Origin of the sequence: Mesoflavibacter profundi (assembly GCF_014764305.1) — a bacterium.
In the GTDB taxonomy this organism is placed as follows: Bacteria; Bacteroidota; Bacteroidia; order Flavobacteriales; family Flavobacteriaceae; genus Mesoflavibacter; species Mesoflavibacter profundi.
The window spans coordinates 966,545-1,024,215 of record NZ_CP061703.1 but is presented as its reverse complement, the minus strand read 5'-3'; the positions used below and the strand labels follow the sequence as shown (position 1 = coordinate 1,024,215).

Below are 57,671 nucleotides of genomic sequence, written 5' to 3'. Positions count from 1 at the left end.
TATCTAATCGTATCATGTCAAAATAACGTACGCCCCATTCCATTGCTAATTCTGCAAATTTTTCGTCCATTACATCATCTAGAGTTACACCTGTTAATGGAGCCATATCAACTCTGCTTCTTACGGTATTTACTGCTTGATCTGCGGTCATGATTGTACCACTTGCACCTTGAGTTAAAGCTTCTGCATACATTAAAAGAATTTCTGCATATCTAATCACGATTAAGTTTTTACTTGATCCGTAGCTATTTCTTTCTGGTGTTAATTGTATTGATGGTAAATAATGTTTTCCACTAGCAAACATTGCTCTAGGATAATCGTTAAAAATATCTCCAGATAGTGTAGTGTTTGAGATGTAACTAGGTAAGGTTGCATAATTTGGGTCTTCCATTATCTCGTCAATACCTCTTGGTGTAAAACATACGCTTGTAACTAGCCTAGTTTCATCATTTCTATCTAACATAAATTTGATAAATTTTAAGCTTGGTTCATAAAATCCCCAACCGCCAGATGCTGTAGATACAACAGGTGTCCAACTTGTAGGACCAAAAGGCGCAAATAGGTGATTGTTTACGTCTCCAGATTCTGTATTATAATCTGAGAATTGAAGTTCAAATAAGTTCTCATCACTAAGCTTTCCTGGTTTTTTAAATAATTGATAGTAGTCTGGATGAAGGCTAAATTTATCTGAACTTATAATTTGTTCTGTCGCTTCTGCTACACCTTGATAATTTTCCATTTCAAGATTAGCTAATGCTTTTACAGCTAAAGCAGTGTATTTTGTTACTCCGCCAGGAATATCTTGACGCTCGTTTGGTCTCATATCTGGAAGGTAAGGAATAGCTTCGTCCATTAAATCTGAAACGTATTGCATGATTTGCATTTTTGTAGCAACTCCATTTTCTAAGTCTGCTCTAGGATCTGAGTTTGTTATAATAAAAATATCTCCCCAAAGTTTAGACATTTGTAAGTGTTGGAAACCGCTTAGTACTTTAGTTTCTGCAATGTATTGATCTGCTAAATCTACATATTGACCAGTTGCAAATTGTTTGTATTGCGCAATTACTTCTCCTGCATTTAAGACATCTACGATGTCGCCATAAAAGTTTTTCCAAACTTGATTGTACATCCAAAACCCATTATCATAATTAAAAAGGTCTGTTTCTGCAAAAAGTGGTTGGTCACCAAGTCCGCCTGCATTTACATCGTCACCTCTTACGCCAACTAATAATGGATCTTCCCAACCGCGAGTATATGTAGTTGAGTATGCACCAACAAGAGGTAAAATCATGTCTTCAGAAACTGTGTAATCTAGATCTGCAGTACCTACTTGTCCGTCGTTTTCTTCTAATTTATCATTACAGTTAAATAGTGTAATTGATATTGCTAACAGTAGCGCTAGCTGTTGTAATTTTAAATGTGTTTTTTTCATGTTGCGCTTTTTTTAAATTTTTACATTAACTCCTATTGAATATACAGCAGGAATAGGATAAGTTTGTCTATCTACACCATTAGAAACTTCTGGGCTAAATCCATTGTAATTAAAGAATGTAAATGGTCTATCTGCTGTAAAATACACTCTTGTTTCTGGCATGTTTTTGCCAAATGTTCCACTAGGAATATTATATGCTAATTGAATATTTTGAATTCTGAAATAACCGCCATCTTCAACAAAAAATGTACTCATTCTTTGATTCCATCCTTTACGTCTACCAGCAGAAGACGGATAAGAATTAGTAGTACCTTCACCATGCCATCTATTAATTGCAAAATCTGCATCTATATTAGTGTCGTTAGTAAAAATGACTTCACCACGTTTACGATTTAGGATTTGATTACCAGATTGACCTTGAACATCTACAGAAAGATCAAAGTTTTTATAGCTTACTTTTAAATTAGCACCATAATTAAACGTAGGTAAGTAAGAACCAATTACTGTTCTATCATTATCATCTATTATTCCATCGTTGTTTTGATCTACGTATTTAAAATCACCAGGTTCTAAGTTATTATCTACAGCAATTGGATCGTTAGCAACTTCGGTTTCATTTTGATAGACACCAGCTACTTCAAGTCCAAAGAATGCATTTACAGGTTCTCCAACCATTACACGTTGTCTAAACTCTGCACTTCCTGTATCTATGTAACCTCTTTCTGTATCTACGCTAGTAACTTCGTTATGTAAGGTTGCAATATTTCCTCCAATAGAAAAATTCCAGTTATCGTTAATAGTATGATTCCAATTTGCAGCAAATTCAAAACCTTTATTTCTCATTTCTCCTGCATTATCTAAAATGGTGTTTCCAGTAATAGGAACTTCTCTAGAAACTACTAAATTTTTAGTGTCACGTATGTAATAATCTGCCTCTATACTTAAACTATTATTAAATAATCTAGCGCTAATACCAAAGTTGGTTTCTTCAATAATTTCTCTTTGTAAGTCATTAAATGTACTTGTGCTAACTATACCGTTTGTTGCAACATCGCCAATAGCTGTAACTATTTGATTAATTGTACGTTCTCCAGAACTTCCTCCTAAAGCACCATTAGCTAATTGTCCCCATGTACCTCTAACCTTTAAAAAATCTATAATTGAATTGTTTTCTAAAAACTGCTCATTAGATATTACCCAACCTAAACCAAATTGAGGAGTTGTTTCCCATATTTTTTTAGGGAATCTACCATCACCTTCATGTCTTAAAGTAGCATTAAATAAGTATTTATCATCAAAGCTATATTCGATTCTTCCTAAATAAGACATAGAATAGAAGCGATCTCCAATTTCTGATACCTGATTACTAAAAGTTGTAGGATCTGCAAAATTTAAATACCATGAAGATTCTAAACTAACCGCTTGAATATCGTTTCCGGTAGCTGCAAACGAGTTATATTGCTCGTCACGATAAGATGTACCAGCAATAACTTTTAAACTATGTTTGTTAAATGTGTCCGAGTAAGTTAAAAGGTTATCCCACATTTGATTTGATGTGGTTAAATTAGCTCTTCTAATAGAAGAGGTTTCTCTTTGAGAATTTTCTGAAATGAAATACGGTAATCTTACATTTCTTTCTAAAATAGTAGAGTAATCGTTATAATAAGTTGTTTTAAACGATAACTTATCAGGAATTATGTAATATTCTCCATAAATACTTGTTAGTAACTTTCTAATCTTTAATTGATTGTTGTTGAAAGTCATAACAGGAAATGGATTTTGAGATCCTCTATATCCTAATTGAGTTGCATCTGAAAATGGAATAGGAGACGCCTCTTCATTTTGGTAATCAAATTTAGGTAAAATAGGTACTGCAAAATACGCTTGGAACCAAGCTCCGTTTTCAGGATTATATTTTGTAGCATTACTAAACGCACTGTTTACTCCAATTTTAAAACGATCTGATACTTCTACATCTATGTTACCTTGAATATTAAAACGTTCGTATTCATTTTTCATATCCAGTATACCTTCTTGAGAAAAATAACTTGTATTTAAACCGTAATTAGTGTGTTCTCCTCCACCAGAAACACCAATACTATGACTTGATATTGGAGCATCTCTTAATACTTCTTTATACCAATCTGTGTTTACATCTGGAATATTTGGGTTAACTCGACTTCTACCATAGCGTTGCATAGCATTTAGTACGTATTGTATATCTGCTTCAGATCCTGACTCGTAAGCCATAGTTACAAACTGTTCTGCATTTGCCATTTTTACAACATTTTGTGCATGTTGTATACCTGTATAACCATTGTAAGTAATAACAGGTTTTCTGTTTTGTTTTCCACCTTTAGTCTCTATAATAATTACACCGTTACTACCTCTTTGACCAAAAATTGCAGTAGAAGACATATCTTTTAATACAGAAACAGATTCTATTTGGCTATTGTCTAAAAAATCGATGTTATCATACCAAACACCATCTACAACATATAAAGGATTTCCGCCAGCAAAAATTGAGTTTACACCACGAACTCTAACATTAGGCGAATCTCCTGGAGATCCATTACTGGTGATTTGTAATCCTGCAACTTTACCTTGTAATGATTGCATTACATTACTATTTGGTGTTTTTTCTATTTCTTCAGATTTTACTGTAGTAATAGCACCTGTTAGATCAGATTTTTTTTGAGATCCGTATCCAATAATTACAACTTCTTCTAAGTCTGAAGCATTAATTTCTAAATCTACATTTACAGTAGTTTGATTACTTATTGTTATCTGTTGAGTTTTAAAGCCTAAGTAGCTAAACTCTAAAACATCACCTTGGTTTACTGTGATGCTATAGTTACCGTCAAAGTCTGTACTTGTTCCGTTATTTGTATTAGGAACGACAACATTTACACCAGGTAAGGGTAAACCATCGTCAGAACTTGTTACGGTACCTGTTATGGTTTTGTCTTGAGCATACATACATACACTCAATAACAAGAAGAATAAAAAATTAATTTTTGTTCTCATGTATTTTTATTTTAGAATGTTAGTGAAGTAAAATTAACAGCTATTTAACTAAAATTTATAAATCGTATTACATTTTGATTACGTCATGTTAACCATTTATTAATAAATACCAGTATTGACGTACTGTTAAACCGTTAAAAATATAGTAATAATGCAACTACAACGTTATCGTGACGTAGTATTGACGTATAGCAGAATAACGTATTTTTTTAGTTAAAACTATTAAGGTAATCTGTTAAACTATCTTCTTTAGATAGGTCTAATCTTTGTTTTAATCTGTATCTATGAGTTTCTACACCTCTTGTTGAAATGTTCATAAGTGGCGCAATTTCTTTTGTAGTCAAATTCATTTTGATGTAGGCAGAAAGCTTTAAATCTTTATGTGATAGTTTAGGATGTTTGTCTTTTAATTGGTTAAAAAACTTTTCATGAACTTGATTAAAATTGTATTCAAATATTTCCCATTGGTCTTTGTTGCCTATGGTTTGATCTATCTTTTTTTGCAGTCTTTTATTGATTAATTTGTTGCTAAACTGTCCTTCGTTTACTTGTAAATCTTTTTTAATTTCTAATAAAGCTTCGTTTTTCTTTACTAACGCGATAGCAGTGTTTGCTAATTGTTTGCTCTTAAGTTTGATTTCGTTTTCTAAAGCTTCATTTTTAAGTTCTACAAGTTTTCGTTCATTTTCAATGTTTTTTTCTTTTAGTATTTGCTGTTGTTCTTTTTTATGTTGTATTTGTAGTATGCGTTGTTCTTTTTTTATTTTTCTTTTATGTAGTAAGTAAAATAGCATGGTTAGCATTAACGCAGCTAACAAATACAATAAAAATCCAGTACTAGATTTATACCAAGGTGGTAAAACATGTAATTTTAATAGGTTGGGTTTAGAGGATTCTCCAGCTTTATTTGTTGTTCTAAATGCAACATAAAAATCACCGTTTTTAAGGTTTGATAATATTAACGTCTCATTATCTACCTTTTCCCATTTGTTATTATCTGTATCTAAGCTATACTCAAAATAGTGATTCTTAGATAACGGCGATGCAATATTAATATGTACTTTACCATTATTAGGTATTTGTACCATGCTAGAGTCTAAATTAACTTTTACGTTGTTAACTTTAATTTGCTCTATTGTTGGAACTTTTGGTGTATAGTTATTTAATAATTTATTAGCGTTAAATAGTAAAAACCCATCGTTTAGGTTTAATGCGTAAGTACTATCATTAAGTTTTGAAATATTTTCATAACCTACAATTACACGATTGTCGTAATAGTTTCTAGTTAATATTTGCCTAATGTTGTTTTGCTGATCTAGTTTTATAATTCCTGTTTCATTTTTAAAAAATAGATCGTTAAGGTTGGTTGCAGAAATTAAATCTGAGTTTTCCCCAATTTTTGAGTTTAAAAATTTATAAGAAACAATACTATCTTGTAAGGGTTCGTATTTTTTCCATCCGTTATTAGTCTTAAAGCAAATGTTGTTTTTTATTTTATAAACTTTAATGTTATAATCGCTTTGTAATCCTTTGTTTATATAATTATTAACCGTAACAATAGAGTCTAAATTTGTATTAAGTTTAATTTTACTTAACCCTTTATAGGCATTTGCAGCCCAAATGTTTTGTTTGTCTTCAAACTCTAAAAACCGTATTGGATCTGTAGTTTTTCCTAAGTGACTTGACGTCCAGTTGGAGTTGTTTTTAGAAAATTTTACTAATCCAGCATATGTACCTTGTATGTAAATATTTTTTTCTGGGACTTTTTTTATAGTCCATCCACCAGTATAATTTGAAATTAGTGAAGCAGATGTACCATCGATAATAAATGTACCATCGTTATGACCACAAAATAATTGATTGTCAATTATTTTTAAATCCCAAACTTGTCCTTGCGTACCATCTATAAAGTTTAATTTATTGTCATTATCCAAATAATACAATCCGGTATTACTGCCAATGTAAATCGTATTTTGATGAGTTAGTACATCGTATACAGCACCTAATTTTCCTGTTACATCATTGTAATAAGAAATATTATTACTTAAATCTATTTTTGATAACCCATTATCTAAGCACAACCAAATATTAGTGTCTTGACTTACTATTGTGTTTAAAATAGTGTTGTTAGCCAATCCATTTTCTTTATTTAAGTTATATAATAATTGTCCAGAATTATTGGTTATAAACACACCATTTTTTATGGTACCAAAAACTAAGTTACCATTGTTTAAAGCTGAAAAACTATTAAGCTGATATCTTTTTAAATCATCATTAATATTAAAATTAGCTGGTGTTAGTTTTTCATTATCATAAAAAAAACAACCTTTTAAAGCAGTAGTAATTAGTAGTTTGTCTTTATAAGCTGAAACTGATACTATCTTTGTGTTTTTTAACTCATTATCATTAATAACTGGTATTAACTGTTTTGATTTTAATAATTTATAAACTCCGCTATTAAGTGTAGATATATAAAGTTGATCTTTAATAATATTACAAGTTATTACGGTAGATTGAGGACGTATTCTTGTAATGGTTTCATCTTCTAAAATATATACATTTTGAAAAGACCTAAAGATTATCTTTTGATCAAGATTAAGAATTTGCCAAAACTCTTCACTAGCAGAAAACTTTGTGTTTTCTGAAGTTAGAGACGTGTATAAAAGTTCGCCTTTAGAATTGAATTTCCAATATCCAAATTCTTCATAAGAACCTGTATAGATTCTATCTTTAACAGCTAAGACAGATCTAATTGTAGTTTTATTAGGTAACGTGTGTAATTTCCAATTTAAACCATTAAATACCAGTAATCCTTTATTATTTGCGACATAAACTTTACCGTTAGTAGCAACTGAAATTCCCCAATTTTGATTTCCAGCATTGTATTTTGATAAAGAATAGTTTTCAAAATAAGGCGTATACTGTGCTTGTACAATGTTAATTGTAAAAGCAAATAGGATTGATATTATGGTTTTAAATTTCATTAAAAACTAATCTGCGTTTTTAAGTATAATAAAATTACAAAATATTGAAAAACTTATTTTTTGTTTAAAATCATATACACAGGAAAATGGTCGCTATATCCACCTTTATAAGATTTACCAACATAAGTACGATAGGGTAAACCTTTATATTTTCCATCATATTGTTTTAAAAAATCGGCGTCGTAAATATCTGCTTTGACAAAACGTAAAGTTTTAGCTTTTCGTTCAAAAAAATTATGAGTTATAATTATTTGGTCAAATAAATTCCATTCAAAATTATGGCAAGTCGTACCACGATCTATAGATAATAAGGTATCCATAGGATTAAATAAGCCAATATTGTTTACTAGCTGTTTGATGCTGTTACTAAAAGGATCGTCGTTAAAATCTCCCATAACCACAATTTTAGGATTATTATATGTGGTATTTAATTGATTAATTATGGACTGTACTTGGTTAGAAGCTGTTATTCGTTTATGTTCTGTTGCAACATCGCCACTTCTTCTAGAAGGCCAATGGTTAACTATAAAATGAATTTTTTCATCTAAAAATAAACCAGAAACTAATAAAATATCTCTGGTGTAATCGGGTAAACCAACTTCATCAGTTAAAGTAAAGGTGAAAATTTCTGAATGTGTGACTTCAAATTTTTTAGAATCGTATAAAAACGCCACATCAATTCCTCGTTCATCTTGACTATCGTAATGTACGAAGCTATAATTATATTCTTTTAAATGTTTTGAAGTAATAAGATCTTTAATAACTGCTTCGTTTTCTACTTCGGCTAAGCCTATAATTGCTGGATGACTGTTGGTTTCTTTTCTTCCAATATTAGAAATAGCATAGCCTATTTTACGTAATTTATTCTTATATCTTTTTACAGTCCAACGTTTTTCAGATGTTGGAATATAATCATCATCGCGAGTAAAATCGTCATTATAAATATCAAAAAGGTTTTCGATATTATAAAAAGCAACAGTTTGTTTATTGGTTTTAGATTTAAATATATTAAACTTCAAAAGCGAATTATTTTAAAAGCCTAAAAATAGCAAATTTATTGTGGTTACAATTATGTAAATTTGTAGTATAAATTATTATATGCTAGAGAAAAAAGACATAGAATTAGAAAGTGCAGTATTAATTGGTGTAGTAACCAAAGATCAAGACGAAGCTCAATCTAAAGAATATTTAGATGAGTTGGAGTTTTTAACCTATACTGCTGGTGGAGAAGTAAAAAAACGATTTACTCAAAAAATGGAAATGCCCAATCCAAAGACCTTTATTGGAACAGGTAAAATGGAACAGGTTAGACAGTTTATAGAAGATAATGAAATTGGTACCGCTATTTTTGATGACGAACTTAGCGCTGCGCAAGAACGCAATATTAGTAAGATTTTAGGCGTGAAAGTATTAGATCGTACCAACTTAATCTTAGATATTTTTGCACAACGTGCGCAAACCAGTTATGCACGTACGCAGGTAGAATTAGCGCAATGCGAATACTTGTTACCAAGACTTAAAGGAATGTGGACGCACCTTGAACGTCAAAAAGGAGGTATTGGAATGCGTGGACCAGGAGAAACCGAGATTGAAACCGATAGACGTATTGTACGTGATAAAATTGCGCTTCTAAAAGCAAAAATTAAAACCATAGACAAGCAAATGGCAGTTCAACGCGGTAATCGTGGTAAAATGGTACGTGTTGCTTTAGTTGGTTATACTAACGTTGGTAAATCTACTTTGATGAATACTATTAGTAAGTCTGAAGTTTTTGCTGAAAACAAACTATTTGCAACTTTAGATACTACGGTTAGAAAGGTTGTGATTCAAAATTTACCGTTTTTGCTTACCGATACCGTTGGTTTTATCCGTAAGCTACCAACGCAATTGGTAGAAAGTTTTAAAAGTACGTTAGATGAAGTACGTGAAGCAGATTTATTACTTCATGTTGTAGATATTTCGCATCCAAATTTTGAAGAACATATTGCATCGGTTAACAAGATTTTAGACGAAATTGATAGTGCAGATAAGCCAACAATCATGGTGTTTAATAAAATTGATGCTTATAAAGCAGAGCCATTTGATGAAACCGATTTAACTGCAGAACGTACATCTGACCATTATTCTTTAAATGAATGGAAACGTACTTGGATGAATCGCGTAGGAGAGAACAATGCTCTATTTATATCGGCATTAAATAAAAGGAATTTAGAAGAATTTAAAAAGCGTGTTTACGATGAGGTTAGAGAAATACACGTTACTCGTTTTCCTTATAATCACTTCTTGTATCCAGATTACGATTATGAAAATTTAGGAGAAGAAGAGTAAACTATAAATATTATAAATAAAAAAGAGCTTCCGTTTGGAAGCTCTTTTTTTATATCTAAATCTAGATTAGTAATTATAGTTTGTAGTTTAAACCAAATAACCAATAAGATTGTAATTCGTTATCTGCGTTATCTAAACTTACACCTTGGAAAGCAGCAGCTTCTTGTTTGTTGCTTCTTAAACCAAAGTCAAAACCAACTCCGATTTTTTTCCATAATGTGTAACCAAAACTGTTAATCCAAGTCCAGTTAGAGTAGTCACTACTTTTGTAACTAGCAAAACCAGAAAAGTTAGATTTAAAGTTTATTTTACCAATTTGTCTTGTATAATCTGCAACAAATTTTGCACCTAAAGAAGATTCAAAAACAGTACCTTCATCTGCAAATACAAAGTTGTAGTTTAATGGGTGAATCACAACTACTAAATTTTCTATTGGAGTCCAAGTTGCACCAACACCAAGATCTAAATAACCTGGATTATTAAAGTTGTTTAATAATGTTGTTCTGTATTCTCCTAATCCAGATACAGCCCATTTGTCGCTTATTTTTCTACCATAAAGCGAAGTAACATTAAAAACATCTGTGTTTTCTTGAAATTTACTGCTATCTGTATCAATATCTTTATTGTCTAATTTTACCCAACCTAAGTTTACGTTTAGGTTATTACGCCAGAAAAATTTCTCTTCTATTAAATTAGCAAAACCGTTTACTGTAAAACCAATGTTACCAGATGCATTATTTGGTGCACCTTGTGCATACCAATTATTAAATTCTGAGATGCTTCCACCAATAGTACCAAAAGCACCAACTCTCCAACCTGGTAACGCATCTATTTGAGCTTGGATAGCGTTAGCTTCTGATTGAAATTTATCTGCTTGTGCTTGTTTTTCAGCTTTTTGAGCTTGTAATTCTTCTTTTGTTTGAGCGTTTACTGTAAATATTCCAAATACAAATGCTCCGATAAGTAATACTTTTTTCATAAAATTTAAGTTTTTAATAAAGCGGATGCAAAGATACGCTTTAGCTTTCATTTAATTAAAATTACAAATATAAGTTAAAGTGTTGTTATTCAGTTAAATAAGTAATTAACAGAATTGTTAACGCTTAAATAATGGTACTGAAGAACACGCTTCTCCGTACATGATAGATTTTGCGTGTTTTTTAAGCTTAGAAGTAAGCATTGTGTAAGCGTTTATAGGCACTGGCTTGTTACTGCAGCCTTTTATAATTACTGGCTTATCTTGGTAAATTGTTGCGTCTATTTGGTTGATTTTGTCTTGGTAGATTGAGGTTTCTAAATCCTCTAAAGTTCCAATATGGCACTTTTCGACAAAAGGTTCTAAATTAACGACCAACAACATAAATGCCCAATCAGGAATTATAGCATCTGTACTACATGTTATAGCTACATACTGGTTTTTGTGTTGTGACCAATCGTATGCTTTTATATTTGCTCTAAAATCTTTTTCTCTAAGAACTAACCCTTCGTAAAGCCAATCTTTAATATCAAAAGTAATACGCTTACCAGGTGGATAGAAGTCTTCTAGATCTATTACTTGCAGTTTGCTATTGGCTACGCGATTAATAATTTGGTCTGACATCTTGATTGCTTTTATAGCATTCCTAATTCTAATTTAGCTTCTTCACTCATTAAGTCTTGTGACCATGGTGGATCAAAAGTAATCTCTACTTCTGCATCTTTAATATCGTTAAGAGATTTTACTTTTTCTTCTACTTCAAGAGGTAAAGTTTCTGCAACTGGACAGTTTGGTGTAGTTAAGGTCATTAGGATTTTTACTTCGTAGTCTTCGTTTACTAATACGTCGTAAATTAATCCTAATTCGTAAATATCTACTGGTATTTCTGGGTCGTAAATTGTTTTTAAAACCTTAACTATTTTTTCTCCTAATTCTGCTGTATCTATTGTGCTCATTGTGTGTTTAATGTTTTATTTCTGCGTAAGCAAAATTTATTTTAATTGTGTTTGGTAAGCAATCGCATACATTTTAATTTGTTTAATCATACTTACTAATCCATTTGCTCTTGTTGGTGATAAATGCTCTTTTAATCCAATTTTATCTATAAAATCGGTATCAGAGTCGATAATATCTTTTGGATGTTGATTTGAAAATACACGAATTAAAATAGCTATTATTCCTTTGGTAATAATTGCATCGCTATCTGCAGTAAAGGTTACTTTATCGTCTTCCATTTGAGCATGTACCCAAACTTTACTTTGACAACCTTTAATTATATGGTCTTCTGTTTTAAATTGCTCGTCAATTAATGGTAAGGTTTTACCAAGATCAATCATATATTGGTAACGCTCTTCCCAATCTTCAAACATTGAAAACTCATCTATTATTTCGTCTTGAATTTCTTTTATACTTGGCATTTTTCTAAACTTTAATTAGCTGCAAAATTAAACAATATACTTAAGTTTTATTCTAAAAGTATAGTAAAACTGTTATTGTTTTTCTGGCATAAAACTTAATAGTTGATTGACAATTCCTTCTAATTGTTTTGGAGGATTACCATGATCAAACGTTGTTGAAGTGTATGTTTTATTGTCTTTAATTATTGTTAATGTAGCTAATGCTGCACCATCGTATTGATGGGCTTTAGTTGGCGCTTCTATTTGGTCCAATTTAGATACATCTATAGTGTTTAGCTTTTGTAATACATTTGACCAATCTGCTTCGCTACAAGGTTTTGATGTTGCTTTTTCTGTTCTAGAGTTTTGATAATTAATGGTGTTTTTGTTGGCTTCGACCATTTTATATAATCCTCTAGATGTTGCTTGATATTGTATAACTGTAACTTGTTCTTGTAATAATTTTGATGATGTTGATGTAGCATTTTCTACATCTGATGTTATATTTTTAGATGCTCCGCAAGCATTTAAAATAATGGTTATTACGATTAGGGTAAAAGTTTTCATTCTATTTTGTATTTAATTTTAATATAATAATACAAAAAAGACGCCAAACTTTAGCTTAACATTAGTTTTGCTTTTTTAACGCCTTCTACAAGTTTATCAATTTCTTCTTTAGTATTGTAAAACGAAAACGATGCTCTTACAGTTCCCGGAATCTTATAAAAATCCATAATTGGTTGCGTACAATGATGACCAGTACGTACAGCAATTCCCATTTTATCTAATAATGTACCAACATCGTAAGGATGTATACCTTCTAAATTGAAAGATATTACCGATGTTTTGTTTTTAGACGTTCCGTAGATTTTTAAGCCTTCAATTTCTAGAAGTTTTCTAGTGCCATATTCTAAAAGTTCATGCTCATAATTAGCAATATTATCAAAGCCAATAGCATTCATATAGTCTAAAGCAGCTCCAAAAGCAATTCCGCCACAAATATTTGGTGTACCTGCTTCAAATTTATGAGGTAAACCTGCGTACGTGGTTTTTTCAAAAGTAACTTGGTCAATCATTTCTCCGCCACCTTGATAAGGTGGTAGTTTTTTTAACCATTCTTCTTTACCATAAAGCATTCCAACGCCTGTTGGACCACATATTTTATGAGCAGATGTTACGTAAAAATCTACATCTAATGCTTGTACATCTGGTTTTATGTGTGGACAAGCTTGTGCACCATCTATTAAAACAGCAGCGCCAACTTGATGTGCCTTATCAATAATTGTTTCAATTGGATTAATGGTACCTAATGCGTTAGAAATATGATTAACAAAGACTAGTTTAGTGTTTTTAGAAAGTAGATTAGAATAGGCTTCCAAATCTAATTCTCCTTCTAAAGTCATAGGTATCACTTTAAGCGTAGCTCCTGTTTTTTCGCAAAGCATTTGCCAAGGAACGATGTTGCTATGATGTTCTAATGCAGAGACGATAAGTTCATCTTTTTCATTTAAAAGTGAAGCAAAGCCATTTGCAATTAAATTTATACTATCTGTAGTCCCAGAAGTAAAAATAATCTCGTAAGCATGCTTAGCATTAAAATGATTTTGAATGGTCTTACGAGCAGCTTCATATTTATCTGTCGCTTCCTGACTTAAAGCATGTACACCACGATGTATATTTGCATTATAATTAGAATAATAATCTACTATTACATCTATGACTTGTTGTGGTGTTTGCGACGTTGCAGCATTATCAAAATACACTAAAGGTTTACCGTTTACTTGCCTTTTAAGTATTGGAAAATCTTCTCTAATTTTATTTATATCTAACATGTTACAAATTTACTACTTGTAACGCTTAAAATGGAATTTTTATAATTTATTTAGTGATTATTTTTTGAAATACGTATATCTAAATTCTCCATCACTAAAAGTAGATATATTACCATGTTCATCATACATAGGATTACGATAGACTTTAGATAATGGATTAGCACGATAGCCGTTTTCTTTAACTACTTCGTAGGTTAATGTTCCTTTACTATTGTAGTCTTGATTAATTTCATAATACCCATTGTCTTTTAAAAATAGAATTTTTCCTTCGTTAAATTTAGAGTAATCATAAGTGTTTCTAAAATCGATGTGTTCCTTATTATCATAAAACAAACTACTTTGTATTAGTCTTTTTTTGTTGTCGTATTTATATGTTGTTGTTTCAGTTTTGTAGTTATAGTTATATTTACTTTTATCTGAAGATTCTTTTACAAGTAATTGGTCTTTATACTCGTATGTAATCGGGTCTAGAATATAATAATCAGGAATATCTTTAGTGTCTAATACTTCGTATTTAATGATGTTTTTATCGTTGTTAAGTGTGTATTTAGCTTTTATCACACCATTTTCGCCTTCATATTTTGTTTCTAATATTGTTGTATTATCTGGATACTTATATTCCTTAATTAGCTTTTTATTTGCATCGTAAACATTATTGTATTCTTTAACAAGTAATCCTTCTTCATTAAATTGTAATTGCCAAGAGTTATTAAGGGTAACTGTATTAATAGTTCCTGATAGATTAAAATGTTCTAATTTATATTTTAAGATTATTGGGTTTACAGGAGCTTCTTTAATAGGCGGATTGTTTTGTGCTATTAAAAACGTCGTGATAAATAGACAAAGAAAAGTGGTTATGTTTTTCATGATATTGTTTTTTGTCAAATTTAAGTGACGATAATATCATATAACATTAGGCAATTGTCGTATTTTTAAATTGGTGTAAAAAAAAAGCAGCTAATTAATTAGCTGCTTTTTTTTATAAATCAAATCCTATATTGACACCTAATTTAAGTGCAATAAGTTTTGTAATTCGTTGTTTAAGTTCTGGTATTTTTACCGAGCTTAGTACATTGTTGCTAAATGCAAACATTAATAATCCTCTGGCTTCCTTTTCTGGAATACCACGAGAACGTAAATAAAACATAGCGCTTTCGTCTAATTGTCCAATCGTACAACCATGAGAGCATTTTACATCGTCTGCAAAAATCTCTAATTGTGGTTTTGTGTTAATTGTAGCTTTGTCGCTTACTAAAATATTATTGTTTGCTTGAAATGCATTTGTTTTTTGCGCTTCTTTTTCAACTATTACTTTACCATTAAAGACACCAGTTGCGTTATCGTCAAAAATACCTTTGTAATCTTGGTGACTTTCACAATTAGGCTCTATATGATGTACTAATGTATTGTGATCTACATGCTGTTTTTCTGCAAGTATAGTTACACCTTTTAAAGTCGAATCTATGCGCTCTCCGTTTTGGTAAAAGTTAAGATTGTTTCTAGTTAATTTACCACCAAAACTAAAAGTATGAACTGAAGCGTGACTTTCTTGTTTTTGTTCTACAAACGTATTGTCTATTAACGATGCATTAGCATTATCGTTTTGGATTTTGTAGTAATCTACAATAGCACGTTTATTTGCAAAAATCTCTGTAACACTATTAGTAAATACTGGATTATCTGTTAAAGATTGATGTCTTTCTATAATTTGTACATGACTATTTTCTTCAACAACTATTAAGTTACGCGGTTGTAACATTAAAGAAGATTCGTTTCCTGTAGAAAAATGTACTATTTGTATAGGCTTATTTACTACCTTGTTTTTTGGAATATAGATGTAAGCACCTTCTTTAGAAAACGCAGTGTTTAATGATGAAATACCGTCTTTTTGTGCTACTTTATTAAAGTAGTTTTCTATAACTAATTGGTATTTAGGTTTAGTTAATGCTGCAGACATCAAACAAACATCTATTTCTTCATGTGTTGTTTGAGATAGATGTGAGGAATATTTACCATCGATAAATACAATTTTATAGGTATCTATATCATGGATAAAATATTGCTTAACATCTTTGTAATCTAATGCGTTTTCTTGTTTAGGAAATACGCTATAATCGTGTTTTAAGATACTTTTTAACGAGGTATATTTCCAAGCTTCATCTTTTTTGGTAGGAAATCCTTGATCTTCAAAAGCTTTAATAGCTTCTGTTCGAATATCGTGAATTTTTGTGTCTACATCCACTTGATTTTCGAAAGCCATGAAAGATGAAATTAATTTTTCTTTTAAACTCATTTTTTAAGTCTTCTGTATTCAGTCTTCTTTAACGCTTTATGCGTTATGAAGCTGTCTTATTCTACATAATTTAAGTTAAGCGGAAAGTTTTTATTACTTAACCACTTTAAATTTGTGCTTACGCGCCAACTTCTTCTTTAATCCAATCGTAACCTTTTGCTTCAAGCTCTAGAGCTAATTCTTTAGTTCCAGATTTTACGATACGACCATTTAATAACACGTGTACATAATCTGGTACAATGTAATCTAATAAACGTTGGTAATGCGTAATTACTACAACTGCATTGTCTTTGCTTTTTAATTTGTTTACACCGTTTGCTACGATACGTAAAGCGTCAATATCTAAACCAGAATCTGTTTCGTCAAGAATAGCTAATTTTGGTTCTAGCATTGCCATTTGGAAAATCTCGTTACGTTTCTTTTCTCCTCCAGAAAATCCTTCGTTAAGAGAACGAGATAAAAACTTACGATCTATCTCTAGTAATTCTGATTTTTCACGAATTAGCTTTAACATCTCGTTAGCAGGCATTTCTTCAAGACCTTTTGCTTTTCTAGTTTCGTTAATAGCAGTTTTCATAAAATTTGTTACAGAAACTCCTGGAATTTCAACTGGATATTGAAATGATAAAAACACACCTTTGTGTGCGCGTTCTTCTGCATCTAATTCGTTTATGTTTTCGCCTTCTAATAAGATGTCTCCATCTTCTACTTCATAGTCTTCTTTACCAGCAATTACAGAAGCTAATGTACTTTTACCAGAACCATTTGGTCCCATTATGGCATGTACTTCTCCTGGTTTAACTTCTAAGTTAATTCCTTTTAATATAGATTTTTCTTCTACGCTTGCGTGTAAGTTATTTATCTTTAACATACTATTTATTTTCCTAGTTTAATAACGTCGTTCTTATTTGGGTCTAGTGCTTTAACACTATATATTTTTTCAATTTTTAGTTTATATGGCCAACCTTCTTCATCTTTGTTTTTTGCAAGAATTTGTGCTTCTACATCTGCAATGACCATATCTGTAGCTTCTTTTTTAAATGCTTTAGCTTCATTATTTAAAGCTTGCATTTGGTCGTCTATGATTACACCATAAATATCATTTTTTACCTGAAACACTGCTGCATCTGCATAATAAACAAATTCGCCTACTAATCTTTTTGTTTCGATAGTCGTGTTCTCTTGGTTAGATGTTTTTTTACTATCTTCTTTACAAGCTAACGCTATACAAAGCGTACAGATTAAAAATAATTTTTTCATGGTTATAAATTTGGTTCTGGTGCAGGATTTAAAGTGTTATAATCGTTTTGTGAATGTTGTATTATAACTCTTGCACCTTTTTGTTCTGCATATTTTTCAAAAACTTCCATAGAAGTTAATGTTTGGTCAACATCATGGTTAAACACAGGAACTCTGTGATGTGTCCTGCTTTCTTCCATATGATATAAATCACCTGTTAGAAATAATGGTCCAGTCATATCTAAATCTACAAATAAAGATTGGTGACCTGGTGTATGACCTGGTGTAGATACTATAACAATGCTACCGTCTCCAAACACATCAAAATCACCATTGATTTTTTTAATGTTTTTTAAGTCTTTTATAGCATCATAGTTTGCTTTATTAGCAGTTTGTTGCTCTTCGCTAGTTACATAGTTATACTCTTCTTCTTGTACAATCCAAGTAGCATCTGTAAGTTTTGAAGCTGAGCCAGAGTGATCAAAATGTGTATGCGATAACGCTAAATAATCAATGTCCTTTGGTGTTAAGCCTATAGACTTTAGTTGTTCTTCTATTCCTGCTTTACGACTTACTGTAAATGCTCCTTCTGAAGTTGTAAATGGTTTTTGATCTATTAAATCTTCTGATAATCCTGCATCCCATAATATATTTCCTTTAGGATGTTGTATTAAATAAATGGCATCTGCAAATGTTTTACTTTGGTCTTTGTATGCATCGTCTTGCGCAAAAATACCAAGCATATTTACTTGTACTGTACCACCATCAAACATGTATAGTTTTAATGGTACTTTTTTATTTTCTTCTACAACGTCTTGCTCTTGTTTTGCGTCTTTTTTACAAGCCACAACACTTAAAACTGTAAATAAAAGAATGACTATTTTTTTCATATTGAATGTGTTTAACCTACAGATCCTTCTAATGAAATTTCTAAAAGCTTTTGAGCTTCTACTGCAAATTCCATAGGTAATTTATTTAATACTTCTTTACTAAATCCATTTACGATTAAAGCAATTGCTTTTTCGGTATCTATACCACGCTGATTACAGTAAAAGATTTGGTCTTCACCAATCTTACTAGTTGTTGCTTCGTGTTCGATTTGTGCCGATTTGTTTTTTGCTTCAATGTACGGGAATGTATGTGCACCACATTCGTTACCCATTAATAAACTATCACATTGTGAAAAGTTACGTGCATTTTCTGCACGAGAATTAATTTGTACTAATCCGCGGTATGAGTTTTGAGATTTTCCTGCTGAAATTCCTTTAGAGATAATGGTAGACTTAGTGTTTTTACCAAGATGAATCATCTTAGTTCCGGTATCTGCCTGCTGGTAATTATTGGTTACTGCGATAGAATAAAATTCTCCTACCGAATTATCTCCTTTTAATACGCAACTTGGATATTTCCAAGTTACAGCACTACCAGTTTCTACTTGAGTCCAAGAGATTTTTGAGTTTTTCTCGCATAATCCACGTTTAGTTACAAAGTTGTAAACGCCACCTTTTCCTTCGGCATTTCCTGGAAACCAGTTTTGAACAGTACTGTATTTTATTTCGGCATCGTCTAAAGCGATAAGCTCTACAACTGCAGCGTGTAATTGGTTTTCGTCACGACTTGGTGCTGTACAACCTTCTAGATAACTTACATAACTACCTTCGTCTGCTACAACTAATGTGCGTTCAAATTGTCCTGTTCCTGCTTGGTTAATACGGAAATAGGTAGATAATTCCATTGGACATCTTACTCCTTTTGGTATGTAACAAAAACTTCCATCACTAAATACTGCACTATTTAAAGCCGCATAAAAGTTGTCTGTTTTAGGCACAACGGTACCAATATATTTTTTTACTAAATCTGGATACTCGCGAATAGCTTCAGAGATAGAACAGAAAATAATACCTTTTTCTGCTAATGTCTTTTTAAAGGTTGTTGCTACAGATACTGAGTCTACTACAACATCCATTGCTACGCCAGCTAATTTTTTTTGCTCGTCTAAAGAGATTCCAAGTTTATTAAACGTGTCTAATAATTCTGGATCTACTTCGTCTAAGCTTTCGTATTTAGGCTTATTGTTAGGCGCAGAATAGTAAGATATAGCTTGAAAATCTGGTTTTTCGTAGTTTACATTTGCCCAATCAGGCTCTGTCATTTCTTTCCAAATTCTAAAGGCGTCTAATCTCCATTCAGTCATCCATTCTGGTTCTTCTTTTTTTACAGAAATAGCGCGAACTATATCCTCATTTAAACCAACGGGAAATGTATCTGATTCTATATCTGTGTAAAAACCATATTCGTATTCTTTGGTTTTTAATTCTTCTCTTAAATCGTCTTCAGTATATTTACTCATATATAAGTATAAATGTTATAAAGTTTAAAGTTATAAAGTTGAGTTCAAGTATATAATTAAACCACTTATTAACTTAGAAACTTCATTTACTTTTAAATTTAATTTTGAGAACTCATCTTTAGTCATGTAATCTAAATCGAAAGCTAAATATAACTGAGATCTAAACTCTCCAGAAGAAGCTTTAGCGATATACAAAAACCTGATGAACTCTTTTGTGGTCTCTCTTTCAAATCCTTCAGCAATATTTGAAGAAATAGAAATGCTAGACCTTCTAATTTGATCTCTTAATCCAAAATCTTTAGAGAAAGAGCTGTTTTTATTTGTTATGTTGTAAATGTCTTTGTTTAATTCTCTAGATTTTTGCCAAGAAATAATCTCTTCAAAAGAACTAAATTTTGCCATTTACTTTTAAACTTTTTTACTTTCTACTTTAAAACTAGTTTATAGTGAAAACGATTCACCACAACCACAAGTACGGTTAGCGTTTGGGTTATTAAACACAAAACCAGTTCCGTTTAATCCTCCAGAATATTCTAAAGTGGTACCAATTAGGTATAAAAAACTCTTTTTATCTACAATAATTTTTATATCGTTATCTTCAAAAACCTTATCGTCTTCTGCTTTAGTTTTGTCAAACTTTAAATCGTAAGATAATCCAGAGCAACCACCACTTTTAACTCCAACACGAATGTAATCTGTGCTTGGGTTAAATCCGTCATCATTCATTAGTTCGATGACTTTCTTTTTTGCTGTTTCAGAAACTTTTATCATACCTGTATATTAGCAATTTTCTAAATTAAATGCAAAGATACAATTTAAGTCGCTGTTTACCATATTTAGAAACATTATATTAATAAATATGTAGATTGATTTTTTTTATTGCGGTAAAAAATTAGGATTGTTTAAAAAAGAAGGATCTGATAAGGTTAGTAAAAATGCCTTTAGATTGGCTTTGTCTACTTCAGATAATTGTACACCGCCTTCGTCTACTTTTTTCATTAAAGGATCTATTGTAGTAGAGTTTTGTAAGCCTTCACTATAATGGTTAATTACGTCGTCTAAAGTAGCAAATCTACCATCGTGCATGTATGGTGCTGTGTATGAAAGGTTACGTAATGATGGTGATCTAAATTTTCCGTTGTCGTTAGGATTACCGGTAACTGCGCCTAAACCTAAATCTGTGAAAGTTGCATCTAAACCGTTGTTGTGAAATTGATTGTCTGTCCAAAGTGGATTATTTGGATTACCGTGACAATGAAAACAATCGCCACGTTCTTCATTCATAAATACATCTAAACCATCTGTTTCTTCAGCAGTTAAAGTTTCTAATCCTAATAAATAACGATCAAATTTTGAATTACCAGAGATTAATGTGCGTTCAAACTGAGCAATTGCTTTAGTTACTAGCTCTTGAGATATTGTTGATGTCCCAAATGCTTGACTAAAAAGTGTTGGATATTCGGGATGATTATTAAGTTTATTTTCTACATCATTCCATGATGTGTTCTCTAATTCTACAGGATCTGTAACGGGTTCTAAAGCTTGGTGTTCTAATCCTAAAGCACGTCCATCCCAAAAATATCTATCATCAAAATTCCAAGCTAAATTGAATAAAGGCATACTGTTTCTTGTACCAATATTACCTGATACACCAGCGCTAAATTGGTTTGGATCTGAGAATGCATTTTGCGGCATGTGGCAACTTGCGCAGGCTTTGCTATTGTCTGTAGATAAAATTGGGTCGAAAAACAAGCGTTTACCTAATGCAACACCTTCTACAGTTAAAGGATTGTCAAACGGAATTATTGGGTCTATTAATAGTTGATCAAAATGTGATGGAATATCTAATTGATAAGGTATAGGAACATAATCGCTATTAGCTGGCGCGTCTTCAGATTTAGAGCACGACCAAACGATGATAGCTAAAAGACTATATGTTATCCAATGTTTCATTTTAATTACTGCGTAATTTCACCTAAATTAAATGCTGAACTTACATTTTGTTGCATCATCTTTTGGGCTTCGTAATTTGGCATTAATGGTGTGTCATAAACATTTAAATCCCATGTGTTTGGGTTTTTAAAAAGTTCAGCAATATCTAATTCAATTTCTATAATCGTATTGTTAGAAATTGCGATATCTTGATTAATTGTTATGGTTGCAAAATTTTGTTCAAATACATTTTCTTCAACTCTTGCTGTTCCGTAATGGTAATTAAAAGGTTTTGGTGAATTTGTATTTACATCGTACATGCCGTCAAATTGTAAAAAGTGATATCCGCCACCAAGCATTGCTGGCCAATTCCAAGATGCAGAATTAAGATCAGGGTAAATACCGTCTATATTTTCTTCTTCATTAAATCCCCAAATTAAGCTTACATTGTAAACGCCAGACGGTACACTATTACTTAAGGAAGTAAAGTTGTAAGAGTCTTCGTTTTCTAGATCTGTAAATTTATATCCATCAAACGTATAGGTATTGTTATTAACAACATTTACTAAAGCGATTTTAGATAGTAAATATCTAAATCGTTGAATGTTTAATACTTCGCCATTTTGGTTGGTTAATTCTAAGTTTTGAAAATTATCTGGAGTAACCAAAGTTTCATTCCAATGATGGGTAAAGTTAAATTGAACCGTGTAAGTAGGCGATATGTTATCGTCTATATCTTCTGAACACGAAAATAGTATTGAAATTAATAGAATGGTTATTGATAAATATTTCATTTTAATTTAAAGTAACAATTATTAAATCTGTAAATCCTTTGTTTTCTGGTATATCAAAATCGTCACTGCTAGTTTCTCCAACAGTTATAATTTTATTGTTATTAAGTTGTGTAATTCCGTAAGCAAAATCTACGTTTGATCCGCCAATAGATGTTTGCCACTTTAAATGACCTGTAGCATTTGTTTTAAGTACCCAAATATCGTTTTGACCGTTATTTTGTGTGAGTTGTCCTGTACCACTACGACTACTACCGCAAATTAAAAAGCCATTTTCTGAATCTGAAATTACAGATCTTGAGACATCAAAATTTTCACCTCCATAAGAGTTTTGATTGATTAAATTTCCGTCTTCAGAGATTGTTATTGCCCAAACATCTGCAGCTCCAAATGTGTTGGAAATATCTTCATCTTCACTTCTTGTGTCACCAACAATTAGATAGTTATTATTGTTGGTTTTTATAATTTTATAAGCTTCATCAATTTGCGTACCACCATAATTTTGTTCCCATTGTAAAACACCTTGGTTATCAACTTTTACTGCCCAAAAATCGTAGGATCCAATGTTATTGCTTATGTCTGTATCTTCACTATCTGAAGAGCCAATTATAATAAATCCATTATCATTGGTTGGGATTACATCGTAAGCTGTATCTGTAAACAAACCACCAAAGTATTTACTCCAAATAAGATTTCCTGTTTGGTCTACTTTTAAAACCCAATAATCACCTCCAGCGTGTAAGGTTTGTTGTTGTCTTGTGTTGCCTTCTCCGCCAGAACTAGTTACGTCTAAAACTCCAGAAAGTATAAAACCATTATCATTTGCGGGTTTGATAGATAAACCATAATCTAACCCAGAATAGCCATAGGTTTTTTCCCATTGTAAATTGCCTTGTGCATCTGTTTTAAATAACCAAAAGTCTTGTTGTCCAGCGTTATTATCTACATCGCCATCATTACTAAATGTGTATCCAATTACAGCAAATCCGCCATCTTCTGTTTGTATAAGATCATGACCTTTTTCGTCATTTGTTCCACCATAAGTTTTGTTCCACAATAGATTGTTGTCTTGGTCAAATCTTAATAACCAAACATCGTAACTAGAGTCTGTTTTATCTGTAATATCGCCATCTGTAGATTGCGTAAATCCTAATACTGCATAACCACCATCGCTAGTTTTTATTACGGTTTCAGCACTTTCATTTAAAGAACCGCCAAACACTAATACAGATTCTAAAGCACCTGTAGTTTCAAAAGTAGAAGTGTTAGGTTCTTCTATAATTACAGCATCATCTTTTTTACAAGAAGAAATTAATAGTGTTAGGATTAATAAGGTGTATAGTTTTTTCATTTAATTACTTTTTCTAACTACAAATAATCCTCTATCTATATCACCTATAATTATGTTACCACTTTCAAAGTAAGGGTAAACACTCCAAGCACCATTAAAATTAGCCGCATCATTATCTGGATAAGTATCAAAAAAAGCTGTTTCTGTTAAAGGATTACTTGTAGAGTTTATGTTGGTTATATCTAAAATTCTTAATCCAGCTCTATAGTTTGCTAAATAGTATTCTGAATCCTTTACGTATCCATTATGGTCTATTGCTGCCGAAGGACCAAAATATGTCGCGTGTAGAGTTGGGTTGTCTAAATCTGAAAAATTAAAAACTATTGTTTTTGTATTGAAACCGTAGTTGATTTCATCTACTTCATCACCTAGAATAAAATAGTCTTGATTCTCTGTAAACCAACCTTGGTGTGCATATGCTGTTTGTGGATAAGAAAAACTACTTATTTGAGTTACATTGTTTTTATCTGTAACATCTAAAATTACTACTTGGTCTGAGTTACCATTACTTCCAACATAAATTTGGTGTCCTGTATAATCTGTATCTGGTCCATTATAGGTAACAACTTGCGCATCATGAGAATATCCAGCTGATGTGTAATCATTGATGTAAGTTGGATTTAATGGATCTGAAATATCTACAAAAATAGGTCCGCCACCATTATCGTTGCAACCAACTAAGTAAGCTATTGCTTCAGATTGGTTTATCACGATATTATGACAACTGCTAACACCATTAAAAGTTGTGTCTGGAGAAAATGTTGTTGGGATATTATCTAAATTTCTTAATCGCGTTAAATCAAATACTTGCATACCATGCGGACCTGCATTATCTGCAACAATAAATGCATAATTGTTGTAGACTTTAATGTCTCGCCAATTACTAGCGTTAGTATTTGTGTTTAATCGACCTAAAAAAATAGGGTTATTAGCGTCTGATATATCAACAAAAGCTGTGCTGTTTGTTAAACCTACAATTGCATATTCTTTATTAGAAATATGATCTGTCCATCCCCAAATATCGCTTCCGTTCGCAGCATTGGATCCGCTTAAAGTTAAAATATCTATTACAGACATAAGATCAATTCCATTACAAGGATATTGTCCAGCCATGCCATTAGTGCAAGGTTGAGAAGATATAATAACTGGATTTTGATTTGGAATTGGATTTGTTATTTCTTCTTCTTTAGAGCAACTTAAAATAATCAAGCACATGGCTAATGTTGTAAAAAATAATTTACTAAAAGCGTTTACTGTACTTAATTTATTTTTCATTTTAATTATTTGTTTATAACTAATTTTTTAGAATTAGTGTTATTAATTTTTACAAGATATATCCCGTTATTATAATCGCTAATTGGTAAAACGAAACTAGTAGCATTAATATTGTTTTTGCTAAATATCAATTTACCTAAAACATCATAAATTTTTACACTTGATATAGGTTGATTATTATTGCTTTTTATTTTAGCTATATTGTTTGTTGGGTTAGGTGATAATGAAAATCCTTTATCTTTTTCAAATGTAGTTGTATTAAGCGTATTGGTTTGTCTTAAAACAAATAATCCTCTTTCTATATCGCTTACAATTATGTTGCCGCTATCAAAATAAGGATATATACTCCATGCACCATTAAAAGCAGTCGAATTACTTGTAGGATAAGTGTCAAAATATCCTATTTCTGTCATTGTGTTAGATGGAGTTCCTACTGTAGAAATATCTACAACTCTCATTCCAGCACGATAATTAGCTAAGTAAAATTTGTTTCCATCTACATAACCATTATGGTCTATTGCTGCTGTAGGACCGTTGTAAATTGATAACAATACTGGATTGTCTAAATCTTCCATATCAAAAACAAACGATCTTGTATTGCTACCGTAAGATTGTTCATCTGTTTCATCACCAAAAATAAAATATCTATGGTCTTCTGTAAACCAACCTTGATGAGCATATCCTGGATTGGGATAGGTAATTTCTGAAATAAACAATGGATTGCTTTTATCTGTTACATCTAGTATAACAACTTTATCATTAGATCCTCCATTACTTGCTAATAAGATTTGTCTTCCAACGTAACTTGATACAGTTGGTAAATTAGAAGCATTAGTATCGTTACCGTTGTAAGTGATAACTTGAGCATCGTGTGTGTATCCTTTAGAAGAATAACTTCCTGCTACTGTTGGTGAAGTAGGAGAAGAAATATCTACAAAAATAGGTCCGCCACTTGCAGCATTACAACCAACTAAATACGCAGTGGCGTCATCTTCATTAATAACTACATTATGGCAACTACCGATATTTATTCCGTTATCGCCATAAAAAACAACTACGTTTCCATCGTTAAAAGCACTTGTGTAAGTTAAATCTGGATTTGGTCCATTTCTTAAATTTTTTAAATCAAAAATTTGCATACCGTGATTTCCAACACCATCAGCAACAATAAATGCATAATCATTATATACTTTAACATCTCTCCAATAAGACGTGTTACCATTAGAAGTTTCAATTCTACCTAGAAAAATAGGATTTACAGGATCAGAAATGTCAACAAATGCGGTACTGTTAGTTGTGCCAACAATAGCATATTCTTTGCCATCTAATGCGTCTGTCCATCCCCAAATATCGCTTCCTTCTTCAGTACCTAAAGTTGTTGCAAGTGTAGAAATTGGAACGCGCGACATTAAATCGTAATCATCACATGGGTAAGAAGTAGTTACGCCACCAATTGTATGTGTAGCAAATCCATTTACACATGGGCTTTGTGCATAAATAAATCCGGAAATAAATAAAGATGTTGTTAATAGTAGTTTTTTTAGATAATTCATTAGGGTTAAGTTCTTGTTTTGAGATTTTAGCAAATTTAATAGAATTTAAAACATCTTTTTAAGGATATTCTGTTAAAATGAAAAAATTAAACCCTTTTTAAATAAGCTTTAAAATAACCTTGCTATTTTTGCAATATGATAGAAGATAAAAACCAACAACGTACAGATTTAAGTCAAATAGGAGAATTTGGATTAATAGATCATTTGGCTAAAAATTTTGAAATCAAAAATTCCTCTACTATTAAAGGAATAGGAGATGATGCAGCTGTTTTAAATTTTAAAGACGAACAAACTGTTATATCTACAGATTTTTTAGTTGAAGGTGTTCATTTTGATTTGTCTTATATGCCATTAAAGCATTTAGGTTATAAATCTGTGATGGTAAATTTGTCAGATATTTTTGCGATGAATGCAGAAGCGTCTCAAATTACTGTTTCTATTGCTGTTTCTAACAGATTTCCATTAGAAGCCATAGAAGAGTTATATGCTGGTATACAAACAGCTTGTAATATTTATAATGTAGATTTAATTGGCGGTGATACAACATCTTCTAATTCTGGATTAGTAATCTCTGTCACAGCAATTGGACACATAAAACCAGGTCAAGAAGTATATAGAAGTGGAGCAAAACCAAATGATTTACTTGTTGTAACTGGTGATTTAGGTGCAGCGTATTTAGGTTTGCAAGTGTTAGAAAGAGAGAAGGAAGTTTTTAAGGTAAATCCTCAAAATCAGCCAGATTTAGACCAATACACTTATTTAATTGAAAGACAATTAAAACCTGAAGCTAGAAAAGATATTGTAAAGCTTTTAAAAGATCTTGATGTTAAGCCTACGTCTATGATAGATATTAGTGATGGTTTATCTTCAGAAATTCTTCATCTATGTAAAAACAGTAAAGTTGGTTGTGATTTATACGAAACTAAAATACCTTTAGATCCACAAGTGATTTCTACTTGTGAAGAGTTTAATATAGATAGTACAACTATTGCTTTAAATGGAGGAGAAGATTACGAATTATTAATGACTATAAGTCAAGAAGATTATCCTAAAATTAAAGCCAACCCAAATTTAACTGTAATAGGTTATATTACAGAAGAAAATTCTGGTGCACATTTAGTTACTCGAGCAGAGCAAAAAATAGAATTACAAGCTCAAGGTTGGAAAAGTTTTAATTCTGAGGATTAATTAACTAACAGCTTTTTTTGCTTAGCCAATCTTGTAAGCTTGTTGTTGTGTATTTTAGAGAGTACTTTATTAATTTCTCTAAATTTAGGTGTTAATTCTGTTAAAAATCCATTGCTGTTTGTGGTCATTTCTTTTCCACACTTACTGCATTTGTACTCTTTAACGTGATAGGTTACGTTTTTGCTAACTTCGAAATGGTGACCAAACAAGTTGCAAAACAAACCATTGGTTTTGTTTGTTGTAACATTTGCTTTTCTCATTGCTATTAATGTTAAGTTTAACTTAGGGATAATTATTTTAACATCTTAAAATAGTGTTAATAAATGTAAGCAATAAGAAATAAAATCGGTTAAAAAGATTAAATTATTCGATAAAATGCATTATTTCTTGTAGGAAATCACTTCTATTTTCAATATACGACATATGTCCGCCTGATATAATGCTAATTTTCAGGTTATTAATTTGATTTAGTTTTTTAAGATCTTCATTGTTTAAAATGGGATCGTTTTTTCCACTAATAATTAATTTGTCACATTGTAAATCATTTAAGATTTTAGAACGGTCTTTTCTAATTTTCATTCCTTCTTGAGTAGCAATGTAACCTTGTAAAGGTGTTTTAAGAGCTTCAATTTTTAGTGACTCGATCTGTTCTTTAAATTTTAGTCTATTTTTTTCGTAAAAAAGATTGCTAATAGACATACTAACTAAATTATTGTAGTTTTTTTGAGCTGCTTTTATGGCTCGTGATCTTGTTTCTTTTCTTAAATCGGAATCAGCAAAAGGCGTCGAGTTTACCAAACAAATTTTCTCTACAAGTGACTTGTGTAACTCTGCAAAAGCTAAAGCAACATATCCGCCTAAAGAGTGACCAATTAAGGTTGCTTTTTTTATCTGATGTTTTTTTATGATTTCATAAATAATGTTAGCGTTTTCTTCTACGGTATGTATATAGCCTAAGCAGTCTGTTTTACCGTGTCCTAATAGATCTAGAGTAATAATTTGATGTGTGTATTTAAAGACATCAATTACACTTGACCACATCGTGTTGTTTTCTAAAAAACCATGAATTAAAATTATAGGATCGCCTTTACCTTCAATAGTATAATTTACTGCAATATTTTTGTATTCTAATATCATTTGGCAAATATAAATTAAACCCTATTGCTTAGCCTAACTATTTAGTATATTTGGCATACTTTCAATAAAAAATACGACAATGAAATTTTTTAAACTTTTTATCCTTTTTTCGGTATTAACCAGTTTTGGTGTTAATGCACAAATAGATAGTAGACAATTAGACGATTTAATAAAAAACACATTAAAAACCTTTGATGTACCTGGAATATCTGTAGGAGTAATTAAAGATGGAGAAGTTGTTTATGCAAAAGGACATGGTGTAAAGGCACTATCTACTAAAGAAAAAATGAATGAAAACACTTTAGTAGGAATAGCTTCTAATAGTAAAGGTTTTACCTGTTTTGCTTTGGCAATGTTAGTGGATCAAGGTAAGTTAAATTGGGATGATAAAGTCACAAAATACATCCCTGAATTTAGACTGTACGATGCTTGGGTAACCCAAAATTTTACGGTTAGAGATTTAGTAACTCACAGAAGCGGACTTGGTTTAGGCGCAGGAGATTTAATGTTTTTTCCAGAAAACGACCATTTTGATGTGCAAAAAGTTATAGGTAATTTAAAGTATATCAAGCCAAGTACATCATTTAGAAGTACGTTTGAATATAACAATAATATGTTTATTGTCGCTGGAGAAGTTTTAAAGCGCGTTAGCGGATTATCTTGGGAAGATTTTATAGAAACTAAAATACTAATACCAGTTGGTATGACAAATAGTAAAGCAGCTTACAGTCGTGTGACCGATAAATCCAATATTATCGAAGCGCATACTATGGCAGACGGTAAACTAACTCAGATTCCGCATGATTGGGACGATACAGCAAATGCGGCAGGAGGAATAGTAAGTAACGTAAGCGACATGTTAATTTGGGCAAAATTTTTAATGAATAATGCCGTAACCCAAACAGGAGAACGATTATTAAGTGAAGAGCAATTACACGAGCTTTGGCAATTGCAAACACCATTAAAAGTTGGCAAAAACGATAGTTATCAATCGCATTTTAAGGGTTACGGTTTAGGCTGGTTTGTTTGTGATGTAAAAGGCGGTTACAAACAAGTGTATCATACTGGCGGATTATTAGGTACAGTGACCCAATTTACTATCATTCCAGAACTAAATCTAGGAATAGTTGTCTTAACTAATCAAATGAATGGATCTGCATTTACTACCATAACAAACACAATAAAAGATAGTTATTTAGGATATGAAAACAGAAATTGGTTAACAAAACTAGGACAAAGTAATGTAAACTGGTATAAATATAACGATAGCATTAAGACCGAAGTTTTTAATAAAGTAAACGCTTTTAAATTAAGTCCATTACAACCAAAACCTAGTCAGATTTTAGGAACATATAACGATCCTTGGTTTGGAAATATAATTATAAAAGAAGAATTAAATACGATTAGGTTATTTGCAGAAAACTCTAAAACATTAAAAGCAAATTTAATGCCTTATAATGCAACAACTTATGTTGTAAAATGGGATAATAGAAGTTATGATGCCGATTGTTTTATACAATTTACCTTTGATGAAAATGGTAATGCAATAAGCGCAACATTAAAACCAATAGCGCCAATTACAGATTTTAGTTACGATTTTGAAGATTTAAAGCTTACAAAAACAGATTAAAAACAACACGTTTTGTGTTAAATACAAACCAAAAAGGCTTTAAAATTCAAAAAAAAATTTAATTTTTGTAATACTAACAAATGAAAGTATTACAATGAAAAAGTTACTATTATTATTAAGCTTTTTAACCATGTCTTTTGTGGTTAATGCACAAACCGAACCTAAAGTTGGAGATGTTTTAATTGTTAAACAACCTTCAAATCAATATTACAATCATGTAGATTTTCCTAAGTTGAATATTTTAGTAAAAAGAGGAAAAATTGCAAGTTACAAATCAGAGTTTGAATCTGAAGTTGTTATTCAAGATGTAAAAACAAAATCAAATGGCGATACTTATGTCGTGTTGTCTAAAAAAGATGGCAGCAAATTCTTTGGATTAAAAACAAAAGTAAAAGCCAATTATAATAAAGCCATAGAAGCTGGAGAATTAAAAATAAAGTAAAACAAAAACCTCAATTTTAAATTGAGGTTTTTTTATCCATTTTTTAAATTTTTAATCACAGAAAACGCTTTGTCTACCACATGATCTTCAACCAATACAGTAAACTCATTGGTAGTAGAGACAACTTCGTAAATTGGGATGTTTTCCCAAGCCAAACGTTTAAAGATTTGATAATACAAACCAGATACTTTAGAGTTGTCTTTAGGTAATCGTACACTAATAGCAGATAAACCTTCTTGCAATCCTAATTGGATTTCGTCTTTAAAGCGTTTTAAAACTTGTTTATTTTCAGAGCTGGAAATAATAATGTTACTCTCGTAAATTCCTCTTGTAAACGCATAAAAAATATCTTTATTGGTTTCGACTTGTTCTAAAATTTTGGTGTGACATTGTATTAAGGTTTCAGAGTTTTGAAACGTAAAATCACTAAGGTTAGAACGTACTGTAATATCACCCAATTTTTGAAGCGTCGTTTTCAGTTTTAAAGAATGACGTAAATTATTTGGTGTGTTGTAGCGTCTTAACGCCATCATGATAGCACCAGATTTTACAGGTTTTCTTAACATATCGCTAATGGGTTCGCGTAGTTCTTCAGCTAAAGCAGAATAGTTTATAATACTTCGCGTTAAGGCTTCTTCTAAAAAAGGTTGTGCGATTAAAATATCTTCAACACAAGATGAAATAGTTTTCATTCTGTTAATTATTTAACAATTTGTGTAAAAGTAGTATAATATTTTCATTTTTAAGGCTATCGTTAAGGTTAATAGTAGTTTAGCGGTCTAAAAAAATAAAAAAATGTTAGTATTAAAGTTTGGCGGAACATCTGTAGGTAGTGTAGAAAACATGATTAATGTAAAAAACATTATAAATGATGGTCAAAAAAAAGTGGTTGTTTTATCAGCAATGTCGGGTACAACAAACGCGTTAGTTAATATTTCAGAGCAACTAAAACAAAACAATACTTCTCAAGCATTGTTGTTGTTGGGTCAATTACGAGAAACTTATAGAGCAACTATAAATCAACTCTTAACTAATCCAACATTTAATGCAGAAGTTAACGCTTATGTGTCTAATATTTTTGATGTATTAACGCAACATACCAATAACAATTACAACCATTTAACATATAATACATTTGTGGCGCAAGGCGAAAGATTATCAACCTATATTTTTACTAGATATTTACATCAAGAAGGTATAGATGCTTGTTTGATTTCGGCATTAGATTTTATGAGAATTGATAAAACTAATGAGCCTGATAATTTTTATATTCAACAAAATTTAAATCGTATCCTTTTTGAGAATTCCGAATCTCAAATCTATATCACACAAGGTTTTATTTGTCGTGATGCAGATGGTAATATAGCCAATCTACAACGTGGCGGAAGCGATTATACAGCAACTATAATTGGTGCAATATTAAAAGCCGAAGAAGTGCAAATTTGGACAGATATTGATGGATTTCATAACAACGATCCGCGTTTTGTAGAAAACACCAAAGCAATTTCTAATCTGTCTTTTGACGAGTCTGCAGAGTTGGCTTATTTTGGCGCTAAAATTTTACATCCACAAACGGTAATGCCTGTTAGTGCTTTTGATATTCCTGTGCGATTAAAAAACACGATGTCACCAAATGCGCATGGTACATTAATTACCAATCAAGTACATGGCGAAGGTATTAAAGCAATAGCTGCAAAAGATGGTATTACGGCTATCAAAATTAAGTCGGCTAGAATGTTGTTAGCACACGGATTTTTAAAGAAAGTTTTTGAAATTTTTGAGCGTTACGAAACTTCTATAGACATGATTACCACGTCTGAAATTGCAGTGTCTTTAACCATAGATAATACGACAGCTTTAAACGCAATTGTAAACGAACTTAAAACCTTTGCGCATGTAGAAGTGGATGATTATATGAGTATTGTGTGTTTGGTAGGTAATGCGATAGTGTATCATCCAGATACGCCAAATTTATTCCAGATTTTACAAGATGTTAATGTAAGAATGATTTCTTATGGCGGAAGTAATAATAATATCTCACTATTAATTAACACTAGCGATAAAGTAGAAACCTTAAAAAAACTACAACGCTATGTCTTTGAAAATAACCAAGTTTTAGTTTAAGTTGTTTTAAATAAAAAGCGAACCAAACGGTTCGCTTTTTTAATCTCTTTTAAAGACTATTATTTATTCATAATCTCCTCAATTTCATCTGCTTCAATTGGGATATTTCTCATTAAATTAAAAGGTTCTCCAGTTTCTTGGATAACTACATCGTCTTCTAGTCTAATACCAAAACCTTCATCTGGTATATAAATACCTGGCTCTACAGTAAAGACCATGTTAGCTTGCATAGGCTCGGTTAAAATACCGTAATCATGCGTGTCTAATCCCATGTGGTGAGATGTACCGTGCATAAAGTATTTTTTATAAGCTGGCCAATCTGGGTTTTCGTTTTGTACATCTGCTTTATCTAATAAACCTAAACCTAATAACTCACTAGTCATTAATTTACCAACTTCTACATGGTAATCTGCCCAAATGGTTCCTGGAGTAAGTAGTTTTGTAGCTTCGTTTTTTACACGATTTACAGCGTTGTATACGTCTTTTTGACGTGCTGTAAATTTACCAGAAACGGGTATTGTACGTGACATATCACTGCTGTAATTAGCATATTCTGCACCAACATCAAGCAAAATTAAATCGCCAGCTTTACACTCTTGGTTATTCTCTATATAATGTAATACGTTAGCATTGTTTCCTGATGCAATAATTGGTGTGTAAGCAAAACCTTTAGATCGGTTGTTTAAAAACTCGTGCATAAATTCGGCTTCGATATTAAATTCCCAAACACCTGGTTTTACAAAATCTAAGATACGTCTAAAGCCTTTTTCAGTTATATTACATGCGTTTTGTATTAAGTCAATTTCAATTTGATCTTTTACAGAGCGTAAACGTTGTAAAATGGGATTGCTTTTTGCAACACGATGTGCAGGATAACGATCTTTAATCCATTTTGTAAAACGGTCTTCGCGTGTTTCGGTTTCTACATTAGCGCGATAATGCTCGTTAGTATTTATGTACACAGTATCGCATTGTGTCATAATTTCAAACATAATTTTTTCTAAATCTTGTAGCCAATACACAGTTTTAATACCGCTAGTTTCAAACGCTGCTTCTTTAGTTAATTTTTCGCCTTCCCAAACAGCAATATGTGCATTAGTTTCTTTTAAAAATAAGATTTCACGATGTTTTGGGTTTGGGCAATCAGGAAAAAGTACCAAAATACTTTCTTCTTGATCAACACCACTTAAATAAAAAATATCTCTGTGTTGTTGAAAAGGCATTGTGCTATCTGCACTAATTGGGTAAATATCGTTGGAATTAAAAACAGCCAAACTACTTGGTGGCATCTTTGCTGCAAAATTTTTACGATTTTTTATAAATAATTGAGAGTCAATTTTATGGTATTTCATTTTTACTTTTTTTAATCTTCTGGTAGCAGAAAATTAGATTATCATAATTAATTAGTCCTTCAAAAATAAGAAGATTAATTATCTTTAAAGAAAATTTACATTACTATGAGACTTAAACTTCTGTTAATCTTTATTATTCTATATTCTGCCTCGTTAAAAGCGCAACAAAATCCTACGTCTAAAGAAAAAATTAAACAAGCTGTAATAGATAGAGCCAAATTAATTGATAATTCTTTGGTGAAAAATATTCAATTTGAAAATATAGGACCAACAGTAATGAGTGGTCGTGTTGTAGATTTAGCTGTAAATCCAGAAAATCCAACCGAATTTTACGTAGGTTATGCTTCTGGTGGCGTTTGGCATACGACAAATAATGGTACATCTTTTACTCCAATTTTGGACAATACTCAAACCCAAAATGTAGGTGATATTGCAGTAGATTGGAAAACTAGAACTATTTGGGTTGGAACAGGAGAAAACAATGCATCACGTTCTTCTTATGCTGGTATTGGATTGTTAAAATCTAGTGATAATGGTCAGTCTTGGCAACATGTTGGTTTATCAAACTCGCAACACGTTGGACGCATCTTAATTAATCCAAATAATCCAGATGAAGTTGTTGTTGGTGTTACTGGTAGCTTATATTCTAAAAGTGAAGATAGAGGAATTTATAAAACTAAAGATGGCGGAAAAACATGGACTAAAACCTTATATATAGATGAGGTTAGCGGGATTATAGATGTACAACATTCGCCAAACGATTACAATATTATGTTTGCATCTTCATGGACTAAAGATAGAAAAGCTTGGAATTTTGATGGAAGCGGAAATAACTCGGCAATCTATAAAAGTACAGATGCAGGTGAAACTTGGCAAAAAGTATCTACTGATAAAAGCGGTTTTCCTACAGGAAATGGTGTTGGACGTATAGGATTGGCAGTTTACGATAACAATATTGTTTATGCGATACACGATAGTCAATTTAGAAGACCTTCTGAAGCTAAGAAAGATGAAAGTAATGGCTTGAAGAAAGACGATTTTAAATCGATGAGTACAAATGCGTTTTTAAAATTAGAAGATAAAAAACTAAATAGTTTTTTGAAGACAAATGGTTTTCAAGAAAAATACAGAGCAGAAAATGTTAAACAAATGGTACGTAGCGGTAATGTAAAACCTGCCGATATAGCAACCTATCTAGAAGATGCTAATTCTATGTTGTTTGATACACCAGTTATTGGAGCCGAAGTCTATAAAAGTACAGATGGTGGATTAACTTGGCAAAAAACACATGACGATTATATAGACGATTTATATTATAGTTATGGTTATTATTTTGGGCATATTTATGTATCGCCTGCTGATCAAGAACATTTGTATATTTACGGTGTTCCTATCTTAAAATCTAAAGATGGCGGTAAAACGTTTGTGTCAATTTCTGCAGAAAATGTACATGCAGATCATCATGCACTTTGGATAAATCCTAAACAACCTAATCATTTAATTAATGGTAATGATGGAGGCGTAAATGTAACTTATGACGATGGTGAAACTTGGATTAAAAATAACACGCCAGCAGTTGGGCAATTTTATGCGATAAATGTAGATAATCAAACACCTTATAATGTGTACGGCGGTTTACAAGATAATGGTGTGTGGAAAGGTGCAAACAATGCACCAGAAGACAGAAGTTGGCAACAATATGGGCAATATCCTTGGGAAATGATTATGGGCGGAGATGGAATGCAAATAGAAATTGATAACCGTAATCCAAATATTGTTTACACAGGTTATCAGTTTGGAAATTATTACCGTTTAAACTTAGAGACTAAAGATCAAACTTACATACAACCAAAACATCAATTAGGTGAAAGTCCGTATCGTTTTAACTGGCAAACACCAATCGAGCTTTCTAGTCACAATCAAGATGTTTTGTATTTAGGTGGAAATAAATTAATGCGATCTTTAAATCAGGGAAATACTTGGGAAGCCATTAGTGACGATTTAACTAATGGTGGAAAAAAAGGAAACGTTGCCTACGGTACTTTAACCAGTATCAGTGAATCACCTTTTCAATTTGGGTTAATTTATACTGGAAGTGACGATGGTTTAGTCCATGTAACAAAAAATGGCGGTGCAACATGGGAAGATATTTCTTCAAATTTACCAAAGGATTTATGGGTAAGTCGCGTTATAGCGTCTTCACATAAAAAAGAACGCGTTTATGTAACTCTTAACGGTTACCGTTGGGATCACTTTAATACGTATGTATATAAATCTGAAGATTATGGTAAGACTTGGATAAATCTTACCTCTAACTTACCAATGTCGCCAGTTAATGTAATAAAGGAAGATCCAGTTAATTCTAATTTACTTTACTTAGGAACCGATAATGCGGCGTATTTATCTTTAAATCAAGGAAAACATTGGGAATTATTTTCTAATGGTTTACCTGCAGTAGCTGTTCATGATTTGGTTATACAAAAAGAAACTAACGATTTGTTAATTGCAACACATGGTAGAAGTATTTATAAGACTAATATGTCTAATATTCAGAAATTCAATCAAGATGAAAATGCTTCACAAGAAATATTAATTTTTGATATTCAAAATATTCGTCACTCCTCACGTTGGGGAACTTCATGGAGTAAATGGCAAGACGCAAATACACCTAATCTAGAAATTCAGTTATATAGCGCTAAACAACAAGAAGTTACTGTTGAGATTCTTTCTGAAAATAATTCTGTTTTAAATACATTTAATGTAAAACTAGATAAAGGGTTTAATGCTTTAAATTATGGCTTAAATTTAAGTGAAAAAGGAAAAAAACAATTACAAAAAGATCGAACAGATTTAGTCTTACAAAAAGCAAATAATGGGATTTTTTACTTGCCAAAAGGAGACTATGTTGTAAAAATTAACAAAACTAAAAAAGGATTTAAGTTAGAATAATTTTCTTTTAACTTAAACTCATTCTAAATAACGTAAATACAGTTTAAAATTTGTTAGAATATGCTTTGAGGCGTATCTTTGTAGAAAGAAAAAATTAACCATATACACAATGAGCGGAATTTTAAATTCTTCAATAGGAAGAAAGATTGCTATGGCACTTTCAGCATTCTTTCTTATGATTTTTATTCTTCAACACTTTGCAATTAATATTTTATCAGTCTTTAGCCCAGATACTTTTAATGAAGTATCACATTTTATGGGTACATTTTGGCTAATACAATTTGTGTTGCAACCAGTTTTAATTTTCGGTGTGATTTTTCACTTCGTTATGGGATTTGTTTTAGAAATAAAAAACAACAAAGCAAGGCAAATTAGCTATGCTAAATTTAATGGAAATGCTAATTCTACTTGGATGAGTAGAAATATGATCTGGAGTGGAGGATTTATTTTAGTGTTTTTAATTATTCACTTTATAGATTTTTGGTTTCCAGAAATTAACACAAAGTATATCGTAGGTGATATGTCTGGTTTATTACCAAATGGAGAATACAGATACTATGAAGAATTAGTACATAAATTTGCTCCTATTTGGCGAGTAGCTTTATACTGTCTAGGATTTGTTTTCTTAGCATTGCATTTACTTCATGGGTTTAGCTCGGCTTTTCAATCTGTAGGAGCTAACAATAAATACACAAAAGGATTACAAGGTTTTGGTAAAGCTTATGCAATTATAATTCCTTTAGGATTTATTTTTATTGCTTTATACCATCACTTTAATCACTAAAAAATAGTTGACTATGAGTTTAGATTCAAAAATACCTCAAGGACCACTTGCAGATAAGTGGACTAATCATAAAAATACAATCAACCTAGTTAACCCAGCAAACAAACGTTTAATAGATGTAATTGTAGTTGGTACAGGATTAGCAGGTGGATCTGCTGCTGCTACTTTAGCAGAGTTAGGATATAATGTAAAAGCATTTTGTTTTCAAGATTCTCCAAGACGTGCGCACTCTATTGCAGCACAAGGAGGAATTAACGCAGCGAAAAACTACCAAGGTGATGGAGACTCAACTTACCGTTTATTTTACGATACGGTAAAAGGTGGAGATTACCGTTCTAGAGAAGCAAATGTTTACCGTTTAGCAGAAGTATCTGCTAACATAATTGACCAGTGCGTAGCACAAGGTGTTCCTTTTGCTCGTGAGTATGGAGGACTTTTAGATAACCGTTCTTTTGGTGGTGTATTAGTATCTCGTACATTTTACGCAGCAGGACAAACAGGTCAGCAGTTATTGTTAGGAGCATACTCTGCAATGAACCGTCAAATAGGACGTGGAAAAATAAAAATGTACAACCGTCACGAAATGCTTGATGTTGTAATCGTAGATGGTAAAGCACGTGGTGTAATTGTACGTAATTTAGTAACAGGAGAAATAGAAAGACATTCTGCACATGCAGTTGTATTAGGTACAGGAGGATATGGTAACGTCTTCTTCTTATCTACAAATGCAATGGGAAGTAATGTTACAGCAGCTTGGAAAGCTCATAAACGTGGTGCTTATTTTGCAAATCCATGTTACACACAAATTCACCCAACATGTATTCCGGTATCAGGTGATCATCAATCTAAATTAACGTTAATGTCAGAATCATTACGTAACGATGGTCGTATTTGGGTACCAAAGAAAATGGAAGATGTTTTAGCAATTAGAGAAGGGAAATTAAAACCAACTCAAATTGCTGAAGAAGATAGAGATTATTATTTAGAGCGTCGTTATCCAGCATTTGGTAACCTTGTACCTCGTGATGTTGCGTCTCGTGCAGCAAAAGAACGTTGTGATGCAGGTTATGGTGTAAATGCAACCGGAGAAGCAGTATACTTAGACTTTGCTTCTGCAATAACACGTTACGGTAAAGAACAAGCACACATTAAAGGTTTAGACGAGAATGATGCTGCTTTAGTTAAAAAATTAGGACAAGAAGTTGTAAAAACTAAATACGGAAACTTATTCCAGATGTATGAAAAAATCGTAGATCAAAATCCGTATGAAACACCAATGATGATTTATCCAGCTGTACATTACACAATGGGTGGACTTTGGGTAGATTACAATTTACAAACAACGGTTCCAGGATTATATGCAATAGGAGAAGCCAACTTCTCTGATCATGGTGCTAACCGTTTAGGTGCATCTGCTTTAATGCAAGGATTAGCAGACGGATATTTTGTATTACCTTACACCATTGGTGATTATTTAGCAAACGATATTAGAACAGGACCAATTTCTACTGAAACAAAAGAATTTGATGAAGCAGAAAAGAATGTTAAAGAACGTATTGCTCATTTAATCAATAACGATGGTACTAAACCAGTAGATTATTTCCATAAAAAATTAGGAAAAATCATGTGGAATAAGTGTGGTATGGCTAGAAACGAAAAAGACTTACAATCTGCAATTACAGAAATCTCTGAATTAAGAGCAGAATTCTGGAAAGATGTAAGAGTTCCTGGTACAGAAACTGAATTTAACGAAGAGTTAGCAAAAGCAGGTCGTGTTGCAGATTTCTTAGAATTAGGAGAGCTTTTTGCAAAAGATGCTTTACAAAGAGAAGAATCTGCTGGAGGACACTTTAGAGAAGAGTACCAAACAGAAGAAGGAGAAGCAATGAGACGTAAAGAGTTTCAGTATGTATCTGCTTGGGAATATAAAGGCGAACCAAAAGACGCGGTTTTACACAAAGAAGACTTACAATATGAAAATATTGAAGTTAAAGAACGTAGTTACAAATAATCTTATTTAACAATGAACAATAATAAGTTTACATTAAAATTAATGCGTGTAGATCCTGTAAAGTATGCTACTATAGCAGCAGTAGCAACAGCATTAATTATGTTAGTCATTTTTGTACCTATGATGTTATTATTCTCTGCGATTGGTGTTGCAAGTGACGATCTAGGATCTGGAGCAGCAATTTTTGGTGGAGGATTATTTATCACCATATTAGCACCAATTTTTTACGGTGTGTTGGTGTTTATTATTACTTTAATAACTACAGCTATCTTAAATTTTATACTTAAGAAAACTGGTGGTTTAGATATAGATTTTGAAAAAGTAGGATTAGGGATTTCTCAAATAGGATCTGATAACCCTCGTTTAGAACAATAAAAAATAATTGTTATGAACTTAACATTAAAAATATGGCGTCAAAAAAACGCTAACGATAAAGGAAAAATGGTAGAATATAGCATTTCAGATGTATCACCAGATATGTCATTTTTAGAAATGTTAGATGTACTAAATACACAATTAATTGAAAAAGGAGACGAGCCTGTAGCATTTGATCATGATTGTCGTGAAGGAATTTGCGGTATGTGTTCTTTGTATATTAATGGTGAAGCTCATGGACCAGATAGAGGTGTTACTACTTGTCAATTACACATGAGAAAGTTTAAAGATGGCGACACAATTTTTATTGAGCCATTTAGAGCAAAAGCTTTTCCTGTGATTAAAGACTTAGTAGTAGATAGAAGCGCATTTGATCGTATACAGCATGCAGGAGGATTTATCTCTGTAAATACTTCTGGTAACACTATAGACGCTAACGCAATTCCTGTAAATAAACATGATGCAGACGATGCTTTCTCTGCAGCAACTTGTATAGGTTGTGGTGCATGTGTTGCAACTTGTAAAAACTCTAGTGCTATGTTATTTGTTGGTGCTAAAGTGTCTCAATTTGCATTATTACCACAAGGACAAGTAGAAGCTACAGACCGTGTTTTAAATATGGTTAAGCAAATGGATGATGAAGGATTTGGTAACTGTACAAATACAGGAGCTTGTGAGGTAGAATGTCCTAAAGGAATTTCTTTAGAAAACATCGCTCGTATGAATAGCGAATATTTAAAAGCTAGCTTAAAAGGTTAATTATACTAGCGTATTTTAATCGTACAAATATTAAAAATCTCAAGATTATTCTTGAGATTTTTTTGTTTATTTATATTTTAAATTCAATATGCAAACACCAATTCAGTTTTACAAAACTCATTTAGATTTATATAAAAAAGAACTATCTCAATTAAATAAAAAACTAGTAACACTAAGTGTTTTACGTATAATTGTATTTGCTTTAACAGCAATTGGTGTATATATTTATTTTGAAAACTGGTTAGTTTTATCGCTTATAATAATTGTTGGTTTAGTCCTTTTTATTAGACTATTATCTAAATATACCAATATTAAAAAGCAATATCAACTAAAACAGAAATTAGCTGTAATTAACGAAGATGAAATAAAAATAGCATTAGATAATTTTTATTTTAAACCCGATGGTATCCAATATCAAGATCCAAATCATAATTATGCTTTAGATATCGATTTGTTTGGAAGAGGCTCTTTTTTTCAATGTATAGATCGTACAGCAACTGCATCTGGAAAGGATCAATTAGCTTCTATTTTAAAAGCAAATAATATAAATCACATAATTGATAGGCAAGAGGCGATTAAAGAATTATCGCAAAAACCTAATTGGCGACAAGTTTATCAGGCTACAGCAAGTTTAATACATGTAGAAACTAATACAGAAACTGTTGTAAAGTTATTACAACAACATAAAAGATTTTTGCCAAAATATATCCAGTATATACCTTTAATAGTTTCGGTTATTAGTGTAATAATTCTTGGATTAGTTATAGCAAAAGTAGTGTCTGCTAAATATTTAGGTTACTGGTTGTTTGTTGGATTTTTTGTAACCGGAAAGTATTTAAAAAAAATAAGCAATTTAGCAGCTATAACAGATAAAGTTAGAGATACTTTTAGGCAGTATGCATTATTATTAGACTTAATTGAATCCGAGTCATTTTCTTCTAAATTATTAAAACAACAACAGCAATTAATAACTTCTGAAGGAAAAAAAGCATCTCAAATATTATCAGATTTATCCAAAGCAATGGATGCTTTAGATAATCGTAATAACTTTATTTCTGCCATATTTGGTAATGGCTATTTTCTAACCGATGTAAAAAACAGTTTTAAGATAGAAGCTTGGATTAATACCTATAATCAAAACGTTAACAAGTGGTTTGAAGTCGTTAGTTTTTTTGATGCTTACAATAGTTTTGGTAATTATGCTTTTAATAATCCTAATTTTATTTACCCTAAAATCTTAGATACCAAACAATCTACAAGTGTAAAGCAATTAGGTCATCCTTTATTAAAGGCTGAAAAACGAGTAGATAATGATTTTGAGATTAATAATCAGCAGTTTTTTATTATCACTGGAGCTAATATGGCAGGTAAAAGTACTTTTTTACGCACAGTTTCACTTCACATTGTAATGGCTAACATAGGTTTACCTGTATGCGCAAAATCAAGTGAATATAGTCCTGTAAAATTAATTACAAGTATGCGCACAACAGATTCTTTAACCGATGATAGTTCATACTTTTTTAGCGAATTAACCAGACTTAAATATATAGTTGAAGCTATTAAAACAGACGATTATTTTATCATTTTAGATGAAATTTTAAAAGGAACAAACAGTACAGATAAAGCAATTGGTAGCAGGAAGTTTGTAGAAAAATTAGTAGCTAGCAACGCAACAGGTATAATAGCAACGCATGATTTAAGTCTATGCGAAATAGAAAAGGATTTAGATAAAGTAAAAAATTATTATTTTGATGCCCAAATTGTAAATGACGAGCTGTTTTTTGATTACACCTTTAAACAAGGAATATGTCAAAATATGAATGCTAGCTTCTTGTTAAAGAAGATGAATATTGTGTAAATGTAAATACTTATGAAATTTTTTAATTTATTAATCCTTTTAAGCTTAACAGCTTTTAAGTTAAATGCGCAAACTAATAACGCAGAATTAGAAAAGATAGAGAATTTTATCTTAAATCAACAAAAAGATTCGGCTTCAATATATCTTTCAAAAATTAAAGAAACTACACCGTATATTTCAGTATTAAGAAAAATCACAAACAATCAGTCCGATTATTCTAATTATAAAAAATTTATTGATAATGTTAGTAATTCTGGGAATCATCAATATGGATTAATTTCAAATTTTATAAATAATTCAATAGATCAACCAACTTCAGATAATTTCAATCAAAATTATTTTCAAATAAAATTAGATCAGATATCTGTATTACGTGACGATTCAAAAACCATAGATCAATCTACTATAATTAATAAAGAATTAGAAAAATACCTTCTAAAATTTGATCAAACAAAAAAAGAAATAGCAATTGCTAATACGTATTTAGATTTTCACAAAATTGTATTACTTCTCATTCAGTTTAAAAATGAAGAAGCAAAAAAAATATTAGATAAAAATTTAAACATTGCAAAAAAATATAATGATAAAAAGTTACAAATAGCTACGCTATATTATACATGTAATTATTATTTGAATAAGAAAAACCTTCAAGAGTATATAAATACTTGTGAAGCAATTTTAGATTTAGAACAACAATTGCCAGAACATTCTAAGTATTATAAAGGGACTATTATGAATACTTTAGATGCTTACATATATAAAGGTGATCATGAAAACGAAGTAGATAAATTATTATTAGAACTATACAGCAATCCAAAAACAAGAGAAGATAGTTATGCATTTTATGCAAAATATCTTACCTATTTACCTTTAGAAAGTGAAAGGGTAAAGAAAATTTTTAAACAATTTGAGGTAGATAATATAATTGAGTTTGGAGAAAAAATTAAAGTGCTTGCAAAAAACAAATTAAACTCTAATGATTATTATTATATCTATTATGAAATGGGTGAAGCTTTAGAGCAACACGGTTTTTTAAAAGAGGCAATTGTATATCAAAGAGATGCAGTAGCTTTAAATAGGCAGATATATTCTGAAGATTTGTCCAAAGCATTAGCTAATTTTCAAACACAACAAGCAATAAAAGAAAAAGAATTAGAATTAGAGTTTGCAGAAAAAAAATCTACCTTTTATATAGTAATAGCTTCTTTAATTGGATTAGCATTATTCATTACAGCATTATTATTAATAAAAAATAAAAAGCAGACAAAACAACTTAATAGTCAGAATAAACAAATTAACGAAGCCTTAAATGAAAATAAATTGTTGGTTAAAGAAATACACCATCGTGTAAAAAATAACTTTCAAATGGTATCAAGTCTATTAGATTTACAAACTAGAGATATTGAAGATGAAAAAGCTAAAGAACTTGCAAAAGAAGGGCAAAATCGTATAAAATCTATGGCGCTTATTCATCAAAAACTATATCAAAAAGAAGATGGGTTAATAGATTTTTCAGACTATTTAAAAATATTAGTCAATCAAATAAAAACTTTATTTACAGGAGAACAAGAGGTAGAAGTACATTTAAATGCTGAAGATTTAAATCTTGATGTGGATACAGCATTACCACTTGGATTGATAGTAAACGAGCTGCTAACAAATACATTTAAGTACGGTTTAAAGGACAATCAAAAAAATATCATACAAATTGAGGTTAACCAACAAGAAAATGGAATATATAACATGATATTTTCAGATAATGGAAGTGGTTTAAAACAAGGTTTGGATATTAAAAAAGCAAAAAGCTTAGGTTTAAAATTAATAACTAGATTAACAAGACAATTACAAGGAGATTTAATTTATAAATACGATAATGGCGCTAAATTTGAAATCACCTTCAAAGACTTATTTTTAAGAAAGCAAACTCATTAATTTTTTTTCAGAACAGAAATCAGTAAGCTTAGAACATTTATTACAGGTTTAATGATAATTTAAATAATTTGTGAAAAATAAAATTTCTAATGAGTCAAGTTAAAATTCTTGTAGTTGAAGACGAAATATTAATCGCAGATAATATTTGTGATACGTTAGAAGATTTAGGTTATTACACTTTTGAGCCAGCAATAAACTACACAGAAGCAATAACAATTTTAAAAACAGAAAAACCAGATATTGCACTATTAGATATTAATCTATCTGGTGCAAAATCCGGTATTGATATTGCAAAAGAAATAAATGAAAAATACCAAATCCCATTCGTGTTTTTAACATCAAACACAGATAAAGATACTGTTGGTTTAGCAAAGCAAGTACAACCGCAAGCCTATTTAGTAAAACCTTTTACACAAGAAGAATTATTTACTTCTATAGAAATAGCAATTTCAAACTTTAATAAAAAGGATAGCCCTTCAATAAAAAATAAAGCAGAAAATAAAGGCTCTTTATTTGTTAAAGAAAAAGGTATGTTTATCAAGCTTAATTTTGAAGATATTCTATATATAAAAAGTGATCATGTATATGTAGAAATTATTTTATATAATGCTAAAAAACATGTAATAAGAATTAGTCTTAACGATATAATTCATAAACTACCAGATAACTTTATTAGAGTACATAGAGGTTATATAGTTAATTATAACCATTTAGAAAAAATTCAAACCAACATGCTTGTTATTAATGGTTTAGAAATACCATTAGGAAAAAAATATAAAGAAAATCTTCTTCAAAAAATTAACATTGCATAATTCTAAAATCTAGCATATAAGTTTTTAGAACATTATTAGTTGGTTTTGTAACATTAATTATTTTTTTATTAAGTCTTCTCCTATATTTGGCGCAAATTGATACTATAGTTTAGTGTCTAAAAGCTATTAATCCTCTCCCAAACCAAAAGAACAAAATTGTAAATAATTATAATGTAATAATATTAACTATTATGCAAAAACCTACTTTATTAAAAGTATTATTTGTAATAATGCTTTTTAGTAATAGTATTTATGCTCAAAATACTATTAGATGGAATACATCAGCCGATACTAATGGAAACGATGTTAACACACCAATTACTGTTCAAGGTAATTTTACAGATGCAACAACTGGACAGTTAGTAAACGTTACAGCTACAATTCAAAATGGAGCAGGAACGTCTATAACTTTACCAGCTACTACAGGTAATACAGATAATACAAATAATGGAGGATTTTCTAACTCTTGGGAAATGACTCAAAATAGACAGTTAAATGGTGCAGCAAATCAAACCATTGTCTTCAATTTTAGTCATCAAGTTAGGTTGGATACTTTTATAATTTCAGATATCGATTTTGATGATCAAAATGGAGGTTTTGATGATAGATTTACTTTAAATGCAGGTTTTCAAAACTGTCAAGGATTAAATGATAATGGTACAAATGCTACAGGTGTAACTGTAGACTGTTCTGCTAATAATCAAGTTTCGGCTTCAATGATTAATAATGCAACTGGTAATTATAGTGCTATTTTCACTAACGGAAATACAATAGGATCTACATTTACATTACAATTTGGAGGTACTTTGCCAAACGCTAGAATTGGATATACTCTACAAGCATCACATATTTTACCAGACAACGATAACGATGGTGTTGCAGATATTAATGATTTAGATGATGATAATGATGGTATTCCAGATTCAGAAGAACTAGGAAGTTGTACAGGTAACCTTTCAATTTTAAGTTGGGCAGATCAATATAACGAAGGTACTGGTAACCAAACTTCAGGAGACGATCCAATTTTAGTAAATTCTAACATTAATGTAGATGGATTAGGTATACAGTTAACTAGAACCGTTTCAGGTAATCTACCAACGCAAGAGTATCATATTAATACAGCTGGACCAGCAAGTGCAAATCCTTACTATTATTTATATCAAAGTTCTACAACAACAGGAGTATCCACTCATACGTTTACTTTCCAAAGACCAATTTATAACTTAAGTTTTGATTTATTAGACTTGGATTTTGAACCAGATACAGGATTTGGAGATAGCTCAGATTTTATAGATAATATTCAAATAATTGCAACTGTAATAGATGGATCAACACATATTTTTACTGCTGCAGAATTTACAACAACTACTCAGCAGTTTATTGCTCCAAATACGTTTAGAGGAAACGGTGTAGATGGTAATTTATCTATATTAGGAATTCAAGACTGGATTACAGAATTACAGTTTATATATACAAATAACTCTAACAATCCACAAAATGTCCAAGCAGTAGCGTTAACTAATATGAGTTTTTGTGCATCATTAGACACAGATGGTGACGGAATACCAGACACAGAAGATACAGACAGTGACAACGATGGTATCCCAGATGTAGTAGAAGGCGGAAACGGCGATTTAGATACAAACGACGATGGCGTAATCGATGCAAACGACAACGGATACACAGACAACGACAACAATGGATCACCAGATGCAGCGGTAAATAGCAATCCAGATACCGATGGAGATGGTATACCAAACTACCAAGATTTAGATAGTGATAATGACGGTTTAAATGATGAAGACGAGTCAGGAGCATCAGGCGAAGCAGTAGATACCGATGGTGATACAGTACCAGACTATTTGGATTTAGATAGTGATAACGATGGAATCAATGATGTTATAGAAGGCGGTAATGCAACATTAGACACCAATAATGACGGTACAATAAACAGTAGTGATACAGGCGGAACAGACAATGACAATGATGGAGTAACGGATGTAATAGACAGTGATGGCGGAACAGTTTATGGAGATGCAGGTAATCCATCACCACAAGATACCGATGCAGATGGTATACCAGATTATCAAGATTTAGACAGTGATGATGATGGCGTAAATGATATAGAAGAAGCAGGAACAACAGCATCAGATAGTAATGGTGATAGCGTATTAGACGGACCAGATACAGACGGAGATGGAATAGTAGATGGCGTAGACCAAGACATCAACAATTTTGGAGATGCAGGTAATACAGAAGTACCATCAAACAACGTAAGTGATCCAACCGATGCAAACAGCGGAGGAACAGGAGTAGTATCAGACACAGGCGTAGACGCAGACAACGATGGAATAGCAGATAGTGAAGACAACGACGATGCTAACTTTGGAGATCCAAAAGATACCGATGGTGACGGTGTATTTGATGAGTTTGATGAAGACGATGATAATGATGGTATTCCTGATACAGCAGAAGGACCAGGCGACACAGATGGTGACGGAATACCAGACACAGAAGATACAGATAGTGATAACGATGGTATCCCAGATGTAGTAGAAGGCGGAAACGGCGATTTAGATACAAACGACGATGGCGTAATCGATGCCAACGACAACGGATACACAGACAACGACAACAATGGATCACCAGATGCAGCGGTAAATACCAATCCAGATACCGATGGAGATGGCATACCAAACTACCAAGATTTAGATAGTGATAATGACGGTTTAAATGATGAAGACGAGTCAGGAGCATCAGGCGAAGCAGTAGATACCGATGGTGATACAGTACCAGACTATTTGGATTTAGATAGTGATAACGATGGAATCAATGATGTTATAGAAGGCGGTAATGCAACATTAGACATCAATAATGACGGTACAATAAACAGTAGTGATACAGGCGGAACAGACAATGACAATGATGGAGTAACGGATGTAATAGACAGTGATGGCGGAACAGTTTATGGAGATGCAGGTAATCCATCGCCACAAGATACCGATGCAGATGGTATACCAGATTATCAAGATTTAGACAGTGATGATGATGGCGTAAATGATATAGAAGAAGCAGGAACAACAGCATCAGATAGTAATGGTGATAGCGTATTAGACGGACCAGATACAGACGGAGATGGAATAGTAGATGGCGTAGACCAAGACATCAACAATTTTGGAGATGCAGGCAATACAGAAGTACCAACAAACAACGTAAGTGATCCAACCGATGCAAACAGCGGAGGAACAGGTGTAGTATCAGACACAGGCGTAGACGCAGACAACGATGGAATAGCAGATAGCGAAGACAACGACGATGCTAACTTTGGAGATCCAAAAGATACCGATGGTGACGGCGTATTTGATGAGTTTGATGAAGACGATGATAATGATGGTATTCCTGATATAGCAGAAGGACCAGGCGACACAGATGGTGACGGAATACCAGACACAGAAGATACAGATAGTGATAACGATGGTATCCCAGATGTAGTAGAAGGCGGAAACGGCGATTTAGATACAAACGACGATGGCGTAATCGATGCAAACGACAACGGATACACAGACAACGACAACAATGGATCACCAGATGCAGCGGTAAATACCAATCCAGATACCGATGGAGATGGTATACCAAACTACCAAGATTTAGATAGTGATAATGATGGTTTAAATGATGAAGACGAGTCAGGAGCATCAGGCGAAGCAGTAGATACCGATGGAGACACTGTACCAGACTATTTGGATTTAGACAGTGATAACGATGGAATCAATGATGTTATAGAAGGCGGTAATGCAACGTTAGACACCAATAATGACGGTACAATAAACAGTAATGATACAGGCGGAACAGACAATGACAATGATGGAGTAACGGATGTATTAGACAGTGATGGCGGAACAGTTTATGGAGATGCAGGTAATCCATCGCCACAAGATACCGATGCAGATGGCATACCAGATTATCAAGATTTAGACAGTGATGATGATGGCGTAAATGATATAGAAGAAGCAGGAACAACAGCATCAGACAGTAATGGTGATAGCGTATTAGACGGACCAGATACAGATGGAGACGGAATAGTAGATGGCGTAGACCAAGACATCAACAATTTTGGAGATGCAGGTAATACAGAAGTACCAACAAACAACGTAAGTGATCCAACCGATGCAAACAGCGGAGGAACAGGAGTAGTATCAGACACAGGCGTAGACGCAGACAACGATGGAATAGCAGATAGTGAAGACAACGACGATGCTAACTTTGGAGATCCAAAAGATACCGATGGTGACGGCGTATTTGATGAGTTTGATGAAGACGATGATAACGACGGAATACCAGATACAGCAGAAGGACCAGGCGACACAGACGGTGACGGAATACCAGACACAGAAGATACAGATAGTGATAATGATGGTATCCCAGATGTAGTAGAAGGCGGAAACGGCGATTTAGATACAAACGACGATGGCGTAATCGATGCCAACGACAACGGATACACAGACAACGACAACAATGGGTCACCAGATGCAGCGGTAAATACCAATCCAGATACCGATGGAGATGGTATACCAAACTACCAAGATTTAGATAGTGATAATGATGGTTTAAATGATGAAGATGAGTCAGGAGCATCAGGCGAAGCAGTAGATACCGATGGAGACACTGTACCAGACTATTTGGATTTAGATAGTGATAACGATGGAATCAATGATGTTATAGAAGGCGGTAATGCAACATTAGACACCAATAATGACGGTACAATAAACAGTAATGATACAGGCGGAACAGACAATGACAATGATGGAGTAACGGATGTATTAGACAGTGATGGCGGAACAGTTTATGGAGATGCAGGTAATCCATCGCCACAAGATACCGATGCAGATGGCATACCAGATTATCAAGATTTAGACAGTGATGATGATGGTGTGAATGATATAGAAGAAGCAGGAACAACAGCATCAGACAGTAATGGTAATAGCGTATTAGACGGACCAGATACAGACGGAGATGGAATAGTAGATGGTGTAGACCAAGACATCAACAATTTTGGAGATGCAGGTAATACAGAATTACCATCAAACAATGTAAGTGATCCAACCGATGCAAACAGCGGAGGAACAGGTGTAGTATCAGACACAGGAGTAGACGCGGACAACGATGGAATAGCAGATAGCGAAGACAACGACGATGCTAACTTTGGAGATCCTTCAGTTAGTGTGCTATCAGTTAAAGTGATGTTACAAGGTGCGTTATTAAATACTTCCAATGGTTTAATGAGAACAGATTTATTAGATGCAGGTTACTTACCATTAACAGAACCTTATTCTACTAGTGGCAACACAAAATATACTGTTTACGGAAATGGTGGTGGAGAAACAACAACTACTCAAGTATTAAATGCCAATAGCGGAACACAAGACGCAATTGTAGATTGGATTTTTATTGAATTAAGAAATGAAAATGATAATACAATTATAGAACAAACTAAAGCTGCATTATTACAAAGTGATGGAGATGTAGTAAGTCCTTTAGATGGTGTTTCTCCAGTAACTTTTGAAGGTGTTACAGGTAACTATTTTATATCTATTAAACACAGAAATCATTTAGGTGTAATGACAGCTTCACCTGTTCAGCTAAGTGCTAATAATACCGTTGTAGATTTTACAATAGCTAACGGAGCTTTCTTATATGATATACCAGGTAGTGTAAATTACGATGGAAACGAACAAATTACAGTTGGTTCAGTTAAAGCTTTACACGCCGGTAATCTTAATGGTGATAATCAAGTTGGATTTAAAAACGGAAATTCTGATTTAAATAAATTACAAATAGATGTGTTACTTCATCCTAATAATTCAACATTTGATATCAATTTTGATCAAGGCTTTGGATACTTTGATGCAGATATGGATTTAGATGGAAAAGTATCGTTTTCAGCATCAAATTCAGATATAAATAAAATTCAGCTAGTTATTTTATTATATCCTTTAAATACATCTTTTGATTCAGAATATGATTTACTCATAGAACAATTACCATAATTATAAATTACCCAAACTTCTATGCCTAGCTAGTTGTAGTCTAGCTAGGTATTTAACCTAAATTAAAATTTCAAAATGAAACAAACTTTACTTTTTTTAGCATTAGTAGCTACCAATTTTTTATTTGCTCAGAATATAGACTATTCTTTAGAGTGGAATAATTCTACAATGGAGTATGAAATTTATATCACAAGAGATATAGCTCCAACGCCACCAGTTACAAATACTGGAACTTCTAAATTTACAATTGTTGCACCAACTAATACTAGCAGAACTTTAACCTTAACAAGTCAGACTATTGGCTCTTATACTCAATCAAATAAAATAACTAGTCCTGCAGCACAACCAGAAAGTGATTTTTTTACATTTTCTGATGTTGGTGGTAATTCTATGATAGGAGTTGTACAACCAGGTGTACCAACACTTTGGTTAACTTTTACTGCTTCAGATGGAGGTTGTGTTGATGGATTAAGATTGTTTGAAAATGGAGTTGATCCAGATTCTTCTGCTGCCGGTATGAATGGTTCTGATAGAACACAGTCATTTACAGTAATTATAATTCCTCCAGGATCTTCTTTTGATGAGTACAGTTCTAATACTGGTGGTAATCCAACGTGTCCTACATTAGGTGTAGAAGGATTTAATTTATTAGAGTTTTCTATGTATCCAAACCCAACAACAAATTATGTTAATTTATCATTTTCAAATGCATCAAAAAACATAGATATTGCTGTATACGATGTATTAGGAAAACAAGTATTTAGTAAACAAAAAGCTGAATTGATTGATAGCAGTTTTACTTTAGATGTATCAAATTATAACAATGGTTTATATTTTGTAAAAATAAATTCTGAAGGTAAAACAATCACTAAAAAGTTAATTAAAAAGTAGGTCATTTTTTTAATTAAGTAAGTTTTTTGAACCCATAACTTAGTTGTTATGGGTTTTTTGTTTTTTAGCGTTAATCCTTTCAATCATGTTTTTAGCATTTTCATTGTCAGGATTCATGCTTAATACTTTGTAATAGTTTTTTATTGCCTCATTGTAGTTGTTTGTGGTATAATAAGCTTCGGCTAAACTGTCATAAACATTATAATTTAAAGGGAATAATTTGGTGTTAAATTCAAAAACAAATAATGCTTCTTTTGTTTTCTTTGCTCTTAAAAGTACATAACCTAAGGTGTTAAGCTCTTTACTGCCATTTACATATTCAGCAAAATAAGGTAAAAACTGAGCTTCCGTTTGTTTTAAATTTTCTAATGGATTATTTAAAATGTTATAAAACATGGTGTTTGCCACAAAGTAATTAGGAAAATAACGTTGATTGGTTACAATGTTTTTAATATCTCGTTCTAAAGTTTCTTTTGGGTATTCGACAATTCTGTTGACTTCTTTTCCGTTTTTATAAAAGATAAATGTTGGTACTCTGTGTATGTTATAACCGTCTTCTTCGCCATTTGGACCTTTCTTATAATTTTCTTTTGTATTGTCTAATGCAAATACTTTAAGATTGTTCATGTCAAAATTTACAGTTTCTAAAACTTTATAAAACCTTGGTACTTCACGTTTACTATCGCCACACCAAGTACCTAAAAATGCTTTTATGGTATAAGTGTTTAAAGAATCTTTGTAGCTGTTTACAAGTGCTTCGTTTACTTTATAATTGTCATAATTTTTAGTAAACCAATCATTGTATGGCGTTTTTGTAAGTCCGTTTTTATCGATTACTCCTAAAAGTTTTGTAGAACCATTATCATCTTTAACCTCTTGATTTAGGGTTTGAGAAAAGCTAGAAGTATAAATAAATAAAGCGATAAGTGTGATTATTTTTTTCATATTAAATGGTTTTAATTATTTCAAATCTAGCTACTTAGTAATTGTGTTTTTAAATTATTTAACCAACAGCATTAAAATCAATACAAACAACAGGTTTAGTCGTTTGTATTGGTTTTTTGTGTTTTTGTACGTTGTTTTTTGATGGTGTTAGGTTTTTAAATTACTTTCAGCATTAATATGATTGATTTTAAAAAACATACCTCGCAAATACTTGTTCATATCCTATTTTGGGCACTATTTATTTTTGTGTCTCTATTTATATTTTCTAGATATTATTGGGCAGAAAATCCGTTTTTACAGTATTTGTCAATCCTATTTATAATCGTTTACGTTAATTACTTTGTGCTGTTGCCATTTTTTGTAAAACGAAAATGGTATATACTTTACGGACTTATTTTTATCACAATATCCTTTTTTGCAACCCAATTATATTGTAATGTTTTTGCAAAATGTGGTTGTTCTATAATGAAATGTTTAAGCGATTACCTTTGGCAAACCTTGGTACCATTAATTTTCTTCTCGTTTATTTGGATGTTATATCGTTTTTTAGAAGAACAACAGCATAAAGAAGATATGATAAGACAACATACCGAAATGGAACTAAAGTTTTTAAAATCGCAAATTAATCCACATGTGTTGTTTAATAATTTAAATACGATTTATTCTTTTTCTATTGAAAAACCTACTGAAACACCAGAACTTATCTTAATGCTATCTGATAATCTAAAACATGTCTTATACGATAGTAACGCGCCTTTTGTTAGTTTAAAAAAAGAGCTTCAGTTTTTAGATAATTATATCAAGTTTCAACAGATAAGAACCGAAGGTGTAAAGCAAATCAAGTATGAAACGTATGTGCAAAATGCAGAAACAAATATTGCACCTTTATTGCTAATTACAATTATTGAAAACACGTTTAAACATAGTAGTTTACATAGTCAAATTTCAATTGAAATTAATGAAGAAAACAAGCAATTAACATGTACGTGTATTAATGATTTTAGTCCAAACAAAACAGATGCATCTTCCTTAAAAATAGGATTAGTAAACCTTAAAAAAAGATTACAATTATTATATCCAGATAAGTATACGCTTACAATAGACAGCTTAGATCAATTTAAAGTCGTTTTAAAAATAGATTTATCATGAATTGCATTATCATAGAAGACGAAATTCCTGCGCAAAACCTGCTAAAAAACTATTTAAGTAAGTTGCCTAATCTTAAATTAAAAGGTGTTTTTAATGCAGCCATAGAAGCACATCATTTTTTAAAAACTAACACGGTTAATATTATTTTTTTAGATATAAATTTACCGGACATTTCTGGTTTAGATTTTATTAAAACAGTAAAAAATCCGCCATTAATAATAATGACAACTGCTTATCCAGATTATGCAGTTAATAGTTTTGAGCTGGATACAATTGTAGATTATTTGGTTAAACCTTTTGGTTTTGATCGTTTTTTAAAAGCTGTAAATAAAGCAGAACAACGATTAGAAGTAGACCATAAAACTGAACAAAATTCAATTTTTTTAAATGTAGACAAAACGCTTCATAAAATAATTCTAGAAGATATTTTATATCTAGAATCTGATAGAAACTACATAACGTTAGTTACCAAAACACAACGGTTATCTTTTTTGGATGCACTAAAAAATTGGACAGAAAAATTACCTCAAGATTACTTTATTCAAATCCATAAATCGTATATAATCAATTCTAAATTTGTAAATAAAATTACAGGAAACGAACTGTATTTAGAGTCTAATAGATTGCCTATTGGACGTACTTATAAACAAGAGTTGCTTAAAAGATTACACGTAAAATAAAAAACCTTCCTAAATAAAGTATAAAGGAAGGTTTTTTTAAGTTGTAATTACTTTGTTTTTGGATGAACCAATTTCATTTCGTCAATTAAGTGTTTGGCACCAGCAAATTTATCTATGATAAATAGGACGTATCTAGCATCTACCATAATGTTGCGGCAAATTTCTGGATCGTAATTCATGTCACTCATTGTACCTTCCCAAACGCGGTCAAAATTTAGTCCGATTAAATTTCCGTGAGCATCTATTGCAGGACTACCAGAATTTCCTCCAGTGGTGTGATTGGTTCCTAAAAAACAAACAGGAACTTTACCGTTAGCGTCTGCGTATGGACCAAAATCTTTAGCTTCATGTAAATCTAAAAGCTTTTGCGGAACATCAAATTCATAATCACCAGGAACATATTTTTCTATCACGCCATCTAAATAACTAACAGGTAAATAATATACTGCATCTCTTGGCGAGTAGCCTTTTACTTTGCCATAGGTTACACGTAAAGTACTGTTTGCATCTGGGAAATAACGCTCGTCTGGAAGCGCTTCCATTAAAGCTTTCATGTATTCTTTTTCTAGTGCTACTATAGGCTCATTTTTAGAATTAAATTCCTCATTTATGCTACTATAAAACTCATCTATAATTGGTTTTGCAAATTTGTATGCAGCATCTTTGTTTAGTTTTTTTAATACATCTTTAGGTTTACCTTCTAGAAGTTTTAAGGATTCATTTAAATCTGTAAATGATGTTTTATCATAAATAGACGCATCTACATTTTTAGTATAAAAAGGCATTACATTTTTAAAAACACCTTTATCTACATTTACATCATAATTTTTGTGTATTCCTTTTAAAGTCGCTGCAAATTTAGCTTTGGCATTTTCAAAATGCTCTGGATTTTGATTAATGGCTTGTTCCATTTGGTAAGCTCTAAAAGTCATTGTCATTAATTCGTTTGTGACAATAAAAACTTCAATAAAGTTTCGGCGTTTTATATTTATAGATGCAAAATCTTTGTAAAGTGATTCTAGTTTTGGTAAAATATGACCGTATTTATTCTCTAGATTTTTGTCTTTTAAGGCTTGTGTAAATTTGGCTTCAAAAGCACGACGTTGTGCAATTGCATTACTTTTATCTATTCCAAGATTTTCGCCTATCCATTTTTTCCAAGCGTTAGCAATTCTAGCTTGTTTAGAGGCGTATTTAATACGTACTTCGTCGCTAGCTTTCATATTTGCGTCAATCACTTTTAAGGCAGCTTCACGAATTGCAATATTACTTGGGTTATAATCTTGTGTAATGTGTTGTATGGCAACTGCAGGAAGATACTCGTTAGTACGACCAGGAAAACCAAATACCATGGTAAAATCATTTTCTTCTATACCATCTAATGAAATTGGTAAAAAGTGTTTTGGTGTGTAAGGTACATTGTCTTTACTGTAAGTTGCTGGTCTATTATTTTTATCTGCATAAATACGAAACAGTGAAAAATCTCCTGTATGTCTAGGAAAAACCCAATTGTCTGTATCGCTACCAAATTTACCGATACTTGTTGGTGGCGCACCAACTAATCTTATATCTTCAAAACGCTCTGTGATAAATAAAAAATATTGATTGCCTTTATAAAAAGCTTTTACTTTTGCGTCTTGCCAATCTTCTTTATCGTAAAGTTTTAAAACAGCATTACTATTTTTATCGATTATAGATTGTTTTTCTTTTTCTGTCATTGCATCTGTAATACCGTATAAAACATCGTTGGTTACATCTTCAATACGTACAATAAACTCTACAAAAAGACCTTCGTTAGGTAATTCTTCGTCTAGATTCATTGCCCAAAATCCGTTTTTAATGTAAT

The 57,671-nt window shown here is 31.7% G+C and carries 46 protein-coding genes (2 of these 46 running past the window's edge); 17 read left to right on the top strand and 29 right to left on the bottom strand.

From position 1 onward, the window contains the following. The 4 genes from IFB02_RS04750 to IFB02_RS04735 all read right to left on the bottom strand — a co-directional run. Positions 1-1,432 carry the 5' portion of a RagB/SusD family nutrient uptake outer membrane protein gene (locus tag IFB02_RS04750; RefSeq protein ID WP_106687920.1) on the bottom strand. Its footprint begins 98 nt before the window's first position, so 1,432 of the gene's 1,530 nt are visible here — the first part of the coding sequence; the start codon lies at positions 1,430-1,432; the stop codon falls past the left edge of the window. A 12-nt stretch (positions 1,433-1,444) separates the two neighbouring features. Continuing rightward, on the bottom strand, positions 1,445-4,459 hold the full coding sequence (locus IFB02_RS04745; protein WP_191073075.1) for a SusC/RagA family TonB-linked outer membrane protein: 3,015 nt from the start codon (positions 4,457-4,459) through the stop codon (positions 1,445-1,447). A 209-nt stretch (positions 4,460-4,668) separates the two neighbouring features. Then, positions 4,669-7,443, bottom strand: a complete 2,775-nt coding sequence (locus IFB02_RS04740; RefSeq protein WP_106687918.1) for a transcriptional regulator — start codon at positions 7,441-7,443, stop codon at positions 4,669-4,671. Between the two features lie 53 nt (positions 7,444-7,496). After that, positions 7,497-8,462, bottom strand: a complete 966-nt coding sequence (locus IFB02_RS04735) for an endonuclease/exonuclease/phosphatase family protein (protein ID WP_106687917.1) — start codon at positions 8,460-8,462, stop codon at positions 7,497-7,499. A 79-nt stretch (positions 8,463-8,541) separates the two neighbouring features. Here IFB02_RS04735 and hflX point away from each other — a divergent pair, with 79 nt between their 5' ends. Next, positions 8,542-9,771: a GTPase HflX gene (hflX, locus tag IFB02_RS04730; protein WP_106687916.1), complete on the top strand. Its 1,230-nt coding sequence runs from the start codon at positions 8,542-8,544 to the stop codon at positions 9,769-9,771. A gap of 73 nt (positions 9,772-9,844) precedes the next feature. On the opposite strand, the gene IFB02_RS04725 is transcribed toward hflX, so the two are convergent. From IFB02_RS04725 to IFB02_RS04635, 19 genes are all read right to left on the bottom strand, one after another. Further along, positions 9,845-10,750 (bottom strand): DUF3078 domain-containing protein, encoded by a 906-nt coding sequence (locus tag IFB02_RS04725; RefSeq protein ID WP_106687915.1) that lies wholly within the window; start codon positions 10,748-10,750, stop codon positions 9,845-9,847. A gap of 117 nt (positions 10,751-10,867) precedes the next feature. Then, positions 10,868-11,371, bottom strand: a complete 504-nt coding sequence (locus tag IFB02_RS04720; protein WP_106687914.1) for a DUF2480 family protein — start codon at positions 11,369-11,371, stop codon at positions 10,868-10,870. 11 nt (positions 11,372-11,382) lie between these two features. Further along, complete coding sequence (locus IFB02_RS04715) at positions 11,383-11,703, bottom strand: DUF59 domain-containing protein (protein WP_027879151.1); 321 nt, start codon at positions 11,701-11,703, stop codon at positions 11,383-11,385. Between the two features lie 36 nt (positions 11,704-11,739). Next, on the bottom strand, positions 11,740-12,165 hold the full coding sequence (locus tag IFB02_RS04710) for a SufE family protein (RefSeq protein ID WP_106687913.1): 426 nt from the start codon (positions 12,163-12,165) through the stop codon (positions 11,740-11,742). A 72-nt stretch (positions 12,166-12,237) separates the two neighbouring features. After that, positions 12,238-12,711, bottom strand: a complete 474-nt coding sequence (locus IFB02_RS04705; protein ID WP_106687912.1) for a hypothetical protein — start codon at positions 12,709-12,711, stop codon at positions 12,238-12,240. A gap of 50 nt (positions 12,712-12,761) precedes the next feature. Further along, entirely contained in the window at positions 12,762-13,976 is a 1,215-nt protein-coding gene (locus IFB02_RS04700; RefSeq protein WP_106687911.1) for an aminotransferase class V-fold PLP-dependent enzyme, read from the bottom strand. Between the two features lie 57 nt (positions 13,977-14,033). Beyond that, a complete protein-coding gene (locus IFB02_RS04695) occupies positions 14,034-14,843 on the bottom strand; it encodes a hypothetical protein (RefSeq protein WP_106687910.1) in 810 nt (269 codons plus the stop codon). Positions 14,844-14,955: 112 nt separating this feature from the next. Beyond that, positions 14,956-16,269, bottom strand: a complete 1,314-nt coding sequence (gene sufD, locus IFB02_RS04690; RefSeq protein WP_106687909.1) for a Fe-S cluster assembly protein SufD — start codon at positions 16,267-16,269, stop codon at positions 14,956-14,958. A 118-nt stretch (positions 16,270-16,387) separates the two neighbouring features. After that, the gene (sufC, locus tag IFB02_RS04685; protein WP_106687908.1) at positions 16,388-17,140 is read right to left on the bottom strand and encodes a Fe-S cluster assembly ATPase SufC; all 753 of its coding nucleotides are present in this window, start codon (positions 17,138-17,140) and stop codon (positions 16,388-16,390) included. A 5-nt stretch (positions 17,141-17,145) separates the two neighbouring features. After that, positions 17,146-17,529, bottom strand: coding sequence for a hypothetical protein (locus tag IFB02_RS04680; RefSeq protein ID WP_106687907.1), 384 nt, complete (start codon positions 17,527-17,529; stop codon positions 17,146-17,148). Positions 17,530-17,531: 2 nt separating this feature from the next. After that, positions 17,532-18,398, bottom strand: a complete 867-nt coding sequence (mzmL, locus tag IFB02_RS04675) for a quorum-quenching N-acyl-homoserine lactonase MzmL (RefSeq protein ID WP_106687906.1) — start codon at positions 18,396-18,398, stop codon at positions 17,532-17,534. Positions 18,399-18,409: 11 nt separating this feature from the next. Beyond that, positions 18,410-19,858, bottom strand: a complete 1,449-nt coding sequence (sufB, locus tag IFB02_RS04670) for a Fe-S cluster assembly protein SufB (protein WP_106687905.1) — start codon at positions 19,856-19,858, stop codon at positions 18,410-18,412. Between the two features lie 30 nt (positions 19,859-19,888). Then, positions 19,889-20,260: a four helix bundle protein gene (locus IFB02_RS04665; RefSeq protein WP_106687904.1), complete on the bottom strand. Its 372-nt coding sequence runs from the start codon at positions 20,258-20,260 to the stop codon at positions 19,889-19,891. Positions 20,261-20,299: 39 nt separating this feature from the next. Then, positions 20,300-20,629: a HesB/IscA family protein gene (locus tag IFB02_RS04660; protein WP_106687903.1), complete on the bottom strand. Its 330-nt coding sequence runs from the start codon at positions 20,627-20,629 to the stop codon at positions 20,300-20,302. Between the two features lie 105 nt (positions 20,630-20,734). After that, positions 20,735-21,811, bottom strand: coding sequence for a cytochrome-c peroxidase (locus tag IFB02_RS04655; protein WP_106687902.1), 1,077 nt, complete (start codon positions 21,809-21,811; stop codon positions 20,735-20,737). A gap of 5 nt (positions 21,812-21,816) precedes the next feature. Then, entirely contained in the window at positions 21,817-22,584 is a 768-nt protein-coding gene (locus IFB02_RS04650) for an MbnP family protein (RefSeq protein WP_106687901.1), read from the bottom strand. Between the two features lies 1 nt (position 22,585). After that, complete coding sequence (locus IFB02_RS04645) at positions 22,586-23,932, bottom strand: hypothetical protein (protein ID WP_106687900.1); 1,347 nt, start codon at positions 23,930-23,932, stop codon at positions 22,586-22,588. Then, complete coding sequence (locus tag IFB02_RS04640) at positions 23,933-25,207, bottom strand: choice-of-anchor B family protein (protein WP_317173496.1); 1,275 nt, start codon at positions 25,205-25,207, stop codon at positions 23,933-23,935. It abuts the gene before it with no gap. A 5-nt stretch (positions 25,208-25,212) separates the two neighbouring features. Next, positions 25,213-26,760 carry a choice-of-anchor B family protein gene (locus IFB02_RS04635; RefSeq protein WP_106687899.1) on the bottom strand — a complete coding sequence of 516 codons (1,548 nt, stop codon included), beginning with the start codon at positions 26,758-26,760 and terminating at the stop codon, positions 25,213-25,215. Positions 26,761-26,895: 135 nt separating this feature from the next. Between IFB02_RS04635 and thiL the strand changes: the two genes are divergently transcribed. Then, positions 26,896-27,948: a thiamine-phosphate kinase gene (thiL, locus tag IFB02_RS04630; protein ID WP_106687898.1), complete on the top strand. Its 1,053-nt coding sequence runs from the start codon at positions 26,896-26,898 to the stop codon at positions 27,946-27,948. Here the strand turns inward: thiL and IFB02_RS04625 are convergent. Continuing rightward, the gene (locus IFB02_RS04625) at positions 27,945-28,208 is read right to left on the bottom strand and encodes a hypothetical protein (protein WP_106687897.1); all 264 of its coding nucleotides are present in this window, start codon (positions 28,206-28,208) and stop codon (positions 27,945-27,947) included. The two genes, thiL and IFB02_RS04625, sit on opposite strands and share 4 nt — an antisense overlap. A gap of 103 nt (positions 28,209-28,311) precedes the next feature. After that, a complete protein-coding gene (locus tag IFB02_RS04620) occupies positions 28,312-29,085 on the bottom strand; it encodes an alpha/beta fold hydrolase (RefSeq protein WP_191073074.1) in 774 nt (257 codons plus the stop codon). Between the two features lie 79 nt (positions 29,086-29,164). Between IFB02_RS04620 and IFB02_RS04615 the strand changes: the two genes are divergently transcribed. Together IFB02_RS04615 and IFB02_RS04610 are read left to right on the top strand one after the other, a co-directional pair. Beyond that, entirely contained in the window at positions 29,165-30,715 is a 1,551-nt protein-coding gene (locus IFB02_RS04615; protein ID WP_191073073.1) for a serine hydrolase, read from the top strand. 94 nt (positions 30,716-30,809) lie between these two features. Next, on the top strand, positions 30,810-31,157 hold the full coding sequence (locus tag IFB02_RS04610; protein WP_191073072.1) for a hypothetical protein: 348 nt from the start codon (positions 30,810-30,812) through the stop codon (positions 31,155-31,157). A 32-nt stretch (positions 31,158-31,189) separates the two neighbouring features. Here the strand turns inward: IFB02_RS04610 and IFB02_RS04605 are convergent, their stop codons facing one another. Further along, positions 31,190-31,849 (bottom strand): hypothetical protein, encoded by a 660-nt coding sequence (locus IFB02_RS04605; RefSeq protein WP_191073071.1) that lies wholly within the window; start codon positions 31,847-31,849, stop codon positions 31,190-31,192. 103 nt (positions 31,850-31,952) lie between these two features. On the opposite strand from IFB02_RS04605, the gene IFB02_RS04600 reads away from it, so the two are divergent. Next, positions 31,953-33,281: an aspartate kinase gene (locus IFB02_RS04600; RefSeq protein ID WP_191073070.1), complete on the top strand. Its 1,329-nt coding sequence runs from the start codon at positions 31,953-31,955 to the stop codon at positions 33,279-33,281. A 59-nt stretch (positions 33,282-33,340) separates the two neighbouring features. Here IFB02_RS04600 and IFB02_RS04595 read toward each other — a convergent pair whose 3' ends face one another. Further along, entirely contained in the window at positions 33,341-34,633 is a 1,293-nt protein-coding gene (locus IFB02_RS04595; RefSeq protein ID WP_106687891.1) for an aminopeptidase P family protein, read from the bottom strand. A 105-nt stretch (positions 34,634-34,738) separates the two neighbouring features. Here IFB02_RS04595 and IFB02_RS04590 point away from each other — a divergent pair, with 105 nt between their 5' ends. The 10 genes from IFB02_RS04590 (at position 34,739) to IFB02_RS04545 (ending at position 53,051) form a co-directional block, all read left to right on the top strand. Continuing rightward, entirely contained in the window at positions 34,739-37,582 is a 2,844-nt protein-coding gene (locus IFB02_RS04590) for a WD40/YVTN/BNR-like repeat-containing protein (RefSeq protein WP_106687890.1), read from the top strand. A 109-nt stretch (positions 37,583-37,691) separates the two neighbouring features. Beyond that, positions 37,692-38,366, top strand: coding sequence for a succinate dehydrogenase cytochrome b subunit (locus IFB02_RS04585; RefSeq protein WP_106687889.1), 675 nt, complete (start codon positions 37,692-37,694; stop codon positions 38,364-38,366). 13 nt (positions 38,367-38,379) lie between these two features. After that, a complete protein-coding gene (locus IFB02_RS04580; protein WP_106687888.1) occupies positions 38,380-40,377 on the top strand; it encodes a fumarate reductase/succinate dehydrogenase flavoprotein subunit in 1,998 nt (665 codons plus the stop codon). 12 nt (positions 40,378-40,389) lie between these two features. Further along, positions 40,390-40,752, top strand: coding sequence for a hypothetical protein (locus IFB02_RS04575; protein ID WP_106687887.1), 363 nt, complete (start codon positions 40,390-40,392; stop codon positions 40,750-40,752). A 12-nt stretch (positions 40,753-40,764) separates the two neighbouring features. After that, positions 40,765-41,511 (top strand): succinate dehydrogenase/fumarate reductase iron-sulfur subunit, encoded by a 747-nt coding sequence (locus tag IFB02_RS04570; protein WP_106687886.1) that lies wholly within the window; start codon positions 40,765-40,767, stop codon positions 41,509-41,511. An 88-nt stretch (positions 41,512-41,599) separates the two neighbouring features. Continuing rightward, positions 41,600-43,369 (top strand): MutS-related protein, encoded by a 1,770-nt coding sequence (locus tag IFB02_RS04565; protein ID WP_106687885.1) that lies wholly within the window; start codon positions 41,600-41,602, stop codon positions 43,367-43,369. Positions 43,370-43,381: 12 nt separating this feature from the next. Further along, positions 43,382-45,301: a sensor histidine kinase gene (locus IFB02_RS04560; RefSeq protein WP_106687884.1), complete on the top strand. Its 1,920-nt coding sequence runs from the start codon at positions 43,382-43,384 to the stop codon at positions 45,299-45,301. Between the two features lie 89 nt (positions 45,302-45,390). Continuing rightward, a complete protein-coding gene (locus tag IFB02_RS04555) occupies positions 45,391-46,113 on the top strand; it encodes a LytR/AlgR family response regulator transcription factor (RefSeq protein ID WP_106687883.1) in 723 nt (240 codons plus the stop codon). A gap of 191 nt (positions 46,114-46,304) precedes the next feature. Then, positions 46,305-52,160 carry a beta strand repeat-containing protein gene (locus tag IFB02_RS04550; protein ID WP_191073069.1) on the top strand — a complete coding sequence of 1,952 codons (5,856 nt, stop codon included), beginning with the start codon at positions 46,305-46,307 and terminating at the stop codon, positions 52,158-52,160. 75 nt (positions 52,161-52,235) lie between these two features. After that, entirely contained in the window at positions 52,236-53,051 is an 816-nt protein-coding gene (locus IFB02_RS04545; protein ID WP_106686721.1) for a T9SS type A sorting domain-containing protein, read from the top strand. A gap of 39 nt (positions 53,052-53,090) precedes the next feature. Here the strand turns inward: IFB02_RS04545 and IFB02_RS04540 are convergent, their stop codons facing one another. After that, the gene (locus IFB02_RS04540) at positions 53,091-53,996 is read right to left on the bottom strand and encodes a thioredoxin family protein (protein ID WP_106686720.1); all 906 of its coding nucleotides are present in this window, start codon (positions 53,994-53,996) and stop codon (positions 53,091-53,093) included. 177 nt (positions 53,997-54,173) lie between these two features. Between IFB02_RS04540 and IFB02_RS04535 the strand changes: the two genes are divergently transcribed. Then, positions 54,174-55,145, top strand: a complete 972-nt coding sequence (locus tag IFB02_RS04535) for a sensor histidine kinase (protein WP_106686719.1) — start codon at positions 54,174-54,176, stop codon at positions 55,143-55,145. After that, positions 55,142-55,825, top strand: coding sequence for a LytR/AlgR family response regulator transcription factor (locus IFB02_RS04530; RefSeq protein ID WP_106686718.1), 684 nt, complete (start codon positions 55,142-55,144; stop codon positions 55,823-55,825). Before IFB02_RS04535 ends, IFB02_RS04530 begins: the two co-directional genes overlap by 4 nt. A 47-nt stretch (positions 55,826-55,872) precedes the next feature. Here the strand turns inward: IFB02_RS04530 and IFB02_RS04525 are convergent, their stop codons facing one another. Beyond that, a protein-coding gene (locus IFB02_RS04525) for a S46 family peptidase (RefSeq protein ID WP_106686717.1) crosses the window boundary here: on the bottom strand, positions 55,873-57,671 show its 3' portion. It continues 292 nt past the right edge of the window; 1,799 of the gene's 2,091 nt are visible here — the last part of the coding sequence; its start codon lies beyond the right edge, outside the window; it ends in the stop codon at positions 55,873-55,875.

Coding starts and splice junctions, on each gene's coding strand:
- IFB02_RS04745 (WP_191073075.1), bottom strand. CDS start 4,459: ATGAGAACAAAAATTAATTTTTTATTCTTCTTGTTATTGAGTGTATGT.
- IFB02_RS04740 (WP_106687918.1), bottom strand. CDS start 7,443: ATGAAATTTAAAACCATAATATCAATCCTATTTGCTTTTACAATTAAC.
- hflX (WP_106687916.1), top strand. CDS start 8,542: ATGCTAGAGAAAAAAGACATAGAATTAGAAAGTGCAGTATTAATTGGT.
- IFB02_RS04725 (WP_106687915.1), bottom strand. CDS start 10,750: ATGAAAAAAGTATTACTTATCGGAGCATTTGTATTTGGAATATTTACA.
- IFB02_RS04720 (WP_106687914.1), bottom strand. CDS start 11,371: ATGTCAGACCAAATTATTAATCGCGTAGCCAATAGCAAACTGCAAGTA.
- IFB02_RS04715 (WP_027879151.1), bottom strand. CDS start 11,703: ATGAGCACAATAGATACAGCAGAATTAGGAGAAAAAATAGTTAAGGTT.
- IFB02_RS04710 (WP_106687913.1), bottom strand. CDS start 12,165: ATGCCAAGTATAAAAGAAATTCAAGACGAAATAATAGATGAGTTTTCA.
- IFB02_RS04705 (WP_106687912.1), bottom strand. CDS start 12,711: ATGAAAACTTTTACCCTAATCGTAATAACCATTATTTTAAATGCTTGC.
- IFB02_RS04700 (WP_106687911.1), bottom strand. CDS start 13,976: ATGTTAGATATAAATAAAATTAGAGAAGATTTTCCAATACTTAAAAGG.
- IFB02_RS04695 (WP_106687910.1), bottom strand. CDS start 14,843: ATGAAAAACATAACCACTTTTCTTTGTCTATTTATCACGACGTTTTTA.
- sufD (WP_106687909.1), bottom strand. CDS start 16,269: ATGAGTTTAAAAGAAAAATTAATTTCATCTTTCATGGCTTTCGAAAAT.
- sufC (WP_106687908.1), bottom strand. CDS start 17,140: ATGTTAAAGATAAATAACTTACACGCAAGCGTAGAAGAAAAATCTATA.
- IFB02_RS04680 (WP_106687907.1), bottom strand. CDS start 17,529: ATGAAAAAATTATTTTTAATCTGTACGCTTTGTATAGCGTTAGCTTGT.
- mzmL (WP_106687906.1), bottom strand. CDS start 18,398: ATGAAAAAAATAGTCATTCTTTTATTTACAGTTTTAAGTGTTGTGGCT.
- sufB (WP_106687905.1), bottom strand. CDS start 19,858: ATGAGTAAATATACTGAAGACGATTTAAGAGAAGAATTAAAAACCAAA.
- IFB02_RS04665 (WP_106687904.1), bottom strand. CDS start 20,260: ATGGCAAAATTTAGTTCTTTTGAAGAGATTATTTCTTGGCAAAAATCT.
- IFB02_RS04660 (WP_106687903.1), bottom strand. CDS start 20,629: ATGATAAAAGTTTCTGAAACAGCAAAAAAGAAAGTCATCGAACTAATG.
- IFB02_RS04655 (WP_106687902.1), bottom strand. CDS start 21,811: ATGAAACATTGGATAACATATAGTCTTTTAGCTATCATCGTTTGGTCG.
- IFB02_RS04650 (WP_106687901.1), bottom strand. CDS start 22,584: ATGAAATATTTATCAATAACCATTCTATTAATTTCAATACTATTTTCG.
- IFB02_RS04645 (WP_106687900.1), bottom strand. CDS start 23,932: ATGAAAAAACTATACACCTTATTAATCCTAACACTATTAATTTCTTCT.
- IFB02_RS04640 (WP_317173496.1), bottom strand. CDS start 25,207: ATGAAAAATAAATTAAGTACAGTAAACGCTTTTAGTAAATTATTTTTT.
- IFB02_RS04635 (WP_106687899.1), bottom strand. CDS start 26,760: ATGAATTATCTAAAAAAACTACTATTAACAACATCTTTATTTATTTCC.
- thiL (WP_106687898.1), top strand. CDS start 26,896: ATGATAGAAGATAAAAACCAACAACGTACAGATTTAAGTCAAATAGGA.
- IFB02_RS04625 (WP_106687897.1), bottom strand. CDS start 28,208: ATGAGAAAAGCAAATGTTACAACAAACAAAACCAATGGTTTGTTTTGC.
- IFB02_RS04620 (WP_191073074.1), bottom strand. CDS start 29,085: ATGATATTAGAATACAAAAATATTGCAGTAAATTATACTATTGAAGGT.
- IFB02_RS04615 (WP_191073073.1), top strand. CDS start 29,165: ATGAAATTTTTTAAACTTTTTATCCTTTTTTCGGTATTAACCAGTTTT.
- IFB02_RS04610 (WP_191073072.1), top strand. CDS start 30,810: ATGAAAAAGTTACTATTATTATTAAGCTTTTTAACCATGTCTTTTGTG.
- IFB02_RS04605 (WP_191073071.1), bottom strand. CDS start 31,849: ATGAAAACTATTTCATCTTGTGTTGAAGATATTTTAATCGCACAACCT.
- IFB02_RS04600 (WP_191073070.1), top strand. CDS start 31,953: ATGTTAGTATTAAAGTTTGGCGGAACATCTGTAGGTAGTGTAGAAAAC.
- IFB02_RS04595 (WP_106687891.1), bottom strand. CDS start 34,633: ATGAAATACCATAAAATTGACTCTCAATTATTTATAAAAAATCGTAAA.
- IFB02_RS04590 (WP_106687890.1), top strand. CDS start 34,739: ATGAGACTTAAACTTCTGTTAATCTTTATTATTCTATATTCTGCCTCG.
- IFB02_RS04585 (WP_106687889.1), top strand. CDS start 37,692: ATGAGCGGAATTTTAAATTCTTCAATAGGAAGAAAGATTGCTATGGCA.
- IFB02_RS04580 (WP_106687888.1), top strand. CDS start 38,380: ATGAGTTTAGATTCAAAAATACCTCAAGGACCACTTGCAGATAAGTGG.
- IFB02_RS04575 (WP_106687887.1), top strand. CDS start 40,390: ATGAACAATAATAAGTTTACATTAAAATTAATGCGTGTAGATCCTGTA.
- IFB02_RS04570 (WP_106687886.1), top strand. CDS start 40,765: ATGAACTTAACATTAAAAATATGGCGTCAAAAAAACGCTAACGATAAA.
- IFB02_RS04565 (WP_106687885.1), top strand. CDS start 41,600: ATGCAAACACCAATTCAGTTTTACAAAACTCATTTAGATTTATATAAA.
- IFB02_RS04560 (WP_106687884.1), top strand. CDS start 43,382: ATGAAATTTTTTAATTTATTAATCCTTTTAAGCTTAACAGCTTTTAAG.
- IFB02_RS04555 (WP_106687883.1), top strand. CDS start 45,391: ATGAGTCAAGTTAAAATTCTTGTAGTTGAAGACGAAATATTAATCGCA.
- IFB02_RS04550 (WP_191073069.1), top strand. CDS start 46,305: ATGCAAAAACCTACTTTATTAAAAGTATTATTTGTAATAATGCTTTTT.
- IFB02_RS04545 (WP_106686721.1), top strand. CDS start 52,236: ATGAAACAAACTTTACTTTTTTTAGCATTAGTAGCTACCAATTTTTTA.
- IFB02_RS04540 (WP_106686720.1), bottom strand. CDS start 53,996: ATGAAAAAAATAATCACACTTATCGCTTTATTTATTTATACTTCTAGC.
- IFB02_RS04535 (WP_106686719.1), top strand. CDS start 54,174: ATGATTGATTTTAAAAAACATACCTCGCAAATACTTGTTCATATCCTA.
- IFB02_RS04530 (WP_106686718.1), top strand. CDS start 55,142: ATGAATTGCATTATCATAGAAGACGAAATTCCTGCGCAAAACCTGCTA.